Annotated in this window: 43 protein-coding genes (1 of these 43 running past the window's edge); 21 read left to right on the top strand and 22 right to left on the bottom strand. The window is 69.4% G+C overall.

Annotation, left to right across the window (positions count from 1 at the left end; all coding sequences use genetic code 11):
• Window positions 1-256: the 5' portion of a MarR family winged helix-turn-helix transcriptional regulator gene (locus tag ACFXGJ_RS02540; protein WP_378616146.1), read on the bottom strand. Its footprint begins 215 nt before the window's first position; 256 of the gene's 471 nt are visible here — the first part of the coding sequence; it begins with the start codon at window positions 254-256; the stop codon falls past the left edge of the window.
• An 81-nt stretch (window positions 257-337) separates the two neighbouring features.
• Here ACFXGJ_RS02540 and ACFXGJ_RS02535 point away from each other — a divergent pair, with 81 nt between their 5' ends.
• The 11 genes from ACFXGJ_RS02535 (at window position 338) to ACFXGJ_RS02485 (ending at window position 13,463) form a co-directional block, all read left to right on the top strand.
• The gene (locus ACFXGJ_RS02535; RefSeq protein ID WP_378616144.1) at window positions 338-889 is read left to right on the top strand and encodes a carboxymuconolactone decarboxylase family protein; all 552 of its coding nucleotides are present in this window, start codon (window positions 338-340) and stop codon (window positions 887-889) included.
• A 131-nt stretch (window positions 890-1,020) separates the two neighbouring features.
• A complete protein-coding gene (locus ACFXGJ_RS02530; protein WP_378616142.1) occupies window positions 1,021-2,250 on the top strand; it encodes a serine hydrolase in 1,230 nt (409 codons plus the stop codon).
• A 481-nt stretch (window positions 2,251-2,731) separates the two neighbouring features.
• Entirely contained in the window at window positions 2,732-4,285 is a 1,554-nt protein-coding gene (locus ACFXGJ_RS02525; protein ID WP_378616140.1) for a trypsin-like peptidase domain-containing protein, read from the top strand.
• A 54-nt stretch (window positions 4,286-4,339) separates the two neighbouring features.
• A complete protein-coding gene (locus ACFXGJ_RS02520; protein ID WP_378616138.1) occupies window positions 4,340-4,972 on the top strand; it encodes a TetR/AcrR family transcriptional regulator in 633 nt (210 codons plus the stop codon).
• Window positions 4,969-5,931, top strand: coding sequence for a TauD/TfdA dioxygenase family protein (locus ACFXGJ_RS02515; protein ID WP_378616135.1), 963 nt, complete (start codon window positions 4,969-4,971; stop codon window positions 5,929-5,931). Before ACFXGJ_RS02520 ends, ACFXGJ_RS02515 begins: the two co-directional genes overlap by 4 nt.
• Window positions 5,932-5,956: 25 nt before the next feature.
• On the top strand, window positions 5,957-7,432 hold the full coding sequence (locus ACFXGJ_RS02510; protein WP_378616133.1) for an MFS transporter: 1,476 nt from the start codon (window positions 5,957-5,959) through the stop codon (window positions 7,430-7,432).
• Window positions 7,433-7,540: 108 nt separating this feature from the next.
• On the top strand, window positions 7,541-9,154 hold the full coding sequence (locus ACFXGJ_RS02505) for an acyl-CoA synthetase (protein ID WP_378616131.1): 1,614 nt from the start codon (window positions 7,541-7,543) through the stop codon (window positions 9,152-9,154).
• Window positions 9,155-9,204: 50 nt separating this feature from the next.
• Window positions 9,205-11,391 (top strand): acyl-CoA dehydrogenase, encoded by a 2,187-nt coding sequence (locus ACFXGJ_RS02500; protein ID WP_378616129.1) that lies wholly within the window; start codon window positions 9,205-9,207, stop codon window positions 11,389-11,391.
• 202 nt (window positions 11,392-11,593) lie between these two features.
• Window positions 11,594-12,742 carry a steroid 3-ketoacyl-CoA thiolase gene (locus ACFXGJ_RS02495; RefSeq protein WP_378616127.1) on the top strand — a complete coding sequence of 383 codons (1,149 nt, stop codon included), beginning with the start codon at window positions 11,594-11,596 and terminating at the stop codon, window positions 12,740-12,742.
• A gap of 50 nt (window positions 12,743-12,792) precedes the next feature.
• On the top strand, window positions 12,793-13,146 hold the full coding sequence (locus tag ACFXGJ_RS02490; RefSeq protein WP_378616125.1) for a YidH family protein: 354 nt from the start codon (window positions 12,793-12,795) through the stop codon (window positions 13,144-13,146).
• The gene (locus ACFXGJ_RS02485) at window positions 13,143-13,463 is read left to right on the top strand and encodes a DUF202 domain-containing protein (protein WP_378616123.1); all 321 of its coding nucleotides are present in this window, start codon (window positions 13,143-13,145) and stop codon (window positions 13,461-13,463) included. Before ACFXGJ_RS02490 ends, ACFXGJ_RS02485 begins: the two co-directional genes overlap by 4 nt.
• A gap of 15 nt (window positions 13,464-13,478) precedes the next feature.
• Here ACFXGJ_RS02485 and ACFXGJ_RS02480 read toward each other — a convergent pair whose 3' ends face one another.
• On the bottom strand, window positions 13,479-14,075 hold the full coding sequence (locus ACFXGJ_RS02480) for a TIGR03086 family metal-binding protein (RefSeq protein ID WP_378616121.1): 597 nt from the start codon (window positions 14,073-14,075) through the stop codon (window positions 13,479-13,481).
• Entirely contained in the window at window positions 14,072-15,106 is a 1,035-nt protein-coding gene (locus ACFXGJ_RS02475) for a sigma-70 family RNA polymerase sigma factor (protein ID WP_378616119.1), read from the bottom strand. The genes ACFXGJ_RS02480 and ACFXGJ_RS02475 overlap by 4 nt, the downstream gene beginning before the upstream one ends.
• Window positions 15,107-15,264: 158 nt before the next feature.
• On the opposite strand from ACFXGJ_RS02475, the gene ACFXGJ_RS02470 reads away from it, so the two are divergent.
• Window positions 15,265-15,855, top strand: a complete 591-nt coding sequence (locus tag ACFXGJ_RS02470; RefSeq protein WP_378616117.1) for a hypothetical protein — start codon at window positions 15,265-15,267, stop codon at window positions 15,853-15,855.
• Window positions 15,856-15,916: 61 nt separating this feature from the next.
• On the opposite strand, the gene ACFXGJ_RS02465 is transcribed toward ACFXGJ_RS02470, so the two are convergent.
• Both ACFXGJ_RS02465 and map read right to left on the bottom strand, forming a co-directional pair.
• A complete protein-coding gene (locus ACFXGJ_RS02465; protein WP_378616115.1) occupies window positions 15,917-17,377 on the bottom strand; it encodes a hypothetical protein in 1,461 nt (486 codons plus the stop codon).
• A 276-nt stretch (window positions 17,378-17,653) separates the two neighbouring features.
• Complete coding sequence (map, locus tag ACFXGJ_RS02460) at window positions 17,654-18,421, bottom strand: type I methionyl aminopeptidase (RefSeq protein ID WP_378616113.1); 768 nt, start codon at window positions 18,419-18,421, stop codon at window positions 17,654-17,656.
• 51 nt (window positions 18,422-18,472) lie between these two features.
• Here map and ACFXGJ_RS02455 point away from each other — a divergent pair, with 51 nt between their 5' ends.
• The 7 genes from ACFXGJ_RS02455 to ACFXGJ_RS02425 all read left to right on the top strand — a co-directional run bounded on the left by ACFXGJ_RS02455 (window position 18,473) and on the right by ACFXGJ_RS02425 (window position 29,230).
• Window positions 18,473-18,742 (top strand): helix-turn-helix domain-containing protein, encoded by a 270-nt coding sequence (locus ACFXGJ_RS02455; RefSeq protein WP_378616111.1) that lies wholly within the window; start codon window positions 18,473-18,475, stop codon window positions 18,740-18,742.
• Between the two features lie 117 nt (window positions 18,743-18,859).
• A complete protein-coding gene (locus ACFXGJ_RS02450; protein ID WP_378616109.1) occupies window positions 18,860-19,480 on the top strand; it encodes a class I SAM-dependent methyltransferase in 621 nt (206 codons plus the stop codon).
• 126 nt (window positions 19,481-19,606) lie between these two features.
• Window positions 19,607-21,403, top strand: coding sequence for a glycosyl transferase (locus tag ACFXGJ_RS02445; RefSeq protein ID WP_378616107.1), 1,797 nt, complete (start codon window positions 19,607-19,609; stop codon window positions 21,401-21,403).
• Window positions 21,404-21,589: 186 nt separating this feature from the next.
• Window positions 21,590-21,733 carry a hypothetical protein gene (locus ACFXGJ_RS02440; protein ID WP_378616105.1) on the top strand — a complete coding sequence of 48 codons (144 nt, stop codon included), beginning with the start codon at window positions 21,590-21,592 and terminating at the stop codon, window positions 21,731-21,733.
• A gap of 125 nt (window positions 21,734-21,858) precedes the next feature.
• Window positions 21,859-25,122, top strand: a complete 3,264-nt coding sequence (locus tag ACFXGJ_RS02435; RefSeq protein WP_378616215.1) for an arabinosyltransferase domain-containing protein — start codon at window positions 21,859-21,861, stop codon at window positions 25,120-25,122.
• On the top strand, window positions 25,119-25,865 hold the full coding sequence (locus ACFXGJ_RS02430) for a haloacid dehalogenase type II (protein WP_378616103.1): 747 nt from the start codon (window positions 25,119-25,121) through the stop codon (window positions 25,863-25,865). The genes ACFXGJ_RS02435 and ACFXGJ_RS02430 overlap by 4 nt, the downstream gene beginning before the upstream one ends.
• A gap of 74 nt (window positions 25,866-25,939) precedes the next feature.
• Window positions 25,940-29,230 (top strand): arabinosyltransferase domain-containing protein, encoded by a 3,291-nt coding sequence (locus ACFXGJ_RS02425; RefSeq protein ID WP_378616101.1) that lies wholly within the window; start codon window positions 25,940-25,942, stop codon window positions 29,228-29,230.
• Between the two features lie 952 nt (window positions 29,231-30,182).
• On the opposite strand, the gene ACFXGJ_RS02420 is transcribed toward ACFXGJ_RS02425, so the two are convergent.
• The 14 genes from ACFXGJ_RS02420 to ACFXGJ_RS02355 form a co-directional block, all read right to left on the bottom strand.
• On the bottom strand, window positions 30,183-31,724 hold the full coding sequence (locus ACFXGJ_RS02420; RefSeq protein WP_378616098.1) for an acyl-CoA carboxylase subunit beta: 1,542 nt from the start codon (window positions 31,722-31,724) through the stop codon (window positions 30,183-30,185).
• On the bottom strand, window positions 31,725-36,722 hold the full coding sequence (gene pks13, locus ACFXGJ_RS02415; RefSeq protein ID WP_378616213.1) for a polyketide synthase Pks13: 4,998 nt from the start codon (window positions 36,720-36,722) through the stop codon (window positions 31,725-31,727).
• Between the two features lie 50 nt (window positions 36,723-36,772).
• Complete coding sequence (gene fadD32 / locus ACFXGJ_RS02410; protein WP_378616096.1) at window positions 36,773-38,659, bottom strand: long-chain-fatty-acid--AMP ligase FadD32; 1,887 nt, start codon at window positions 38,657-38,659, stop codon at window positions 36,773-36,775.
• A 171-nt stretch (window positions 38,660-38,830) separates the two neighbouring features.
• On the bottom strand, window positions 38,831-39,823 hold the full coding sequence (locus tag ACFXGJ_RS02405) for an LLM class F420-dependent oxidoreductase (RefSeq protein WP_378616094.1): 993 nt from the start codon (window positions 39,821-39,823) through the stop codon (window positions 38,831-38,833).
• 81 nt (window positions 39,824-39,904) lie between these two features.
• Complete coding sequence (locus ACFXGJ_RS02400; protein ID WP_378616092.1) at window positions 39,905-40,885, bottom strand: cutinase family protein; 981 nt, start codon at window positions 40,883-40,885, stop codon at window positions 39,905-39,907.
• Window positions 40,886-40,891: 6 nt separating this feature from the next.
• Window positions 40,892-41,440, bottom strand: coding sequence for a DUF732 domain-containing protein (locus ACFXGJ_RS02395; protein WP_378616090.1), 549 nt, complete (start codon window positions 41,438-41,440; stop codon window positions 40,892-40,894).
• A 167-nt stretch (window positions 41,441-41,607) separates the two neighbouring features.
• Entirely contained in the window at window positions 41,608-43,701 is a 2,094-nt protein-coding gene (locus ACFXGJ_RS02390; protein WP_378616088.1) for an alpha/beta hydrolase-fold protein, read from the bottom strand.
• Between the two features lie 323 nt (window positions 43,702-44,024).
• On the bottom strand, window positions 44,025-45,023 hold the full coding sequence (locus ACFXGJ_RS02385; protein ID WP_378616086.1) for an alpha/beta hydrolase: 999 nt from the start codon (window positions 45,021-45,023) through the stop codon (window positions 44,025-44,027).
• 297 nt (window positions 45,024-45,320) lie between these two features.
• Window positions 45,321-47,168 (bottom strand): flagellar motor control protein ZomB, encoded by a 1,848-nt coding sequence (gene zomB / locus ACFXGJ_RS02380; protein ID WP_378616211.1) that lies wholly within the window; start codon window positions 47,166-47,168, stop codon window positions 45,321-45,323.
• Between the two features lie 34 nt (window positions 47,169-47,202).
• A complete protein-coding gene (locus tag ACFXGJ_RS02375; protein WP_378616084.1) occupies window positions 47,203-48,108 on the bottom strand; it encodes a decaprenyl-phosphate phosphoribosyltransferase in 906 nt (301 codons plus the stop codon).
• Window positions 48,105-48,632: a phosphatase PAP2 family protein gene (locus tag ACFXGJ_RS02370; RefSeq protein ID WP_378616082.1), complete on the bottom strand. Its 528-nt coding sequence runs from the start codon at window positions 48,630-48,632 to the stop codon at window positions 48,105-48,107. The genes ACFXGJ_RS02375 and ACFXGJ_RS02370 overlap by 4 nt, the downstream gene beginning before the upstream one ends.
• Window positions 48,633-48,645: 13 nt before the next feature.
• On the bottom strand, window positions 48,646-50,565 hold the full coding sequence (locus ACFXGJ_RS02365; protein ID WP_378616080.1) for a glycosyltransferase: 1,920 nt from the start codon (window positions 50,563-50,565) through the stop codon (window positions 48,646-48,648).
• Entirely contained in the window at window positions 50,562-51,797 is a 1,236-nt protein-coding gene (glf, locus tag ACFXGJ_RS02360; RefSeq protein WP_378616078.1) for a UDP-galactopyranose mutase, read from the bottom strand. Before glf ends, ACFXGJ_RS02365 begins: the two co-directional genes overlap by 4 nt.
• A 171-nt stretch (window positions 51,798-51,968) precedes the next feature.
• Window positions 51,969-52,517, bottom strand: coding sequence for a MepB family protein (locus tag ACFXGJ_RS02355; protein ID WP_378616076.1), 549 nt, complete (start codon window positions 52,515-52,517; stop codon window positions 51,969-51,971).
• A gap of 119 nt (window positions 52,518-52,636) precedes the next feature.
• On the opposite strand from ACFXGJ_RS02355, the gene ACFXGJ_RS02350 reads away from it, so the two are divergent.
• Both ACFXGJ_RS02350 and ACFXGJ_RS02345 read left to right on the top strand, forming a co-directional pair.
• On the top strand, window positions 52,637-53,389 hold the full coding sequence (locus tag ACFXGJ_RS02350; protein ID WP_378616074.1) for a VIT family protein: 753 nt from the start codon (window positions 52,637-52,639) through the stop codon (window positions 53,387-53,389).
• 47 nt (window positions 53,390-53,436) lie between these two features.
• Window positions 53,437-54,081, top strand: coding sequence for a TetR/AcrR family transcriptional regulator (locus ACFXGJ_RS02345; RefSeq protein WP_378616072.1), 645 nt, complete (start codon window positions 53,437-53,439; stop codon window positions 54,079-54,081).
• A gap of 21 nt (window positions 54,082-54,102) precedes the next feature.
• Here ACFXGJ_RS02345 and ACFXGJ_RS02340 read toward each other — a convergent pair whose 3' ends face one another.
• The 3 genes from ACFXGJ_RS02340 to ACFXGJ_RS02330 form a co-directional block, all read right to left on the bottom strand.
• Window positions 54,103-55,530: a lipase family protein gene (locus ACFXGJ_RS02340; protein ID WP_378616070.1), complete on the bottom strand. Its 1,428-nt coding sequence runs from the start codon at window positions 55,528-55,530 to the stop codon at window positions 54,103-54,105.
• 117 nt (window positions 55,531-55,647) lie between these two features.
• Window positions 55,648-56,226 carry a TetR/AcrR family transcriptional regulator gene (locus ACFXGJ_RS02335; RefSeq protein ID WP_378616068.1) on the bottom strand — a complete coding sequence of 193 codons (579 nt, stop codon included), beginning with the start codon at window positions 56,224-56,226 and terminating at the stop codon, window positions 55,648-55,650.
• A complete protein-coding gene (locus ACFXGJ_RS02330; RefSeq protein WP_378616209.1) occupies window positions 56,223-57,461 on the bottom strand; it encodes a cytochrome P450 in 1,239 nt (412 codons plus the stop codon). The genes ACFXGJ_RS02335 and ACFXGJ_RS02330 overlap by 4 nt, the downstream gene beginning before the upstream one ends.
• Window positions 57,462-57,671: the final 210 nt, after the last annotated feature.

The following is a 57,671-nucleotide window of genomic DNA, read 5'->3' as shown; positions in this document are numbered from 1 at the left end:
GCCGCGCGAGGTATCCCAGCGACTCCAGGCGGTCGATCGTCTTGCCCGCCGCCTGCTTCGAGATGCCGAGTCGCCTGCCCACCTCGCTGGCGCTGGCGCCACCGAGCCCGACCGCCTGCATCGCGAAACCGTGGGCCGGCCGCATGTCCGGATGCCCCTGCTCGGCGAGCCTGCGATGGACCTCGTCGATCAACGACCGGAATCCGGCGAACAGCAGCAGGGGCAGTTCGAATCCCGGGCTCTCGTGCTCACTCATGCCGCACCCCTTGCGCAATATCGACAACCAGGTTTACGGTTTAGACAACCGCATTGTCTACTTTAGCCGAGGGAGCCCCCCATGTCGTTCACCGCGCACACCACCGCGACCGCCCCCACCGCCGTCCGGCCGATCATGGCCGCGATCGAGCAGCAGTTCGGCTTCCTGCCCGCCGCGACGGCCCTGATGGCGGAGTCGCCGGAACTGGTGCAGGCCTTCGCCCGGGCGAACTCGCTGTTCGAGCGCGGCACCCTCACCCACCTCCAACGCGAGGTGGTGGTGTTCGCCATCGTGACCCGCAACGAGTGCCACCTCTGCGTCGCCCTGCACTCGGCCGGCCTCACCCGCGACGGGTCCTCGCCCGACCTGATCGCCGCGCTGCGCGAGCGCCGACCGCTCGACGATCCCCGGCTCGAGGCGCTACGCCGCTTCACCCTGGCCGTACTCGACAGCGCGGGCGCGGTGGACGAAGACGGGATGCGCGCCTTCCTCGGCGCCGGCTTCACCACCAGGCAGGCGCTCGAGGTCGTGCTCGGTATCGGCACCTACACGCTGTCGACCTTCGCCAACCGGATGACAGCGGCGCCGCTGGACGAGGCGTTCGTGCCGTTCGCCTGGGAGGCCGTCGGGTAGCCACAGCACCGATTCGGCCTCCTCGGCGTGTCGCTCCCCTCATCATTGACGGCGACACTGGCGACACTCTCGGGATCCGCACGATCGACGGTTCCGTCCCCCGCCGTCGACCGCACCGAAGATCGAGGACGATGACCGAGCCGAGCACCCTCACCGACGACGCCACCGCATCCGGGCAGTCGCGGTCCGAAAAGCCTTCCCGCCGTGGGCGAATCCTGACCCGGACGGCGATCGCCGTCCCGCTCGCGGCCGCGGTGCTGGTCGCCGGCGCCTACGCCGGGACCGCCGCGCTCGACATCCCCGCACCGCCGACGCTGGCCCGGCTGCTCGTCGACGCACCGTCCACACAGGGCGCGCTCTACCCGGCCCGGGCCGTGCCCGCGACCCACCCGCGCCCGCTGCCCGTGCGCCCGGCCGCGCTGCCCGAGACCGTGCCGTGGAAGGGCGGGCAGATACCCGTCGCCGAGTTCCTCGACGCCACCAGGACGAACGCCTTCCTGGTGCTGCGCGACGGAGCCCTCACCCACGAGTGGTACCGCGACGGTGTCGGGCCCACGACCCGGCTGGCGTCCTGGTCCATGGCGAAGTCGGTGGTCTCGCTGCTGGTCGGCCAGGCGATCGACGCGGGCAAGCTGAGCGAGGACGACCGTCTCGTCGACGTGCTCCCGGAGCTGGCCACCGGCGGCGAGTACGACGCCATCACCGTGCGGAACCTGCTCGACATGACCTCGGGCGCCGACGTGTCGGAGAACTACAACCCCTACTATCCGCTGACCGGCACCGCCCGGATGTACCTCACCCGAGACCTCGACGCGTTCGTCCGAGACCACCGGAGCGTGCAGTTCCCACCCGGCAGCAGGGGCGACTACCGCAGCGTCGACACCCAACTCCTCGGCCAGGTGCTCGCCCGGGCCGAGGGCCGGCCGCTGACCGACCTGCTCGCCGCCGACCTGTGGGGCCCCGTCGGCGCGGAGGACGACGCCACCTGGAATCTCGACCGGGACGGCGGGCAGGAGAAGGCGTTCTGCTGCATCAACGCCACCGCCCGCGACTTCGCGAAGATCGGGCAGCTGGTCCTCGACGGCGGCCGCGTCGGCGACACGCGAGTCGTTCCGCCGGCGTGGATCTCGCGGATCAGCAACCCGGCGCCGCACCCGGTGGACAAGTGGGGGTATTCGGCGCAGTGGTGGCATCCCACCGGCGGCGACGGGTCCGACCTTTCCGCAATCGGCGTGTACGGCCAGTACACCTACGTCGACCCGACCACGCGCACGGTGATCGTCAAGCTCAGCGACTACGGGACCGAGCAGGACGAGCAGGAGACGTTCGGGGTGCTGCGGGCGATCGCGGTCGCCCGCTAGCGCGGGACGATCGACTGATCACAGGCCCGGGAGAATGCTTCGGAATCAACGCAATTCACGATTCTGCCGCGCCGGCTGCGGCTCGTCTCGTTCGATGCTTCGGACAGCGAAGGATCGGTGCGCTTCGCGCCTCGGCGAAGTAGACTCAGCACAACAGACCAACGGGTCACCGGTGTGGAGTGCGTATTTCCGGCTGATGACGCGATTGCACGTTGCGAATTTTCGAATGCCGTAACCCACTGCGGTACAACGCATTACGCCAGAATCATTCGATCGCACGCACCCGCTGGGACTGTCGAGATGTCGGGGTGATCGCTCTGGGTACAGAATCGTAGAGAGAGGTCGCTGGAGGCCACTCGGGCCCAGCCGATTCGATGGACCAGCCGAACGCCGATGCCTCGCAGCCTGCCGCAATCACCTCTCGGACCACACCACCCGAGTTCGGCTGATCGACCACCTCCCCCGCTGGACGGAGTCCGTCATGTCCAATCGTCGATGGCGCTCGAGATGCGCCGCGCTTGCCGTCCTACCCACGGCGTTGTTCATCGCACTACCGGGCGCCGCTCTCAGCGACACCACACCTTCTCAGCAGCCCCAGGTGAACCCGGAAGAGAAGGCCGCCGCCCTCATCCGTCCGGCGGTCGTCTACCTCGACGCGTCCGCCAAGGGCTGGATCCGCGCTCCCAACGGGAGTGTCTTCGGCCCGTACCTGACCGGCTGGCGTTGCACCGGCTTCGTCGTCAACCCCGATGGCTGGGTAGGCACGGCCGGTCACTGCGCCGGCGGCTCACGCGAGGCGATCATCCAGGAGGCCGTGAACGAGGAGGCCAAGAAGGATCCGACGGTGAACCCGGACCAGCTGTACAAGACCGTGCTCGCCAACGACCGAGTCGAGGGCGAGACCGGCGGTTCCGACCCGGAGATGACGATCACGGTGACCTACGGCACCGGCAAAGGCACCACCCTCCCCGCCGAAGTCTCCGACGTGCGGGCACCCGGCAAGGGCGACGTGGCCCTGCTGAAGGTGCAGAAGTCCAACCTGCCGTCCTCCGAACTGGGCACGGACGCCGACGTCTCCATCGGCACGCCGATTCTGGCGGTCGGCTACCCCGGCAGCACTGACAAGGTCACCGACGTGACCTTGGACCCGACCAACAAGAGCGGCAAGATCAGCAAGAAGTCGACCCAGGACACCATGCCCGTCTACGAGATCGATGCGGCACTCTCCCCGGGGATGAGCGGTGGCCCGACCATCGCACTCGACGGCAAGGTGCTCGGAGTGAACAGCTTCGGCCCGAAGGGGGAACAGCAGGCGTTCAACTTCATCGCACCCTCCAGCGGTCTCGCCGAACTCATGTCCGGCAAGAACGTCACTTCGGAACTGGGCCCGGCCGATCACGCATATCGGAGCGGACTAGACAACTTCTACGCCGGCAACTACTCCGACGCGATCGCGGACTTCGACGACGCCATGTCGCTGTCGCCCGACTATCCGGGTGCCGCCGACTACAAGACGAACGCGGTGAACAACCGGGAGAAGTACGGCGACACGTCGACGTCGTCCAGCTCGAACGTCAAGTGGTACGCCCTCGCCGGCCTCGCGGCGGTACTCGTCGCCGGCGCCGCCGCCATGGTGATCCGCAGTCGTCGCAGCGCCACGGCAACCGCTGGGGGTCCCGGCCCGCAGCCCACTCCCGGCGTACCGCCCACTCCCGGCCCGCCGCCCACTCCCGGCGTACCGCCCACTCCCAGTGCGCCGCCACCGACCGGCGCCGCGGCTGCGACCACCGCACAGTTCACCGACGGCCCGTCCGCCCACGCACCCGGCGAGGGCGGTGGACAGCCGTCCACGGAGGCCGGACCCGAAAGTCCCGAAGCTGGCGCCGCCGCCTCGACGACGGCCCCCGCGCCTCCGAACGAAGCGGGGGCAACCCCCGAAGCGGCAAAGCAGGAGCCGCACTTCTGCGCCTCGTGCGGAGCCGAACATCATCCGAACGAGAAGTTCTGCCCCAACTGCGGGAAGGCGATCACCTGAGCGTCTCGAGTTCGGCATTGACACAAGTAAGGCTGCGGCCTTAATCTGGCTCTTGTGACCAGGACCACATCGCGCGAGGCCATGATTGATGCAGCCGAACAGATCGTCGCCGAAAAGGGAATGCCCGCACTGACGCTCAAGGACGTCCAGATCGCGGCTGGACAATCGAACAAGTCGGCGGCGAAGTACCACTTCGGGTCCCGGGAGGGACTGATCGGGGCCGTGATCGAGGCGCGCGGGTCGGCCGTGAATGCACGGCGGCAGGCACTACTCGACGAGATGGAGGGCCACGGAACCCCGCTGACCGCGCGGCAGGCCGCGGAGGCGATGGTGTGGCCGCTGGCTTCCGAGACGCTGAGCCGTCCCGGAAGCCGGTATGCCCGGTTCCTGGTCCAGGCGCTGTTCGACCCCGCACTGGCAGATCTGATCAAGCAACACCTGAGTTCGGAAAGCTACCGGCGCGTACATCAATTGATGGTCGACGCCTGCCTGGCACCGCACGAGACCGCGGAGTGGCGCGCCGTGAACGTGGTCGTGTTCAGCATTTCCGTTCTCGCCGCGTACGAGAGCAGCGACCGCACGGCAGACCAGCGAAGGGCGACTGTCACCGATCTCATCGACAGCTGCGTCGCCATCCTCGAGACCTCACCCAGCACAGATACCGGAACCCAAGGAGTCAGTCCATGACCTATGCACTTCCCGTCACCGCCGTCCCCACTCCCACCGATCCGCTCGCGGCCTACGGCCCACTCGTTGCCACGAGAATGCCGGAGACCCTGGAAGAGCGTCCGTACCAACTGTTCACGCTCACGCCGCACACACCGACCATCGGTGCGGAGATCTCGGGGATCAGGCTGAGCGGCGACCTCTCCGACGAGGTGCTCGCCGAGCTGCGTCGCGCACTGCTGGAATGGAAGGTCCTGTTCTTCCGCGACCAGGACATCGATCGCAGCGAGCACCGAGACTTCGCGGCACGGTGGGGTGAGTTGGAGCAGCACCCGTTCTTCAAGTACACCCAGCCCGGCCAGAGCGACGCCGATGTGGCCACCCTGGCCAAGGACGCGATGTCGGTCGGAGTGGAGAACGTCTGGCACAACGACGTCACCTGGCACGAGTTCCCTTCGTATGCAGCTGTTCTGCGCGCCGTCGAGATTCCCTCCGTTGGCGGCGACACGCTGTGGGCGGACACCGGCGCCGCCTACGACCTGCTCCCGGAGGACATCCGGGCCCGGATCGACGGCCTCGAGGCCGAACACGACTGGATGCAATCGTTCGGGATCAGGATGCCGGAGGAGGCGGTGGCGCAGCTCCGCCCGCACTTTCCGCCAGCTATCCACCCCGTGGTGCGGGTGATCCCCGAGTCGGGCCGGCGCGTGCTGTTCGTCAATTCCGCCTTCACACAGCGGATTCTGGGCATCTCGGAGGATGAGTCGAACGAACTCCTCCGACTGCTGTACCGACACGTCCAGCGTCCCGAGTTCCAGGTTCGTCTGCGGTGGCAGAAGGACACGATCGCCTTCTGGGACAACAGATCCTGCCAGCACTACGCAGCAAGCGACTACTTCCCGGCTCGCCGGGTCATGGAGCGTATCTCGATCGTCGGCGACACCCCCGTGGGCGTGCCCGGTCCGAGCGATCGGATGTGAACGGGTGGAGTCACAAGTCGCATCCATGAGCCGGGGCCGCATCCTCACCGTGCTCGGCGTCATCATCCTGCTGTCGGAGATCGCCACATTCGAGATCCTCATGGTTCTCCCGGCATTGCCACACATGGCACCCGCCTTCCAGACCCTGAACATCGCGTGGGTCGTCTCGATCGTGACGCTCGCGGGCGGCACCGTGATGCCGCTCGTCGGTAAGGCCGCGGACAAATGGGGCAAGAAGCGGGTGATTCTGTCGCTTGCCGTGTTCTTCATCGCGGGAAGTGTGTTGTGCGCGTTGGCGACTTCGTTCGCCATGTTGATGGCCGGACGAATCCTGCAGGGCTCCTTGATGGGAATCGTCACGATCTCCTATGGCCTGATCCGTGACATCATTCCTCGTGACGTCGTGCCGATCGCCCTCGGCGCTGCGGTCACAGGGATCGGGATGTCGGCGATCGCGAGTCCGTTCATCGCCGGCTGGCTCATCGACCACACCGGATACCAGGGAATCTTCTGGTTCATGGCGGCCTACGTGGCCGTCCTGATCCCCTTCTACGCACTGATCGTTCCGGAGAGCCCGATCCGCGTGGACCGGCCGCTGGACTACCTCGGGGTCGTCCTGCTCGGTCCGGGGATCGGCATCGTGCTCGTCGGCATCACCAGGGGCGCCCGAGCCGGGTGGACCGATACCCTGACCCTCGCCGCACTCATCGGTGGCGCCGCGATGCTGGTGGGATTCGTTGTGTGGCAACGCTTTGCACCCAGCCCCCTGATCGACCTCAACGTCTTGTTCGGCAGAAGGTTCGGTCCGACCGTGCTCGCGGTGGCCTGTATCGCCTACATGATGAGCGCCCATTCTCTCCTGATCCCGACCATGTTGCAGACCCCCTCGGGTCTGCCGGGGATCAGCTATGGTTCGGGCCTGTCCGCGATGGAATTCGCGATCTGGACGTGCCCGCTCGGCATCGCGTCGATGTTCGCCGGGCCGCTCGGCGGAATCGTCTCCAAGCGGATCGGCGCACGATATGTGCTGTTGACCGCGGCCGTGTTGTTCCTGGTCGTGATGTTCCTGGGTTCACGTCTGTTCACGATCCAGTGGCAGGTCGCGGTCATGAGTTCCATCATGGGTTTCGCCGTCGGATTCCTGCACTCGTCGAATGCGAACCTGATTCAGGACGCGCTGCCTGCCTCGCAGGGTGGCATCGGCAACGCGATCAGTGGCATGGGTTCACTGCTGGCAGGCGGGATCGCGACCACCCTGACCGGGGTGGTGATGTCACGCCACGTACTCGCGGTGAACCCGAAGACCCACGCCGTGTTGTACGCCGACACCGCGATCACTCGTGGCTACCTGTACGCCGCCCTCGTCGGCGTCGTGGGCCTGGGCGTCGCGCTGATCATGCGGCACGGTCGCACGCCTGCGCAGGGCGGTCTGCAGCCGGACACCCCACCGGATTCGACCGGTGTCGTCGAACCCGTCAGCCTTGCTCCGACCACTCCGTGACGACCGGCCACGCAACGCTCTCCGGCCGAGCCTTGCCCGTCACCACGCTTCGCCGTGTCACACCACCGCACACACCCACATTGTGCGAATACTCTTGAAGGACCTGCCATGTCACTCAACCTCGCGGATCTCACCGAAGCGCTCGTCGATGGGGTTCCAGACAAGATCGCGCTCGTGTGCGGCGACGACACTCGCACGTTCGGTGAGTTCGATGCCGGCGCGAACCGGATCGCACACCACCTCGCCGCTCAGGGAATCCAGCCCGGCGAACACGTCGGACTCCACGCCCGCAACAGCATCGAGTACGTCGAGTCGCTGCTCGGGTGCCTGAAGGTGCGCGCGGTCCCGGTCAACGTCAACTACCGCTACGTCGATGCCGAGCTGACGTACCTCTACAACAACGCACAACTGGCCGCTGTGGTCGCGGACGGCGAGTTCAGCGACGTCATCGCCGAGGTGCTGCCCAAGTGCCCCACGCTGCGACACATCGTGCTCATCGGCGAGCCTGCCGGACCCGCCCTCTCGGCCGCCGCTGCGGCGGCAGGTGTTTCGGTGGCCGACTTCAGCACGGCCGTCGCTGAACAGTCACCCGGCCGGGACTTCCCCGAGCGCAGCAGCGACGACCGATACATCATCTACACCGGTGGCACCACCGGCATGCCCAAGGGCGTCATGTGGCGTCACGAGGACTTCTACTTCGCCGCTCTGAGCGGGGGCAATCTCATGGGGGCACCGATCCTGTCCGGTGCCGAACTGGCGGCCGCCGCGGCCGCCAACGCGGACCCGCTGTCCTACCTGCTCACCGCGCCGCTCATGCACGGTGCGGCGTCCTACTCGCTGTTCACCTGCATGTTCATGGGCTCCAAGCATGTGCTCATGCCCAAGTTCGAGCCCGTCGAGGCGCTCAGGCTCATCGAGAAGCACAAGCTCCGCTGCGTTCAGCTCGTCGGCGACGCGATCGCCAGGCCGCTCGCCGACGCCATCGCCGAGAACCGTGACCGCTTCGACCTCAGCTCGCTGTGGGCCATCGGCTCCGGCGGAGCGCTCTGGTCGGCCAGCGTGCGCGAGCAACTGCAGGAGCTTCTTCCGAATGTGGTATTGCGCAACGGTTTCGGGTCATCCGAGTCCGGAAACGACGGCGAGCTCAAGGCGAGCGAGGACGGACTGCTGCGGATGTCGCCGTCGCCGAAGGTACGCGTCGTCGACGCCGACTTCGCGACGATCATTCCCGGCTCGGACGAGATCGGTTACCTCGCACGCGTCGGGCACGTCCCGATCGGGTACTTCGGCGATCCGGAGAAGAGCGCTGCGACTTTCCCGGTGGTCGACGGTGTCCGCCTGTCCGTGCTCGGTGACCTCGCCCGCGTCGAGGAGGACGGCTCGATCGTGGTCCTGGGCCGCGGCTCCTCGTGCATCAACACGGGTGGCGAGAAGGTGTACGCCGAGGAAGTGGAGGAGGCGATCAAGGCTCATCCCGACGTGCTCGATGCGGTCGTCGCCGGGGTCCCCGATCCGACCTACGGCCAGCGGGTCTCGGCCGTGATCCAGGCCCGCGACGGCGTCGACGCACCCGGCCGCGACGATCTCATCGCGCACTGCCGCGCACACATCGCCGGCTACAAGGTGCCGCGCACCGTGGTGGTGGTCCCCGAAATCGTCCGCTCGCCGAGCGGAAAGGCGGACTACCGCTGGGCGAAGGCAACTCTCGAAGCCGCCGGCTGACGACTCGGAGCGCATCCGACATCGATTCCCCCTATTTCTGAGGAATGTTCATGACTATTGGAATGAGTGACGAAGACCGCGAACTCCGCGATTCCGTGCGCGGATGGGCGGCCCGGCACGCCACCCCGACCGTGATCCGTGAGGCCGTCGAGGCCAAGAGCGAGACCCGCCCCGCCTTCTGGGGTTCGCTCGCCGAGCTCGGCCTGCTGGGCCTGCACCTGCCCGAGGGGGTCGGCGGCGCCGGCTACGGGCTGCTCGAAACCGCCATCGTCGCAGAGGAACTCGGCCGGGCGATGGTGCCGGGCCCGTTCCTGCCGACCGTGATCGTCTCGGCGGTCCTGCACGAGGCCGGCCGCACCACCGAACTCGCCGGTCTGGCCGACGGTTCCGTGTTCGGTGCGGTGTCCCTTCAGCCTGGCGGGCTGAAGCTGGTGCGCGCCGGCGGCGCGGTCACCCTGTCCGGCACGTCCAGCCACGTTCTCGGCGGCCAGGTCGGCGATCGGTTCCTGCTCGCCGCCACCGACAACACCGGCGACCTCGCGTTCGTTCTCGTCGACCGCGACCGCCTCGAGGTGACCGAGCTGCCGAGCCACGATGTGGTGCGCCGCAATGCCGAGATCACCGTGGACGGCCTCGCCCTCGCCGATGGCGAGGTGCTCGCGCTGGATTCGCGGCGGGTCCTCGACATCGCCGCGACGCTGTTCGCGGCCGAAGCGTCCGGTCTCGCCGACTGGGCCACTGCCACCGCCGCGGACTACGCGCGGGTGCGGCAGCAGTTCGGCAGAGTGATCGGCCAGTTCCAGGGTGTCAAGCACAAGGCCGCCCGCATGCTCGCCCAGACCGAGCAGGCCCGGGTCACAGCCTGGGACGCCGCCCGTGCCCTCGGCGAGGACACCGAGGACCGACAGGCATCCCTGGCCGCCGCGGTCGCCGCCGCGGTCGCGCCCGAGGCCGCGTTCCAGGTCACCAAAGATTGCATCCAGATCCTCGGTGGCATCGGCTACACCTGGGAACACGACGCCCACCTCTACCTGCGGCGGGCACAGTCCCTGCGGATCCTGCTCGGCTCCACCGCATCCTGGAAGCGTCGGGTCGCGAGCCTCACGCTCGAGGGCGTGCGCCGCGTCCTGAGCGTCGACCTGCCGCCGGAAGCCGAGCAGATCCGCGCCGAGGTCCGCACCGAACTGACATCCGCCCTCGACCTGGAGGGCGCCGAGCGCAAGACGTACCTGGCCGCGCGCGGTTACACCGCACCGCACCTGCCCACCCCGTGGGGCAAGGGCGCCGACGCGGTCACCCAGCTGGTCATCGCGCAGGAACTACGGGCAGCGGAGCTCACCCCGCACGACATGATCATCGGCAACTGGGTGATCCCGACGCTGATCGCGCACGGCAACGACGAGCAGTTGCAGCGGTTCGTGCCGCCGTCGCTGCGGGGCGAGATCGTGTGGTGTCAGTTGTTCTCCGAGCCCGGCGCCGGCTCCGACCTGGCGGGCCTGTCCACCAAGGCGACCAAGGTCGACGGCGGGTGGAAGCTCAACGGTCAGAAGGTGTGGACGTCGATGGCCCGCACCGCCGACTGGGGCATCTGCCTGGCCCGCACCGACGCCGACGTCCCCAAGCACAAGGGCCTGTCCTACTTCCTCGTCGACATCAAGAACAGCGGCCTCGACATTCGGCCGTTGCGAGAGATCACCGGCGAGGCCCTGTTCAACGAGGTGTTCTTCGACGACGTGTTCGTTCCCGACGAATGCCTGGTCGGGGCGCCGGGTGATGGTTGGAAACTGGCCCGCACCACCCTCGCCAACGAACGGGTCTCACTGTCGAACGACTCCTCGCTCGGTTCCGGTGGTGAGGCGCTGCTGGACCTGGCAGCCGAGCTCCCGAGCTGCCTGGACTACGAGCAGCTGACCGTGCTGGGGAAGGTGTTGTGCGACGCGCAGTCCGGTGGCCTGCTCGGGCTGCGCACCACCCTGCGCTCCCTTGCCGGCGGACAGCCAGGCGCCGAATCCTCGATCGCGAAGCTGCTGGGCGTCGAGCACATCCAGCAGGTGTGGGAGGTCGCGATGGACTGGGCAGGCCCCCGCGCCCTGCTCGGCGACCAGGGTAGGTCCGCGACGCGGATGTTCCTGAGCTCGCAGAATCTCTCGATTGCCGGCGGCACCACCAATGTGCAGCTGAACATCATCGGCGAGCGGCTCCTGGGTCTCCCCCGAGACCCCGAGCCCGGAAAGTGACACCGACGAAGGACGCACCGTCTACGCGGCGGTGATACGTCCTCGCTCCGGAGCCGGCAGGCACGGCCAGCCGGCTCCGGACAGCGGCCGTCATGTGCACATCAACGAGGTCGATTCCAGAAGCCGTCCACCGATCACGTGATGGGCGGACAAACGACACGACGTCCACGAACTGGGCGTCGCCAATGCGCAAGGAGAAATTGTGGGTAATCCGGTCATCGTGGATGCTGCCCGATCACCCTACGGTCGGCGGGGTGGTTGGCTGTCCGGACTGCACGCGGCGGAACTGCTGGCGGCCGTCCAGTCGGGGTTGCTCGAACGCCTGCAGCTGGACCCGAGCATCATCGAGCAGGTCATCGGCGGATGTGTGACGCAAGCGGGCGAGCAGGCATCGAACGTCAGCCGTAACGCATGGCTGCACGCGGGCCTGCCCGAGCGCACCGGCGTGACGACGATCGACGCGCAATGCGGCTCCGGGCAGCAGTCGGTGAACCTGATCGCGGCCCAGATCGCGGCCGGCGTCATCGACGCGGGCCTGGCCTGCGGCGTCGAGGCGATGTCGCGAGTTCCGTTGTTGTCCAACATCTCCGGGGATGTCGGACATCCCCGACCGCAGGGATGGACAGTTGACATCCCGGCCCAGTTCCTCGGCGCCGATCGTATTGCGCGGCGCCGCGGCTTCACCCGGCAGGAGCTGGACGCATTCGGTCTCCGGTCGCAGCAGCGGGCCGCGCTCGCGTGGGAGGAGGGTCGGTTCGACCGGCAGATCATCCCGATCAAGGCACCCGAGGCCGACGGAGGCTCGGCTGGCGTCGTCGCGCACGACCAGGGGTTGCGCGAGACCTCCATGGAAGCCCTCGCGCGCCTGAAGCCCGTGCTCGACGACGGTCTGCACACCGCGGGCACCTCGTCCCAGATCTCGGACGGTGCCGCCGCCGCGGTGCTGATGGACGAGACCGTGGCGCGAGGACTCGGCCTGCGTCCGCGGGCGCGAATCGTCAAGCAGTGCTTGATCGGTGCCGAGACCCACTTCCTTCTGGACGGGCCGGTCCAGGCGGTGGAGCTTCTACTCGAGCGGTCACGGATGTCGGTGAAGGACATCGACCTGTTCGAGGTCAACGAGGCGTTCGCGGCGGTCCCGATGTCGATGGCGCGGGTCCATGGCGTCGACGAGGACCGACTCAACGTCAACGGTGGAGCGATCGCGCTGGGACACCCGGTCGGATCCTCCGGAGTGCGACTCATCGCGGCAGCGATCGACGAGCTCGAGCGTCGCGACGGCGAGCGGGCGCTCGTCGCCGTGTGTGCCGGTGGCGCGATGGCGAGCGGGGCAATCATCGAGCGGATATGACGTCCGGCGACGCTGAGCACGGGCGGGTGAACGGGAGAGGACCTCTCACCATGAATCAGGTGAAGGACGTCGTGGCCGAGAGCGAGCCGGACTATCGTTTCACGCTCGCCAACGAGCGGACGTTCCTGGCGTGGATTCGCACCGCGCTCTGCCTTCTTGCGGGGGCGGTCGCCGTTCACCAGTTGATGTCGCCGTTCCCGACGGCGGGCACCCGATCGGCCGTTGTACTTGCGTGCGTGAGCCTTTCGGTCGTCCTCGCGTTTGGCGCGTACTTCCAGTGGCGTGCCGTGCAGCGCGCGATGCGGCGGGACGAGCCGCTGCCGAGCTCCGCCCTGGTTCCGATCCTGGCGGTGGGTGCGGGCACCATCGCCCTGCTCACCATCGCCGCGCTGATCCTCTCGTGACCCCGGCACCAGCGCCGCGAGACCCCGGCCTGCAGGTCGAACGGACATCGCTCGCCTGGCGTCGAACCGCGATGTCCGCGATGGTGACTGCTGTGCTCTTGGTCAACCAGGTCGTGCAGCGAGGTTCGAGCGAGGCGGCAATCCCCGGGTTGCTGGCGGCGAGCATGATGCTGGGGTTCGCGGGGATCGGTCACCATCGGGCGCGCCGGCTGCGCGAGGGAAGAACGACCGCGAACAGTCGCCCGGTGTCGGCGGGTGCCGGTGCGGTCGTGCTGGGCGTCTTGGCGGCGGCCGTGGCCGGCTTCCTGTCTCGGTGACTCCCTGCGGAGCACTCACCCGTCGCCCGGATGCCGCCCCAGGAAGGTCAGCAACCGCTCCCCCGGACCGGCGTCTCGCGCCACCTCGAGCGGTCGGGCGAAGCGAGCGGGCCGGTCCGCCTCGGTGACGAACAGCGCTGCACAGGTTAGCAATTCGTCCGCCAACGCGGCCGGGATCGGACGGGGCTGTCCGCACGCCGCGGACACGTCCCAACCGTGCACCGCGACCTCCAGCGCGCCGGCGGCGGGAACGATGTCGGCCAGCACCGGCACCTCGCCGATCCGAATGGGAGCCGCGTCGCCGGACCCGGTCCACGAGCCGAGCAGGTGGCAGGCCCGATCCCGGAGGGCGGCAACGGGATCGGTCGATTCGTCGATCGTGTTCGGGTCGGGAACGAGCGTCACGGCGCGATCGTCGACGGCCTCCTGCAGGGTCGCGAGGGCGTCGTTCATGTGCGCCAGCAGCGCACGCAGATCCCACTCGCGGCACGGCGTCGGCGCCGTCATGTCCCGCGGCGTCACCAGTTGCAGGCTGCCGAGGGCGTAGCCGATCGACCTCTCGAGCAGCGCGACCGGATCCGCGATCGGCCATGCGACCGCACTGCCGGTCATGACTCGAGCGTCCGGACCGGAGCGACCCCGGTCCCCGGGAGCGGAGCCTGCGGAGCGACCCAGACCTCGGGCAGACCGAACTTCGCGAACAGCGAGTCGTCGAAGAACACCGTCACGTGGCCGATCCCGGACGGTCCGAGCGAGACGACCTGCAACTGGAACGCCCGGTACACGCCGGCCGGGTCGCGCATGTACATCGCGAAGGCCGGCTGACCGTTGGACACGGTCGGAACAAGCTTCATATCGCCGGGCCCCTGTGCCGGGCAGTTGTTCTCGATCAGGGTGCGGATCGCGTCGGGGCCCTGGTACCAGCCGACGAACGGCGGCATCTCCCAGACCGCGTCCTCGGTGAACAGCTCCTTCAGCGCCGCCATGTCATACGTCTCGAACGCCGACATGTACCGGTCGAGGAGCTCGCGCTGATCCGGCCGGACCGGTTCCACAACGGCCTCCTCCGTCGGGGAGGCCTGGTCGATCTGCGCACGAGCGCGCTGCAGCGCGCTGTTGACGGCCGCGGTGCTGGTGCCGAGCAGCTCGGCGACCTCCGCCGCCGGCCAGGCCAGCACCTCGCGCAGGATGAGCACCGCGCGCTGCTTCGGCGGCAGGAACTGCAACGCCGCGATCAGCGCCAGCCGAATGCTCTCTCGCGAGGTCGCGACCACCGCCGGGTCGCTGGCGCCCGTGCCGACCATGGTGTCCGGAATCGGCTCGAGCCACGGCACCTCCCGCTGCTCGACCAGGTCGTCCGCGGGGTCGGAGCTGGGCGCGCCGAGTCCGGTGGGCAGCGGACGCTTGCCCTTGCTCTCGAGCGCGGTGAGGCACGTCGTCGTCGCGATCCGGTACAGCCAGGTCCGCAGCGACGAGCGCCCCTCGAACCGGTCGTAGGCCCGCCACGCCTTGAGGTACACCTCCTGGACCAGGTCTTCGGCGTCGTGCACCGAGCCCGACATCCGGTAACAGTGGGCCAGCAACTCCCGCCGGTACGGCTCTGCCAGCGGGGCGAACTCTCCACGTACTGCGCTCTCGGTCATGCACCTCACCCTTCCGTGATCGGTCTCTCGAGTACAGACCATCGGCACGCGAGAAACTCATCGCCGGGTTTCGGCTTCGGCGACAAATGCGACAAACTGCTGAGCGTTGCCGATGACGAGCACCGGCGCACCGCGCCGACAGGGAAGTGGTCGAGGGGATGAAGACTGTGGTGAAACGTGGTTCGTGGGTCCGTGGGGCGGTCGCGGCGGCGGGAGTGGCGGCACTTGCGGTGGCGGTGACGGCCTGTTCCCCGAAGCCGACGACCGTGGCGGGGTCACCGATCGCCGTGACCACGACCATCTCGGGTCAGCAGGCCGGCGACGGCGGCGGTTCCACCGATTTCCGCGCCGAGGTCGGTGACTGCGTGACGCTGGGCGGAACGATGTCTGCGGCGGAGATCGACGGGGCCGCCTGCGGCAGCATGGACTCGAACTACAAGGTCATCGCGAAGGCATCCGCGAACACGCAGTGCCCATCGGATGCCGATCAGGTGTACTACGAAACGCTCGGCTCCCGGGAGCAGGGCGCGTTGTGCCTGGACATCGACTGGATCGTAGGCGGATGCATGAGTGTCCCGGCCGGCGACGACGAGCCGCGCCGCGTCGACTGCACCGACCCGACCGCGCCGTCGGTGGAGCGCGTCGTGCGGATCATCGAGAACTCCGCCGACATCGAGCAGTGCACCGAGGGCGGATTCGCCCATCCCGAGCGACGATTCACCGTGTGCACCGAATCCGTGACCGGCTGAGCGAGGCGCGGGGTTCGGGCGTCGGCTGCCCGGCAACCGGACGAACCGAGCCCGCGGTCGGTCAACTGGTGAACCCCACCTCGGCGAGGTCTGCGCGGTAGGAGCCCTCGGCCCCGGTCAGTCCCGAGATCCACACGAGCAATCCGGACATCGGCCGCGCGTCCCGCAGGGCGATGGTGGTGTCACGCGGACCCAGCACCCCCTCGCCGAGGACGGTCGTGTCCTCCAACTGTCCCCCCGGCGGCGGGGGCGTGCGGATCTCCACTCGCGCACCGGGGGTGGACGAGACGATCCACACCGCCCGCGTCACCGTGTCGGGCGGCAGGGTTACGACCAGGCCGACGCCGTTCTTGAATTCCGGGAACTGCCGGCGGTACGTGTCGGTAGACCACGCCGTGGCGAAGTTCGCATCGATCGCCAGGCCCGCATCGGCGGAATTGTCGGGGAACTGCTGGGGCGAGAAGACCGACGCGCCGATCGGTATCACCGGAACCTCCGGTGGCGGTGCGGGTTCGGCCGCGGTGGTCACGGCGGACAGGGGCGCCGCCAGCCCGGGTGCCTCGGGGTCCGGAGACTTCACCGAAGCGGTGCCGATCAACCACCCGATCGCGCCCAGCACCAGCACGGTCGTCACGGCGGCCGCCGACAGGATCGCCAGCCGACGAGGCGACATGGTGTCGCCTTCCGTCGATGCGACGGACGCGGCCGCGGCTTCCGCCGCTGCTCGCGCCCGCTCGGTGACGCCGGCAAGGGTCTCGGCGGTCGAGGCCGCGGTCGTCGCCGTGCCGGGGGTGAGCAGTTCGACTATCGCCGCGGACAATTCCGGTGGCGTGCCCTCCGGAAGTGGCTCGGTGTCGAGGGACCCTGACGTCAGGGCGTAGAGCACACGACCGAGTCCGTGCAGGTCCACCGCGGGACGCGCGTTCGCGCGTGTGCCGGGGAAAGCGAGGTATGCGACTCCGTCGATGCTCACCCGCACCCGACTCGCGCCGTCCAGCGACAGCACGGTGCCGAGCTCGTGAGCCTCCGCGACCGCCTCCGCCAAGGGGGCAGTCGCTCGGGCCGCGCCCGACGGGGAGGTCTCACCGGCAACGGCCTCGCGAAGCGAAACGCTCGGGATCCACTCGGTGACCACCACGGACAGCGAATCCATGTCCGTCATGTCGAGGATGCGTGCGACCGCGTCCGACCTGATCCGGCACAACCAGATCGTCCGCGCGAACATCTCCGCGAACTCACCGGGGTCGGCGCTCGGATCGGCGATGGTGAGGGCGACTTCGCGGTCGACGACCAGGTCCATCGCGTGCCAGAACTCCAGGCCGTCGACACCGCCGCACGACGCGAGCAACCGGTATCGTCCACCAGCGAGAACGACGCCCGGGCAGCGCTCGCGTGACTCCGCGGCGTCGGCGCGAAACGCCAGCTGCTTCGGCTTCGGAGCAGGCTTCGGTTTCGGCTTCGGTTTCCGGGCCGGCTTCGGGTCCGCGGCTGCCGGCCTGCGCTGTTCCTCCGTAGAGCTCATCGCACCACCACAATTCGCGGCAGGCATCCTCGCCTGCCGACCACCGCGCTGCGCACCCGACTCCTGTCGCCAAAAACCCCAGCCATGCTTCATGGTCCCACGCTGACCACGCTCCGTCGGGGAGGCCAGCAAACACGCAGCGTCGACGACGGCGAGGCTGAAAGGCCTGCTCGTGCGGGAGAACTCGCGCCGAAAGCGACAGTCGCGTCCACACATGGGCACTTTTCGTCGAAACGTGTGCACGTATCGCGCAATTCGCAGTGGTGTCCGCGGACGTCACACGACCGTCAGCACCTCCGGCCCGCGCTCCGTGATCGCGACGGTGTGCTCGCTGTGCGCGGCCCTGGAGCCGTCCAACGTGCGCAGGGTCCAGCCGTCCGGGTCGTGCCGGTAGTCGTCGGTGCCGCCCCGGATGAGCATCGGCTCGATCGCGAGCACCATGCCCGGGCGAAGCTTCAATCCCCTGTTCGGTCGTCCCTCGTTCGGAACATCCGGATCTTCGTGCATGGCACGGCCGATCCCGTGGCCACCGTGGTCGGCCAACAGACCCCAACCCCGCGATCGCACGAAAGTGCCTATGGCATCCGCGATGTCGCCGATCCTGTTCCCGACCGAGGCCGCCTCGACACCCCGGGCCAACGCGGCCTCGGTGTCGGCGATCAACCGGAGGTCCTCCGGGTCGGCCTCGCCGACGACGAAGCTGACCGCGGCGTCACCACACCAGCCGTCCAGGAAGGCGCCGCAGTCGAGGCTGACGAGGTCGCCGTTCCCGAGCCGGTAGTCGGAGGGAATTCCGTGCACCACTGCATCATTGATGCTCGCGCACACCACACCGGGAAAGGGGCTCGGCGCCCAGTTCGGGCGGTAGCCGAGGAACGCGGGGGTCGCACCCGCGGACCGGATCACCGAGGCCGCGGCCTCGTCCAGCTCGCGCAGGCTCACCCCGATCGCCGCGGCCGAGCGGGCGGCGGCGAGCGCGGCCGCGACAACTCCCCCGGCCGCCCGCATCGCCCGCACCTCGTGTTCGGTCTTGATCTCGACCATCGGTCCACCGTCCCTCGATCCAAATAACTATACCGGTATTACTATAGGCACATGGTGCGCGTGCCGCTCACGGCGGAGGAACTCGAACGAGGCCGGCGGCTGGGGGAACTGCTCCGCGCGGCGCGCGGGTCGGCGAGCATGGTCGACGTCGCGACCAGCGCCGGAATCTCCGCGGAGACACTGCGCAAGATCGAAACCGGCCGGATCGCGACACCCGCGTTCTTCACCGTCGCGGCGCTCGCGCGAGTGCTCGGCCTCTCGCTCGACCGCGTCGCACACGCCCTCGCGGACCCGCCGACCCGACACGAGGCGGCCTCGTGAGCCCGAGACCGTGCGGCCGGTCGGCCCGGATCGGTGCCGACTGAGCAACTGTTCGGCGTCGAGCAGTTCGGCCGAGCCTTCGGCCTGCCCTGCCGTCTCTTCGGGACAATGCGGGACGTGACGCAACCGGGATACGACGCCATGGCCCAGCTCTACTCCGAGACGTTTCCGTCGGCGTATCAGACCCCACTCGAAGGTCACGTCGTCGCAGGGTTCGTGGACCTCGTGCGAGAAGGCCCGGCCGAGGGCGTCGTGGTGGACGTCGGGTGCGGCCTCGGCCATGTCGCCGCCGACCTCGCCGGTAGAGGCCTCGAGGTGATCGGCGTGGAACCGAGTCTCGGAATGCTCGACATCGCCCGGGGCAACTACCCCGACCTCCGTCTGATCCAGGACGACGCGCTGCTCGGCTCCGCGGATCTCGCCGGCGAGCGCATCCGTGCGCTGATCGCGAGATTCAGCCTGATACACCTTCCACCTGCGGAAATTCCGGGGGTGCTGGCCCGCTGGGCGGACCTCCTCGATCCGGGTGCACTCGTATCGGTCGCCGGCCAGAGCACCGACACCGCCGGTGCGGTCGTCGAGTTCGATCACCTTGTCGCGCGGGCGTGGCGCTGGCATCCGGACCGCCTGGCCGGGGCACTCGCGGATGCGGGCTTCGACGAAGTGTGGCGGACCGTCAGTCGTCCCGACGCGCACAACCGGTTCCCGGCGGTGCATCTGGTCGCTCGACGGCGCTGAATCCGCCGCGCGCGACCTGTCCCGGTGGACGGCCCGTACCCAGCCGCCTTCCAGGGTGGATGAGTACCGTAGTCGACTAGCACCGCGGCCGACATCTCGTCGGACGCCGACGGACGGGAAGGGTGCATGACTGTATCTCCAGGTCGCACCGTGGACCCGACATCTCGCATCTCTCCCGGCGGCGTCGAGGACGGCACCGCCACGAGGCGTCTGCTCCCCCGCTGGACGCGATCGGACGTGGCCGCGGCCGTCGGGTTCACCGCGCTGGCAGTCTTCGTCCTCTCCCGGCAATGGCGCGCACCCGCCACCGGCTACCTCGTCGACAGCGGCCAGGACCAGCGGATGTGGGAGTGGTTCTTCGCCGTCGCCGCCCGCTCGATCACCCACCTGGACAACCCCCTGGGCACCGTCCTGCAGAACTACCCGCAGGGCGTCAACCTCATGGCCAACACGGCCATGTTCGGGGTCAGCATCCCGCTCGCCCCGATCACCCTGGTGTTCGGGCCGACCGTCACGTGGACCCTGGTCCTGACGGCCGGTCTCGCGGGCACCGCGTTCGCCTGGTACTGGCTGCTCGCCCGCTACGCCGTCCAGTCCCGCGCGGCCGCCGCGATCGGGGGCCTGTTCTGCGGGTACGCCCCGGCGATGATCTCCCACGCCAACGGTCATCCCAACTTCGTCGTCCTCGCACTGCTCCCGCTGATCCTCGGCTGCGTCATCCGGCTGAGCCGCGGCGCAGGTCCCCGTACCGCCGTCCTGCTCGGCCTGCTGGTCGCCGCCCAGATCGCGCTCGGCGAGGAACCGCTGCTCATCACCGCGCTGACCTTCGCCGTGTTCTCGGCGTGCTACTTCGCATTCCGGCCTCGGCTCGCGGCGCCCGCCGCCCGCAACGCGCTGCGTCCGCTGCTGCTGGCAGCGGCCATCGCGCTGGTGCTCACCGCGGCTCCGCTGTGGTGGCAGTTCTTCGGCCCGCAGAGCTACCACGCGATCGACCACGGCCTGATGGGCAACGACCTCAAGGCACTGCTGCAGTTCCCGACGCAGTCCCTCGGCGGGCACACCAATCCCGGCCAGGACGTCGCGATCAACCCCACCGAACAGAACGCCTACTTCGGCTGGCCGCTGCTGGCGCTGGTCGCGGCGGCTGCCGTCTGGCTGCGGCGCTCGCCGGTCGCGCGGGCCGCGTCCGTCACCACCGCCGTCATGATCGTGCTCTCGCTCGGCTCCCGGCTGATGGTCGGCCGCAGCGACACCGGCATCGAACTGCCCTGGAAGTGGATCGCGAACCTGCCGCTGCTCGAGTCGGTGCTCGAGACCCGGTTCGCGATGGGCGCGGTCCCGGCGATCGCCCTGCTGCTGGCCCTGGCCACCGACCGCGCGTTGCGCGAGCGGGCCGCGCGGATCCCCTGGTGCCTCGGGCTTCTGCTCGCCCTGCTCCCGCTCGCACCGGCCCCGCTCCAGGCCGTCGACCGGCCGGCGGCCCCCACGTTCTTCACCGACGGGACGTGGCGCGACTACGTCGACGCCGGGTCCGTCGTCACCGTCCCGCTGCCCCGCCCCGAGGACGCCCGGGCACTCACCTGGCAGATCGACACCGACTTCGGGTTCCCCCTCGCCGGCGGCTACTTCGTCGGTCCCGTCGGACCGGACAAGAAGGCCAAGTACGGCCCCGACGACCGGCCGACCGCGAGCGTGCTGGCGAAGACCCAGAAGACCGGCATCGCGCCCGAGATCACCGACGCGATGCGCGCCCAGGCGGTGGTCGACCTGAAGTTCTGGCGCGCCGACGTGCTCGTCCTGCCCCGCGGGTCGAACGAACGCGTGCTGCGGCAGACGGTGCAGAGCCTGCTCGGCGACGCGGGTCACCGCGCCGACGACGTGTGGGTGTGGGACGTCCGCGCGCTGGTCGCCGCGGGGCGCTGAAGCCCCCCGCCCACGACCCGGGGGCCGACGAACCGGGGGACGGCTAGGGGGTCGGGGGATGCCCGACTCGCCCCTAATCGGCCCCTAACCTGCGCCCGATCCGTTCCGCCCCGCGCCCGCTGCTCGGTCCAATGGCTCAGGCACCAACCGGTGCCGGTCACGATCGCATGACATGCAGGAGTGCTTATGTCCTTCTCCACGATCTTCTCGACCCTGATCTCCGCGATGTTCGGTGGCAACTTCGGCACCGGCTCCGGTGGCGCCGCCGGCGGCGGAGCGACCGGCGGCGGCGCCGGTGGGGGCACGGGCGGTTTCCACTTCAACTCCTGAGCCGAAGCGAGTCCGGGGGCCCACGCCCTCGCACGGACCCCGGACTCGCCCGGTCGCTCGACCGGGGACTCGACGCGCGACCCATAAGATCGGATCTTGTGCCCGCCGAGTCTGAGTCCCCCGCAGTGTCCGAGTCCGGAATCTCGAAACCCGGAATCGACACCGCGAACCCTTCGCCACTGCGGACCGCCCGGCTGATCGCGATCGTCGCGGGCCTGCTCGGTACCGTCCTCGCCGTTCTCGCCCCGCTGCTGCCCGTCGCGCAGCAGACCGCGAGCGTGTCCTGGCCGCAGAACGGCTCCCTCACCAGCGTGGATGCCCCGCTGATCAGTTACGAGCCGCTCGCCCTCGACATCCACATCCCCTGCGCGACCGCCGCGGCCCTGCCTCCCGGCGGCGACACCCTCGTCTCCACCGCACCGAAGCAGGCGCCCGATTCCGAGCTCGCCGGCCTCACCGTGAAGGTCGGATCCGACGCCGACCGCACGGTTTCGGTGGTGCTGCGGAACTCGCAGCTGATCGCCGCCCCGCTCGCCGCACTCACCTCGGGCGGCTGCACGGCGATCGTCGTGCACTCGGACGCGACCCACACCACCGCGACCTTCGCGGGCATGCCCGAGGGCACCGCCCCCGTCACCGCCGACGTCCCCGGCGACGTGCGTCCGCAGATGGTCGGGATCTTCAGTGACCTGCAGGGTGCGGCGCCCGCGGGACTGCAGGTGCGGGCCGAAGTCGACTCCCGGTTCTCGTCCAGCCCCACGTTGTTCAAACTGCTGGCGATGATCGTCGGCGTGCTCGCGACCCTGCTCGCGCTGGTCGCGCTGCATCGCCTCGACGACGTCGACGGCCGTCGCGCCCGCCGGTTCTTCCCGTCGCACTGGTGGAAGTTCACCGGCGTCGACGGGGTGGTCGTGGGCATCCTGGTGCTCTGGCACTTCATCGGCGCCAACACCTCCGACGACGGCTACCTGCTGAACATGGCCCGCGTGTCGGAGCATTCCGGCTACATGGCCAACTACTACCGGTGGTTCGGCGTCTCCGAGGCGCCCTTCGGCTGGTACTACGACGTGCTCGCCGCGATGGCGAAGGTGTCGACCGCCAGCACCTGGATGCGGCTGCCGGCGCTGATCGCGGGGATCCTGTGCTGGATGGTGATCAGCCGCGAGGTGATCCCGCGTCTCGGACGGGCAGTGCGGCACGACCGCATCGCACTGTGGACGGCGGGCCTGGTGTTCCTGTCGTTCTGGCTGCCCTACAACAACGGCCTGCGCCCCGAACCGATCATCGCGCTCGGCGCCCTGCTGACCTGGTGCTCGATCGAACGCGCCATCGCGACCGGACGCCTGCTGCCCGCCGCGGTCGGCGTGCTGATCGCCGCGTTCTCGCTCGCCGCCGGACCGACCGGCGTGATCGCCGTTGCCGCGCTGATCGTCGGCCTGCGGCCGCTGGTGAGGATCGTGGTGACGCGGGCACGTGTGGTCGGCTGGCTGCCGCTGGTCGCGCCGATCCTGGCCGCGGGCACCGTCGTCCTCGTCGCGATCTTCGCCGACCAGACCTTCGGCACCGTCCTGGCGGCGACTAAGCTGCGCACCGCGATCGGCCCCAACGTGTCGTGGTTCGGCGAATACCACCGCTACGACGCGCTGCTGAACGTCTCCCCCGACGGCTCGCTGGCCCGCCGGTTCGGCGTCTTCGCCATGTTCCTGTGCCTGATCGTGTGCGCGATGCTGCTGCTGCGCGGCCGGGGCAAGATCCCCGGCGCCGCGGCCGGGCCGTCGCGACGCATCCTCGGGATCGTCTTCGCCTCGCTGCTGCTGATGATGACCACACCGACGAAGTGGACCCACCACTTCGGCGTGTACGCCGGCCTCGCCGGATCCATCGCCGCGGTCACCGCAGTCGGGATTGCCGCCGCGACCCTGCGCTCGCGACGAAACCGCACGCTGTTCGCGGCCGGGGTGCTGTTCCTGCTCGCGCTGGCGTTCACCGGCCCCAACGGCTGGTGGTACGTGTCGAGCTACGGCGTCCCCTGGTGGGACAAGGCCCCCTCCATCGGCGGCAAGTCGTTCGCGACCGGATTCCTCGCGCTCAGCGTGCTCGCCCTGCTCCTCGCGGGATGGCAGCACCTGCGCGAGCCCTATCGCGCTCCCGAGCAGCCGCACCCGGCCCGCGGGTGGCGGGCCCTGCTCGCGTCCCCGCTGACCCTGGCGGCCGCGTTCATCGTGCTGGTCGAGGTCCTCTCGCTCGCGAAGGCCGCCGTGTCCCAGTACCCGGCCTACTCGGTGGCGAGGTCCAACTTCGACACCCTCACCGGTGACACCTGCGCCCTCGCCGACGACGTGCTGATCGAGCCCGATGCCAATGCGGGCGCGCTCGCACCGCTCGTCCCGGGCACGGATCCGTTCGGCGGGGCGGCAACCAACGCCGGGTTCACGCCCAACGGCGTGCCACTCGACCTCACCGCGGACGCGGAGAACAAGGCGGCGGGCGGCGCCAACACCGTCGACTCCAAGGCGACCACCACCAGCACCGGGACCGCCGCCGGGACCGGCGGCGGCACCGGGTCCACCGGCGTCAACGGCAGTTCGGTGGCCTTGCCGTTCGGGCTGAACCCGGCCACCACACCGATCCTCGGCAGCTACCAGGGCGGCACGCAGGAACCCGCGAAGGTCACCACCGGCTGGTACGCCCTGCCGGCGCGCAGCGACGCGGCGCCCATCCTGGTGGTCACCGCCGCCGGCCGCATCCGGTACGTCGACAAGGACGGCGTCGTCACCTACGGCCAGGACCTGGTCGTCGAGTACGGCAAGCGGACCGCCGACGGCGGCGTGGAGGCCGAGGGCTCCGTCGCGCCGATCGACATCGGCCCGACACCGTCCTGGCGGAACCTGCGGGTTCCGATGTCGCAGATCCCCGCCGACGCGGACGCCGTCCGGCTGGTCGCCGCCGACCACGACCTCACGCCGAAGCAGTGGCTGGCGATCACCCCGCCGCGGGTACCGCAGCTGCAGACGCTCAACGAGGTGGTCGGGTCGAGCGCACCGGTCCTGCTCGACTGGTCGGTCGGGCTGTCGTTCCCGTGCCAGCGCCCGTTCGACCACCGGTACGGCGTCGCCGAGGTGCCCGAGTACCGGATCCTGCCGGACCGCGTCGGCGCCGACTCCACCAACGGGTGGCAGGACAAGATCGGCGGCGGACCGCTCGGCTGGATCGACCTGCTGCTGACGTCGCGGACGATGCCCAGCTACCTCGACAAGGACTGGGCCCGGGACTGGGGTTCGCTCGAGAAGTACGCCCCGCTCGATCCGTCGGCGACGACCGCGACGGTCGACACCACGACCGTCACCCGGTCGGGCCTGTGGACGCCGGGTCCGCTCGCCGCGCGATGACCGACCCCGGAGGATCGGTGCGGGCCCTGCTCTTCGACGTGCAGGGCACCGCCACCGACTTCCGGTCCACGGTCGTCGAGGCGGCCGAGCACATCGTGGGCGGCCGCTGGCCGGGGATCGACTGGGGCGGGTTCGTCGACCGGTGGCGAGCGGCGTACTTCGCCGCGTTGACCGCCATGACCGGCCCCGACGGGGCCGCCGGAGCCGCCGGAGCCGCCGGGGCCGAGTGGTCATCGGTGCACGCGGTCTACCGGGACTCGCTGCGGCGACTGCTCGACGAGCACGGCGTCCGGCTGGACGACACCGAGGTCGAGGAGCTCACCCTGTCCTGGCAGCGGCTGAGGCCCTGGCCGGACACCGTCGCAGGGCTCGAGCGGCTGCGCTCTCGCTACACCCTGGCAACCCTGTCGAACGCGGACGTCTCCGCGGTGGTGAACATCGCGAAGGCGGGCGGGTTGCGGTGGGACGCGGTGTTCGCGGCGGAGATGTTCGGCGCCTTCAAGCCGTCGCCCGCGGCCTATCTCGGTGCGGCCCGGTATCTCGGCCTGCCACCCGAGCGGATCATGATGGTGGCCTGCCACAAGTACGACGTCGTGGCGGCTGCGGGCCTCGGTTTCCGGACCGCCTTCGTCGCGCGCCCCCTCGAGTTCGGTGTCGCCGGAGCGGTCGACGTGACTTACGACCGGGCGTTCGACGTCAACGCCGCCGACTTCCTCGACCTCGCAGATCAGCTGGGCTGCTGAACCCGTCACCGCGATTTTCGGACATTCTCCATGCGGTGTGAGTCGCTCAGGTTGCTCGCATACCATCGTGAACCGTGCCCGACGTCGTGACAGCTCTTCCCCAAGCCCCCGCAGCTCCCGAACAGGTAGATATGCGCGTGCAGTACCGGACCGCCCGGCTGATCGCCATCGTCACCGGACTGCTCGGTTTCGTCTTCGCCGTCGCGACCCCGTTTCTGCCGGTCAACCAGACCTCCGCCGCGCTGAACTGGCCGCAGGCCGGCGTCATCGGCAGCGTCGATGCGCCGCTCGTCGCCCAGGTCCCGATCGATCTGCAGGCCAGCGTGCCCTGCCGGCTGGTCCGCGACCTGCCGCCCAGCGGCGGACTGCTGCTCGGCACCGCCCCGCCGCAGGGCACCGGGGCACCGCTCAACGCGATGTTCGTCCGCGTCACCGAGTCCACCGTCGACGTGCTCGACCGCAACGTGGTCGTCGCGTCGGCGCCGCGGAGCGCGGTCGAGTCCGGCGGTTGCTCGGCGATCACGATCAGCTCGGACATCAACCACACGACGGCTTCCTTCGAGGGTCTCACGGTCGACGGACACCCCGTCACCGGCACCCTGACCGGCGACCTGCGCCCGCAGATGGTCGGCGTGTTCACCAACCTGCAGGGGCAGGCGCCCGCCGACCTGACGCTGACCGCCAACGTCGACTCCCGGTTCTCGTCCTCGCCGACGTTCGTCAAGCTCGCCGCGATGGTCCTCGCGTGCATCCTGACCATCGCCGCGCTGGTCGCCCTCGCCCGACTCGACGGCACCGACGGCCGGACACACCGACGCTTCTTCCCCTCGCACTGGTGGAAGTTCAAGCTCGTCGACGGGTTCGTCATCGGCATCCTGGCGGTCTGGCACTTCATCGGCGCCAACACCTCCGACGACGGCTACCTGCTCACCATGGCCCGGGTGTCCGAACACTCCGGCTACATGGCCAACTACTTCCGCTGGTTCGGCGTCCCCGAAGCCCCGTTCGGCTGGTACTACGACGTGCTCGCCGGTTTCGCCAAGATCTCCACCGCGAGCCCCTGGATGCGACTGCCCGCGCTGATCGCCGGCATCCTGTGCTGGCTGGTCATCAGCCGCGAGGTGATCCCGCGACTGGGCCGCGCGGTCCGGTTGAACGCGGCCGCGGTGTGGACCGGCGGCCTGGTCTTCCTCGCGTTCTGGCTGCCCTACAACAACGGCCTGCGCCCCGAACCCATCGTGGCGCTCGGCGCGCTGCTGACCTGGTGCTCGGTCGAACGCGCCATCGCGACCGGACGTCTGCTGCCCGCCGCGGTGGCCGTGCTGATCGCCGCGTTCTCGCTCGGTGCCGCGCCCACCGGACTCATGTGCGTGGCCGCCCTGCTCGCCGGCGCCCGCCCGATGGTCCGGCTGATCGTCAAGCGGCACCGGGAAGTCGGGACCCTGCCCCTGGTCGCGCCGCTCCTCGCCGCAGGCGCCGTGGTGCTGGTCGCGGTGTTCGCCGATCAGACGTTCGCCGGCGTCCGCGAGGCGACCCGGGTGCGCACCCTGATCGGCCCGAACATGCACTGGTACGAGGAGTTCCTCCGGTACTACTACCTGTTCGTGCAGACCGTCGACGGCTCGCTCGCCCGCCGGTTCGCCTTCCTGATCATGATCCTGTGCCTGTTCACGGCACTGTTCGTGCTGTTGCGCCGCAAGAAGATTCCGGGTGCCGCGGTCGGACCGTCCTGGCGTCTGCTCGGCGTCGTGTTCGGCACCGTCTTCTTCATGATGTTCAATCCCACCAAGTGGACGCACCACTTCGGTGCGTACGCGGGCATCGCCGGATCCCTGGCCGCACTGACCACGGTCGCCGTCTCGGCCGCCGCGCTGCGCTCGCGCCGCAACCGGACCATGTTCGCCGCGGGACTGCTACTGGTGCTGGCCTTCTCGTTCGCCGGCATCAACGGCTGGTGGTACGTGTCCAGCTACGGCATCCCGTGGTTCGACAAGACCGTGTCCCTCGGCGGCCGGGAGGTCAGCACCGCGATGCTGGCGCTGTTCGTGCTGGCGATCGTGCTGGTCGCGTGGCAGTACTTCCGTGAGGACTACGTCGGCACCGAGGTGAGGGAGACCAGCGAAAGAGGCAGGCGGATCAAGAGGTTCGCCCCGATCCCGCTGACCGCCGTCGCCGCCGCGATGGTCCTGTTCGAGATCCTCTCGATGGCCAAGGGTGCGGTCTCGCAGTACCCGGCGTATTCGCTGGCCCGCTCGAACATCGACGCCGTCACCGGGTCCGCGTGCGGGCTCGCCGACGACGTGCTGACCGAGTCCGACCCGAATGCCGGTCGCCTGCAGCCGATCCCGGATCGCGGAGTGGCCGACCCGCTGGGCGGAAGCAACCCGACCGGGTTCAGCCCGAACGGGGTGCCCTCCGACCTGTCCGCGGACTACACCGAGGTCAAGCCCGGCCAGGCCAACACCAGCAGTCAGTCGGTCGGGGCCACCTTCGTCACCGGCGGCGGCGCGGGCACCGAGGGCGGCACGGGTGCGCTCGGCGTCAACGGCAGCACGGTCAAGCTCCCGTTCGGCCTGAACCCCGCGACCACCCCGGTGCTCGGCAGCTACCAGGACGGTGTGCAGGAGCCCGCCAAGGCCACCTCGAGCTGGTACCAGCTGCCCGCCCGCAGCGACAGCTCCCCGCTGGTGGTCGTCTCGGCGGCCGGCCGCATCTGGTCGGAGGACAAGGACGGCAAGTTCACCTACGGCCAGTCCCTGCTGCTCGAGTACGGGCACCGCGAGGCCGACGGGTCGATCACCTCGCAGGGGACCTACCTGCCCAAGGACATCGGCCCCGCGCCGTCCTGGCGGAACCTGCGGATCCCGCTCGACGAGCTGCCCGCGAACACCGACGTGGTGCGGATCGTCGCGAACGACCCGAACCTGACCGGCGACCAGTGGCTGGCGTTCACCCCGCCGCGGGTGCCGCAGCTGCAGACGCTCAACGACTACATCGGGTCCACCCAGCCGGTGCTGCTGGACTGGGCGGTCGGGCTGCAGTTCCCGTGCCAGCGCCCGTTCGACCACCAGTACGGCGTCGCCGAGGTGCCGGGCTTCCGGATCCTGCCGGACCGTCCGCTCGCGGTGAGCTCCACCGACACCTGGCAGTCGGAGGAGAACGGCGGCCCGCTCGGCTGGACCGAGATGCTCGCCGAAGCCTCGACGGTGCCGACGTACCTCAACCACGACTGGGGTCGGGACTGGGGCGCGCTCGAGCGGTACAACCCGCACTTCCCGAACGCCGTCCCGGCGACGATCGACACCAGCGACGTCAAGCGGTCGGGCTTCTGGAGTCCCGGCATGATGCGGGTGTACGAGCACTAGCCCCGTCCCCGCCCCGTGATCTCCCCGATGTCACACCGGTTCGCCCGAGCCGACCGAATGTGACATTGGGGAGGTCCGGCGGCGGGATTCAGGTAACCGGTCATTCGCTCCAGCACCTTGAAGGCGCTCGGTGCGGCCCCGTCGACAATCTCCAGTTGGTGCCTGCCGGGCGGACCGTGGCAACGGATGCTCCCCGGCATCGTGCTGCCGCACAACGGTTTCCCGACTCAACTCGAACGAGCGACCGCGGCCCTTATGCACGGCGGTCCCGACAGCGTGCTCTCCGGGCACGCGGCGCTCGCCGCGCACGGATACCAACGGTCCGCCGCGATGAACGACGTGCCGCTGCTGATTCCGCAGGAGCAACACCGAGCGTCGTGCGGCTTCGTCCAGGTCGAGAGAACCTGGCGGATGCCCGACCCGTCAATCGTCCGCGGCACCCTCCGGTGCGCCCCCCGTCGTCCGCGCCACGCTCGATGCGGCCCGGCGCGTGGGTAGCCGTCCCAACTGTCAGGCACTGCTCGCCGACGTGGTGCAACGCGGCGACCCATCGGCGGAGGAGCTGGCGATCGAACTGGCCGAGGGCTCCCGTCGCGGGACCGCGTTGCCGCGGTCGGTGTTGCGGGAACTGGGCGCCGGCGCACCCTCCGTGGCGGAGGTACGCGCCCACAAGCTGTCCGCCCACAGCGGGTTGCCGGACATGGTTCTCAACCGTGAGATCGAATCGGCCGCAGGTGAATTCATCGCCGTGCCCGACGGCTGGATCGACGACGTCGCGATGGCCTGGGAGATCGACTCGCTCGAGCACCACTTCACGCCCGGCGACCACCAGGCATCCCTCGAGCGCCCCGCTGGCCCACTCACCCCCGGCCCGCACCTCCCCGATGTCACATTCGGTCGCTTCAGGCGAACCAAGGTGACATTGGGGAGGTGGGAGGGAAGCGGGGGTGGGTCAGAGCGGGAGCAGGTGGTGCTTGCGCGGGTTCTTGTAGACCGTCTTGTCCCGCAGCAGGGTCAGCGCCTTGCGGATCTCGAGCCGGGTGGTCGACGGGTAGATCACCGCGTCGACGTACCCGCGCTCCGCCGCGATGTACGGCGTCGCGACGTGCTCGTTGTAGAAGTTGATCAGCTCGCGACGCACCGCGGGGGCGTTCTCGCCCGCGGCCTCGATCTGCCTGCGCCCGATGATGTTGACGGCGCCCTCGGCACCCATCACGGCGATGCGGGCGGTCGGCCAGGCGAGGTTGACGTCCGCGCCGAGCTGCTTCGAACCCATCACCGCGTAGCCGCCGCCGTACGACTTGCGCACCACGACAGTCACCTTCGGCACCGACGCCTCGACGTACGCGAACAGGAACCGTCCGCCGCGCTTGATGACGCCGACCTTCTCCTGCTCCACGCCGACCAGGAAGCCGGGGGTGTCGACGACGAACACCAGCGGGATGTCGTACGCATTGCAGACCCGCACGAAGTGCGCGGCCTTGTCCGAGGCCGAGGCGTCGAGCGCCCCCGACAGATGCATCGGCTGGTTGGCGACCACGCCGACCGGCCGGCCGTCCACGCGCGCGAACCCGGTGATGATGTTCTGTGCGGTCTGGCTGCGGATCTCGAGGAAATCGCCGTCGTCGAAGATCCGGAGCAGGATGTCGTGCATGTCGTAGCCGGCGTTGTCGGCGTCCGGCATGAACTTGTCCAGCGCGAGGTCGTCCTCGGTGATCTCCGGTTCGAGACCGGGATTGATGACCGGGGGCTTCTCCTGGCAGCTCGACGGCATGTAGCTCAGGTAGCTGCGGGCGTACTCGAAGGCGGCCTTCTCGTCGGGCGCCACGTGGTGGACGTTGCCGTACTCGGCCTGCCTGCGCGCACCGCCCAGCTCGTCGAGGCTGACCTCCTCGCCGGTGACGGACTTGATCACGTCCGGACCGGTGACGAACAGGTACGAGTCCTCGGTGGCGATCACGAGGTCGGTGTTGATCGGCGCGTAGACCGCGCCACCCGCGCACTTGCCGAGGATGATCGAGATCTGTGGGCACATGCCCGACAGCGGCTCCTGGCGCCGGCCCATCTCGGCGTACCAGGCCAGCGAGGTCACGGCGTCCTGGATGCGCGCGCCGGCGGACTCGTTGATGCCGACGACGGGACACCCGATCTTGATGGCAAAGTCGTTGACGGCGGCGACCTTGCGGCCGAAGATCTCGCCGGCCGCGCCGCCGAACACGGTCTGGTCGTGTGCGAACACCGCGACCGGCCGGCCGTCGACCAGCCCGTGACCGGTGACGACACCGTCGCCGTACGGGTTCGCCGAGTCGCCGGGCTGTCGGGCGAGCTGCCCCAACTCGACGAAGGTGCCCGGGTCGAGCAGCATGTCGATGCGCTCGCGCGGCGTGGGCAGACCCTTCGCCCTGCGCTTCTCGATGGCCTTCGGGTTACCCGGCGCCTTCGACAGCTCGAGCTTCTCGCGCAGTTCGGCCAGCTTCTCTGCGGTGGTGCTCACTCAGTTGCTCCGCTTCTCGGCCTCGATAACGGCCAGCTTCTCGGTCAGGTCGGCCCCCACCTTGGCGATGTACGGTTCGTCGACGATCTGGATGTGGTCACCGCCGACGTAGACGATCTCCAGGTTCGGGGCGATCTTCCCCCAGCCGCCGTCGGGCGCACGCGTCCCGAACGCGGGCTCCAGCGCGATCGCGTCGTCGTGATACCGGTCGGCCAGGTACAGCACGACGTTCCCGTCGTACTCGCCGGGCTTGACCGTCTGCAGCGCCCGGTTGTCCAGCCAGGAGGTGCGCTGGTGCTTGATGATGCCGCCCGGAATCTTCGCGCCGCTCACCTTGAGCAGGTCCATGAGGATCTGGATCTGCTCCTCGTCGGACTCGGCCGCGGCCAGCTTGTCGTACGGCAGCGGGGCGTCGACGTTGTACGTCTTCTTCGCGAACGCGGCGTACCGCTGCCAGCGCTTGCGGATCTCCTCGGGGGTGTCCTCGACCTCCTCGCCCGCCATGACCGTGTCGATCAGGCCGACGATGCGCACGTCCTTGCCCTCCTCCCGCAGCATCTTGCCGACCGCGTAGGACAGGGCGCCGCCGAGCGACCAGCCGTACAACACGTACGGTCCGTCGCCCTGGATCTCCTTGATCAGCGGCAGGTACTCCCGGGCGCGGACCTCGATCGGCCCCTCGGTGCGCTCGAAGCCGTACATCGGGGTGCCCGCGGGCAGCCGACGCAGCAGCGGCTCGTAGGCGACGGTGGATCCGCCGGCCGGATGGAAGACGAAAACCGGTACGGCCGAAGACCCTTCGGGACGCTCACGCAGGGTGCGCACCAGGCCCTCGATCTTGACGCCGTCCTCGAGGTGCTCGCGCACCCGCTCGGCCAGCTGCTCGACGGTCTCCGAGTCGAGGACGTCGTCGAAGCTCACCTCACCGCCAGCCCGCTCGGTCAGTCGCGCGGCCAGCTTCTCCGCGGTGTCGTCGTCGAGCACCGGCAGGATGTTGAAGATGCCCTTCGCTGACTTGCCGGTCACAACTGCCCAGGTCGCGAACGTGAGGCGCTCGGCCGCGTCACGCGGCGGGACGTTGATCTCGCCGTCGGCGCTGTCCTCGGCCTCGGCCTCGGCCACGATCTTCTCGGCCTCGGCGACGGGGCTGACCGTCTCCTCGGTGAGCGCGGATTCGAGTGCGGCGGAGGCCTCTTCGACGTCGGCAGCCTCGGCGGCCGACCTCTCCAGCCGCTGCTGCTCGGCGAGCGCCTCGACCTCCTCGCGGTTCTCGATCGCGTAGCGCAGGTACTTCTCCACCTCGCGCAGATTGGCGTCTCGGACCGCCTGCAGCTGCAGCTGCGGGATGTCGAACTCGTACTCGACGCGGTTCTTGATCCGCACCGCCATCAGCGAGTCGAGTCCCAGCTCGATCAGCGGGATCTCGGCGGGCAGGTCCTCCGGCGCGTAGCCCATGGACTCGGCGACGATCAGCGCCAGCCGGTCCTCGAGGCTCTGGCTGCTGTTCGGATCCCACTTGTCGCCGAAGGATTCGACAACCTCGGGCAGTTCCTCCATCGGCGAGCTGGACCGCGGCGCGGGCGCAGCGACGACCAGTTCGGGCAGCGGCTCCCCCGACGCGACGACGGCGTCCAGCAGCAGCGTGAAGCCCTCGGCACCCTTGCCGTGCACCTGCAGCGAGGCGCCACCCGGATGCGGGTTGAGCGTGGTGGTCAGCGTGCCGGCGGTGGGCAGCTCGCCACGGGTGATCGCCGCGGTCAGCGTCACGTCGGAAAGCACCTGCGAGGCAGCCGAAGTCGCCAGCTCGTTCAGGTCGGTGACGGCACCGGCCGCGACCTCCCAGACGTGCCGGCCGTCGGGCAGCGAGACGTGCGCGCCGGGCGCCCGCGACGACCCGGACGTGGACACGCGGGTGTCGAGCCAGTGCTCCTTGCGCAGGAACGCGGTCCGCGGCGGGTTCGCGAAGTCACCCTCCGCGAACAGCGACGGCAGGTTCACGCGGTGCCCGTGCACGTACAGCTGCGCGAGCGCGCTGAGGACACCGACCTCCTCGTCCTCCTTGCGCTTGAGCGTCGGGATCAGCTGCGCGTCCATCAGTCCGGCGTCGAACGCCGTCGCCGCCACCGACATCAGCGTCGCCGGGTTCGGCGCGAGCTCCACGAACGTGGTGTGACCGGCGTCGACGGCCATGCGCACCGCGTTGGTGAAGTACACGCTGTGCCGCATGCCCTTGGTCCAGTACTCGACCTGGTGGATCGGGCCGTAGCCCGCGCGGTAGTAGGTCTCCTTGTCCACCGAGGAGAACAGGCCGACCGTCAGCGCGTGCGGCTCGATGCCGGCCAGCTCCGCGGCCAGCTCGCCGAGGATGGGGTCCACCTGCGAGGTGTGGCTGGCGCCCTTGGTCTGCAGGATCCGGCCGAGCTTCTCCTCCGCCTCGGCGCGGGCCACGACGGCCTCCACCTCCGGCTGGGGTCCGCCGATCACGGTGTGCGTCGGGGCCGCGTACACGCAGACCTCGAGGTGCGGGAAGTCGCCCAGCACCGACTCGATCTCGGCGGCGCTGTACTCGACGAGCGCCATCAGGCGGATGTCGTCGCCGGACAGCACCGACTCGCCCTCACCCATCAGGCGCGAGCGGGCGGTGATCACCCGGACCGCGTCCTCGAGCGAGAGTCCGCCGGTGACGTACGCGGCCGCGGCCTCGCCCATCGAGTGCCCGACGGCGGCCTCCGCGTCGGCGCCGTGGTGGCGCAGCAGTGCCGCGAGGCCGATCTGGATGGTGAAGATGCCCACCTGCGAGGTCTCGACGTCGTAGTCGACCGAGTCGTCGAGGAACTTCTCGGCCATCTTGTAGCCGGCCTCGTACTCGATCAGCTCGTCGACCTCGTCGACCGCCTTCCGGAACACGGCGTTGCCGAGGTACAGCTGCTTGGCCATCTTGCGGTGCTGCGATCCGAAGCCGGAGAACACCCAGACCGCGCCCTTCGCGGCGGGTGCGTCGGCGGACAGCACGCCCTGGCCCGGCTTGCCCGCCGCGACCGCACGCAGTCCGGTGATGGCCTCGGCGTGGGTACGGGCAATCACGACCGCGCGGGAGCGTCCGTGATTGCGACGGGCCAGCGTGCGGCCGACGTTCTCGAGCGGCGTGGCGCTGCCTTCCGCGGACTCGAGCCAGTCCGCGAGGTCCGCGGCGGCGAGCCGGCGACGCGACGGCATCGCGGCGGAGACGGCGAGCAGCACGGGCAGCGGCTCCGCGTCGGCGGGACGCTCGACGGCGGATTCCGCGGTGACCGGGGCCTCGGGTGCGATGCCCATCGACTCGGCGGCGTCCGCGAGCACGCCCGCGGCCTCGGCCTCGACGTCCAGCGACTGTGAGTGGTCTTCACCCTCAGCGGGGTTCGCATCGCGCACAGGCGCCGCGGGCGCGTACTCGCGGACCACGACGTGCGCGTTGGTGCCACCGAAACCGAAGCCGGAGACGCCGGCGACCGCCCGGCCGGTGTAGCGCGGCCAGTCCGTGGCCTCGGGGATCACCTGGAGGTGGGCGGTGTCGAACGGGATGTAGGGGTTCGGTCCCGCGTAGTTCAGCGACGGCGGGAGCTTGTCCTCCTGCAGCGCCAGCACGACCTTGATCAGGCCCGCGGCGCCCGCGGCGGCCTCGAGGTGGCCGAAGTTCGTCTTCGCGGAGCCGAGCAGCGCCGGCTTGTCGGCGTCGCGGCCGCGGCCGACGACGCGGCCGAGCGCGTCCGCCTCGATCGGGTCGCCGAGGATGGTGCCGGTGCCGTGGGCCTCGATGTAGTCCACACCCGACGGGACGATGCCCGCGTCGCGGTAGGCCTGCCGGAGCACGTCTGCCTGCGCGTCCGGGTTGGGTGCGAGCATGCCGTTGGAGCGGCCGTCCTGGTTCACCGCCGAGCCGGCGATCACCGCGAGGATCGGGTCGCCGTCACGCTCGGCGTCCTCGAGCCGCTTTAGTACGACCAGTCCGCCGCCCTCGGCGCGCACGATGCCGGTCGCGTCGGAGGAGAAGGCCTTGATCTTGCCGTCGTCGGTGAGGATCCCGGTCTCGTCGAATCCGAGGGTCGCGGCGGGCGCGACGAGCATGTTGACGCCGCCGGCCAGGGCGAGGTCGGACTCGCCGGAGCGCAGCGAACGCACCGCCTGGTGCACGGCCACGAGCGAGGACGAGCAGGCGGTGTCCAGCGCGATCGACGGTCCGCGGAAGTCGAAGTAGTACGAGACCCGGTTCGCCACGATCGACGTCGAGGTCCCGGTCAGCGCGTAGGGGTGCGCGTGCACCGGATCGCTGACGGCGAGCAGCTGGTAGTCGTTCGCGGAGCTGCCGATGAAGACACCGACCTGCTCGCCCTTGAGCTCGTTCGCCGGGATCCGGGCGTGCTCGAGCGCCTCCCAGGTCAGCTCCATCGCGAGGCGCTGCTGCGGGTCGACGTTCTTGACCTCGAGCGGCGACATCGCGAAGAACTCCGCGTCGAAGCCCTTGACGTCGTCGAGGTAGCCGCCCTTGGTGTTGGCCTTCGCGATCGCCTCGGCGATCTGCGGGTCCGCCGCGAACTCGTCCCAGCGCCCCTCCGGCAGCTCGGTGACCGCGTCGCGGCCCTCGATGAGCAGTCGCCACATCTGGTCCGGGGTCTGCCCCGTCCCGGGGAACCGGGTGGACATGCCGACGATCGCGATCTCGTGGGACTGCGAGGTGTCGCGCGCGGTGTAGAACGCCGCGTCCTCGGGCTCGTCCGGAACCTCCGGCTCGCCCTCGATGATCAGGGTCGCCAGCGAGGCGATCGTGGGGTGCTGATAGACGACCGTGGCGGTCAGCGTGATGCCGACCAGCTCCTCGATCTCACCGGACAGAGCGACGGCGTCCCGGGACGAGAGACCGAATTCCTCCATCGGTCGGTCGTCCGTGATCTGGTCCACCGGTTGCCCGGTGGCCTCCGCAACCCAGTTGCGCAGCCATTCGCGCAGTTGCGCGACCGTCATCTCTGTTTCAGCCATTAACCCATCACGCTACCCGTCGGAAAGAAGTCGTCTTAGACGCTATCGGGGAAAGCGGTCTGCGTGTAACCACCACGGAGCGTTCCCTCGATGTATGCGGCCTTGCAGGCACGCCGCGCGATCTTGCCGCTCGACGTGCGCGGGATGGACCCCGCGGGCACGAGCAGCACGTCCCGAGCGGTGACGCCGTGACGGGTCGAGATCGCCGCGCGGACGGCGTCCGCGATCGGGCCCGGATCGGCCTTGCCGGCGCCGGGGGCGCGCTCGCCGACGATCACCAGCTGCTCGGACGCGTCGTCGGCGTCGAAGGTCAGGCCTGCACCCGCCTCGAACACCTCCTTCGGGAGCTGGTTCGCGGGCACCGCGAAGGCCGCGACGAATCCGGGCCGCAACGCGGTGCTCGCCTCCTGCGCGGTCCCCTCGAGATCCTGCGGGTAGTGGTTGCGGCCGTCGACGATCACCAGGTCCTTGACGCGGCCGGTGATGTACAGCTCGCCGTCCACGTACACGCCGTAGTCGCCGGTGCGCATCCAGTTCGAGTCCTCGGGCGCGCCGTCGGCGTGGCTGCCCTCGCCGATCGTCGAGATCAGCTTGTTGTGGAAGGTCTGCTCGGTCTCCTCGGGACGACCCCAGTAGCCCTGTCCCATGTTCTTGCCGTGCAGCCAGATCTCGCCGACGTGCTCGTCGGGGACCTCGGCGCCGGACTCGGCGTCGACGATGGCCGCCCACTGGCTGCGCGCGACGTAGCCGCACGACACCTGCGCGATGGCACCCGGCGCGTCCTTGTCGACCCTGACCATCCGACCGCGGTTCAGCTCGTCGCGGTCGACGTAGATGACCTTGGCCTCGTCGCTGTGCTTGGTGGACGAGACGAACAGGGTCGCCTCGGCCATGCCGTACGACGGCTTGATGGCGGTCTTCGGCAGCCCGTAGGGCCCGAACGCATCGTTGAACTTGCGCATCGACGAGGTGGTGACCGGCTCGCTGCCATTGATCAGGCCGATGACGTTGCTCAGGTCGAGGGTCTCGCCGTCCTTGGGCAGGCCGCGCGCGGCGGCGTGCTCGAAGGCGAAGTTCGGCGCCGCGGCGAAGGTGCCCGCGCCGTCGGTGATGGCGGCCAGCTCCTTGATCCAGCGGTAGGGACGCTGCACGAAGGCGCGCGGGCTCATGATGGTGATGTACTTGCCGCCGAGGGCGGGCAGGATCACCGTGAGCAGGCCCATGTCGTGGAACAGCGGCAGCCAGGTGACGCCCCGGGAGTCCGTGGTCAGTTCGATCGCGTCGACCATCTGCAGCGCGTTGGTGCCGACCGCTCGGTGCGTGATCTCCACGCCGGCCGGGACCCGGGTCGAGCCGGAGGTGTACTGCAGGTACGCGATGTCGTCGAGACCGATCTCGGGGTACACCCAGCTCTCGCCGACGGTGTCCGGGATGGCGTCGACGGCGATGATGCGCGGTCGTTCCGCCGCGGGCAGGTGACGGAACAGCTGGCGGACACCGGCGGCCGACTGCGTCGCGGTGAGGATCGCCGACGGCTTGCAGTCCCCGAGGACGGCGTACAGGCGGTCGCCGTGGCCGGGCTCGTCCGGGTCGAACAGCGGCACCGCGATGGTGCCCGCGTGCATGGCCGCGAAGAAGGAGATGACGTAGTCGAGACCCTGGGGGGCGAGGATGGCCACCCGCTCGCCGGGCTCGGTGACCTGCTGCAGGCGGGCCGCGACCGCGCGCAGGCGGTGGCCGAACTGATCCCAGGTGAGCTCCTGGACCTCGCCGTCGCGCTCCCGCGAGTAATCGATATATCGGTATGCCAGCTCGTCCGAGTTCTCCCGGGTGTGCCGTTCGACGTGGTCGACGAGGGTGCTACCCGGCATCAGCCGGATGTGTCCCGCTTCGTCGATGTAGTCATCGAAAGTCTGGTTCATACCTTCTCCTCCAAGGCAAGCCTGCGGTGTGACGTCGCGGCACCCGCGGGCTTCGTCCCCTGCTGCAGCGAGGGGTCGTGCAAATAGTGACTAGTGGCAATACGCAAGTCTCGTCTTGGTAACGATCTGCTTCGCACCCCAAACCAACAGAATGCTACAGATGCCCGCCTGTCATTCACCCTTGAGTTGGGTGATCACGGGGGCAAATGCTTCCATCTGCGTCGGGAAGATGCCGACGTACGACATCGACGTGCGATCTCGAACGGCCCTGATCTGATCGGCGATCTCCTCGTAGGTACCGAATGCCAGGTAGGGGGAGTTGAGGATGTCTTCCACGGTCAGTGTGACATCCACCTCTATGTTCGGCGGGTAGCCGTTGGCGAGCGCTGCCAGTGCCATCTCGGCCATGGCTTCGCGGTCGTCGGTGGGCATGATGGTGGTGATCGTCCAGTTCAGTTCGATGTCGTCGAACCTGTCACCGGCGGCCTCGCGGATCCGCTCGACCCGCGCGGCGGTCGCCTCCATGGTGATGCCGGACAGCAGCATCTTCCCGTCCTTGTTGCTGGGCGGTGCCAGGGAGATGATGTCCGCGTACTTCGCCGCCAACGCCAGCATCTTCGGTCCGCCGCCGCCGACGGCGATCGGCGGGCGCGGGCCCTGACGCGGTCGCGGACTGCCCTTGAGCCCGTTGATCTGGTAGTACTCGCCCTGGAAGTTGCACTCCTGGCCGCGCAGGAGCACGTCCAGGATCTCGAGGGACTCCGCGAGCTTCGCGATGCGCACCCCGGGACTGTCGTAGGCGATGCCGCCCTTGTCGAACTCTTCCTTCATCCAGCCGGCACCGATGCCCAGCTCCAGTCGCCCGCCCGACAGCACGTCGATCGTGGCGGCGTCCTTCGCGAGGACCGCGGGGTGCCGAAAACCGTTGGCCAGCACCGCGGTTCCGAGCCGGATCTTGTCGGTGGCGACGGCCAGCGCACCGAGGGCCGCGATCGGGCCGACCTGATTGCCCAGGTGGTCCGGAATCATGAAGCTGTCGTACCCGAGTTCCTCGGCCTTCTGAGCGAGCTTGACGAAGCGCCGGGCCCCGCCTTCCTCGGCATTACCCTCTCCGCCGGCGGCGAACCGGAACTTGCGCGGCGCTTTGGCGTCGGCGGAACTCATCGATCACTTCTCCTGAAATGGGGGCGCAGCGGTAGGGCAGGTGGCCAGTTGGCCACTCTATCGGGTCCGCACGGGTCGCCACTATTCGTGAGCGGGAACCGGCGCGGACCTGACCTTGTCGGCCGCCCAGTTTGTCATCCACTGAGTCGCCGTGGTGCCGTTTTGATCGACCACGAAGGTGTTGTACAGGGCATGCACAGGATTGTTGATGTACTCCCCCACCCGGGTGAGGCTGGCCAGCAGATTCGACGGCTTGAACGCATTCGGCGGGGCGTCGCAGATCCCGTCCGACGGCGCGCAGATCTGCACGGCGCGGTCTGCGAGCGCACCGAAACCGCCCGGCCGCGGACCGGTCATCGTGATGCCCGGAACCTGCAGCCCGTTCAGCGACAGTTCCGCGCCGACACCCGCCACCGACGGTCCGATGGTCGGAGCGGCGCTCGGATCACGCCGGCCGTCGGCGATGACCCCGACCCCGAGCACCAGATCCTGCGGGACTGGACCCTGGCCGGCACCGATTCTGGCGGCCACGTCTCCCGCGATCACCGCGCCCTGCGAGAAGCCGGTCAGCACGAAGCTGGTCAGCGGGCAGTTCGCGTGCATCTCGGCCATCACCGCGGTCGCCTTGGCCGTGCCCTCGCCGCGGCTCTTGTTGTAGGAGGTCTGACCGTCCGGCGGAAACGCGATCGGATTCGAGAACTGAGCCACGTACGGCACCGTGTACACCTGCGCCCGCTGCGGACCGAACTCGGCCTCCAGCGGACGAGTGATGTTGAGCATCAACGAGTTCGGGTTCGCGCTCGGGTTGAACGGATCGTCCTGCGCGCCGGATTCCCAGGTGCCCGGGATCGCGATCACCTGCACGTCCGGGCAGCTGGCGGGCTGCGCCGAGGGCCGCCCCGGCGTCGGCGGCGGGACGGGCGGCGGCTTGGGCACGCGCCCCGCAAGCAGGTACCACGCGACGAGCGCGGCCAACGCGACCAACAGCATCACGATGAGCACGATCAGCACGCGCAGGAACCTGCGACCGGTGGACGTCCGTCCCTTTCCCGCAGCAGCCATCGACGACTACTTGTTGCAGTACGTGGACTGCGCGGCGTCGATGTAGACCTTCGCCGCCTGGGCCGCCTGGTCCGCGCTCTGCGTGACGCCCGCGAGGGTGGCCTCGGCCCCCGCCATGCCGGTCACGTATGCCGTGATCTCGCCGTCGTCGACGTTGTTCGCCTTCGCCGAGCAGATGTAGTTGGCGGTCGAGATCGCGACGTCGCCGCTGCCCGCGGGCGCCACGCCACCCTTGCGGAGCGCGTCGAGGAACGCCTTGCCGCGGGCGTCGAGAGCGGGCGCCTCGGTCGGACCGGGGAAACCGCTCGGGACCGCCTGCGGGGTCTCCGGCGGCGCCGTCGCCGCCACGACGGGACTGGTGTACGGCGGCACCTCGATGCCGGTCGCCAGCGGCTGGGCCGTGGGCGATCCGGTGCCCTGAGCGGTGGTCAGGGTGGGGTTGCCGCTCGCCGTCGAGTCGTCACTGCCGCAACCGGCGAGCACGCCGACCGCGGCCGCGCTCAGCGCGCCGACGGCGATGGCCCTGGCCAGAGGGGTACGGGTGGAAATGCGCATGTGTGTCTCAGTCCTCTGGGTGTCAAAACGTGCTCGGCCGAGGGACTGTGATGACGTCCCGGCCGCGGTTCGGCTGGTCGGTGTCCAAGGGTACCGACGCTGACGGGCCGGGGACCTCGGCCGAGATTCCGGCCCGTCAGCTGCGGTGGACCCAGTGGGTGGTCGGCCTAGTGGATCTCCGCCCGTCCACCCACGAGCGTGATGTTCCCGAACTGGAAGTCCTGCTGGACGCCACCGGGGATCGGACGCTCGTCGCCGACCGGGAAGCCGAGGCGGCCGTTCTCGTAGTTCTGGCTACCCCACGCGTCGAAGATCGGGCCGTTCTTGATCGCCCAGGCCCCGCTGAGCGGGCTCCAGTAGATGTTGCCGCCCTCGAACCGGTTGAACCGGCCGCCGTCCTTGACGCCGATCTCACTGGTCTTCGGGAAGCCCAGCCAGCTGTTCTCGAAGCCCAGCTGTCCGTACTTGCCCATGATCAGGCCCTGCACCGCGTTGGTGCCGGTGGTCGGGCTGTAGTACATGGCACCGATCTCGAAGCCCTGCACCGCGCCGGGCTTGCCCGGGGTGTTCATCTCGTCCGCCACCGGGTAGCCGAGCGGACCGCGCTCCCAGCCCTGGCGCGACCATTCGTCGCGGATCGCGCCCCACACGGGGTGCGCACCGGTCTGCGGGGTCCAGTAGATCGACCCGTTCTGGAAGTGGTTGAAACGACCGCGACCGTCGGGGGCCTGCGATTCGCTGGTGGTCGGGAAGCCGAGCGGTCCGGCGGGACCGCCGGCGCCCTGGTACGCGCCGCCGATCATGCCCGCGACAACCTGTGCCCCGGTCCCGGGCGAGAAGAACACCCGACCGTTGCGGTAGTCCTGCGCGACGCCGCCCGCGATGCCGTACTCGCCGGTGACACAGCCACCGAGCCAGGGGTTGGCGTTCGCGACGCTCGCGATCGCCCCGCCGACCGAGCAGGCCGGCGCGCTGGCCTCGACGCCGAGGGCGTTGGCCACCTGCGGCCAGGCCTGGTGCATCTCGAACTGCCAGTACGGCCACGAGTGGGTGCCGGACGGGCGGTAGTTGACCTGCGCGGGGATGCCGAGCTTGTTCAGCTTGGTGGCAAAGGACTGCGAGGTCAGGCGGGACAGGATCTCGAGGCCCATGCCCGCGTAGTTGGTGGAGACGCCGGGGATGCCGGACGGCTGGTCGTAGGGACCGGTCATGCCGCTACCGCTGGAGATGTAGATGCTGACGCCCTTGAGCTTGTCCGCGTTGACGTACGGATCGTGGCCGGACCAGAGCGGGTTGCTCGGCGGACCCCACATCTTGTCGACGTTGTAGCCGCCCGCGTCGTTCATGGCGTATCGCAGCGCCTGCGGCATGCCAAGGGACGTCGTGCTCAGGTAGCCGGAGAACGAGCCCACGAACTTGAAGAAGCCGGGGTTGCGCTCGGCGAGGAACATCGCCGAGGTGCCGCCCATCGAGAGGCCGATGATGCCGCGCGTGCTGGTGGTGCGCAGGCTGTTCTCGAGGATCGGCGGAAGTTCCTTCGTCAGGAACGTCTCGAGCTGGTAGTTCTTGCCGTTGTCGGGCGCGAGCCAGTCGGAGTAGAAGCTGGACTGACCGCCGACCGGCAGGATCACGTTGACGTTCTTGTCCGCGTAGAAGCTCGCGGCGTCGGTCTCGATGGTCCAGCCGCTCTCGTCGTCGCGGGCGCGGAGGCCGTCGAGCATGTACAGCGCCGGGAAGGTCGCGTCCGGCTTGGCGTTCCAGTCCCGCGCCAGCAGCACCTGCACCTGGAAGGGCGCACCCATCGCCGGGGAGTCCACCCACAGCGCGACCCGGCGGTCGGTGATCCACTGGATCTTCGAGACACCGGGGATGGATTTCAGTGCCGTCGGCGCCGCGCGCATCGCCCGCGACTGCGGGGCCGCCACCGTGGTGGTCGGCTCGGCGGTCGTGGTGGTGGTGGTCGTCGTGGTGGTGGGGGCGGTGGTGGTGGTCGTCGTCTGCGCGGCGGTGGTCGTCGCCACCGCCGGGGCCGTGGTGGACTTCGCGGCGGGCGTGGTCGTCTTGACCGGCGCGAGGGTCTCTTCCGCGGGGGTGACCGCAGGCCGGGTGGTCGTCGTGGTCGCGGTCGCCGACGTGGTGGTGGTCGTCGCGTCGGGCGCGGCGAACGCCACCGCGGTCGCGGTGGTCAGGCCCGCCGCGGTCGGCAGGACCAGCGCGGCGGCCAGCAGGCGGGCCACCTGGCTACGGCGCCCGCTCGTCATTGCGCTCCCCCCGGGCCGTGTGCCCGGCTTCCTCAGTAGTGGTCGCATCTGACGAAGACTCTCTTTCTGCTTTCGGCCAGCTGACGGATCAACTCGGCACTTGGCTCTCGGCTTGCCCCCGACCCACGCGGGCGCCGTGCCGTGGCGCCTGACGCTCGTCGTTCTTTCTAACACGCTGGTCAGGTGGGACGCAGGTGACGCGCTGCGACCAATGGTGCATTTGTTACTGGGACCCGAATGGGCCCGAACCGCAGATGCCGCCCCGCGCGGCCGAGATCGGCGCGTGGGGCGGCATCGACGAATTCACATTCTTCGGTCCCTGATCAGTGCGCGTTCAGCGCGTCCAGGATCTGGTTCCGGGCCTTGAAGAGCTCCGCCGACCAGTACGGCCACGAGTGCGTGCCGTTGGACGGGAAGCTGTAGGTCGCGGGGATGCCGAGCGTGGCCATCCGGACCTGGAACGCGCGGGTGTTCACCAGCGCGAGGGCCTCGAGGCCCATGCCGTTGGCCGTGTTGTAGTAGTCGATCGGTGCGCGCGGGTGGTCGTACTCGCCCGGCAGACCGCTGGCCGAGGACACGTACAGCGACAGGCCCTTGAGCTGCGGCGCGAACACGAACGGATCGTTGCGCAGCCACGACTTGCTCCACGGCGGACCCCACATGGAGTCGACGTTGAAGCGACCGGCGTCCAGCATCGCGACGCGGATGGCCTCACGCATGCCCGGCGCCGAGATGTTCAGGTAGCCCGAGAGCGAGCCGGCGAACTTGAACTGGTCGCGGTGGTAGGCGGCCAGGGTCAGAGCGGCAGAGCCACCCATCGACAGGCCGAGCACACCGTTGTTGTGACGCGAGACGCCGCGGGTCTCCAGGTAGTCCGGGAGCTCCTTGGTCAGGAAGGTCTCCCACTTGTACGTGGACTTCTGGCCGTTGAAGTTCGACGGCGCCATCCAGTCGCTGTAGAAGCTGGACTGACCGCCGACCGGCATCACCAGGGTGACGTTGTCGTTGCGGTACTGGTCGAGCGCGTTCGTCTCGAAGGACCACGCGTTGCGGTCGTCGCGGGCACGCAGGCCGTCGAGCAGGTACAGCGCGGCGTTGCCACCGCGGGCTGCCCACTGAATCTGGACCTTGATCGGGCCCATCGACGAAGGCACCATGACCTCTTCGAAACCGCCCGACGGGGCGCGGTGCGCGACCGGTGCGGCGCCGGCGACGGCAGTGCCCGCAATACCAGCGGTCACGGGCAGGACGAGCGCTGCGGCCGAGAGGCCGAGGAGGCGTCGTTTGAGGTTCATCGCAAACCTCGGTCTGCCTATACGCATGAATACTGCTCTCTTTCTTCTCCTGCGGTGCCCGCGACTCCAACATTGGAAAGCGGCCCGGCGATCGTCGGTAAGCCACGAACCTGCCGACCCCCACGCAAGCGAGATCGGCAGTGGAACAAATCAAGGTCACACTGCGCTCGCTGGACTGTATGTCACGGCGAAGGCTCTGACAACCGGTGCCTCGGCCCCCGATCTTCATGATTCGAGGCTCGGTACCGAGGCGAGCACACCTGTCTATCGACTAGCCGACATCGTGCGTTACACAAATGAGATGTTCGTCCCACGCGGACTGTCCTACTTGGGCCTTTCCGGCGGAGGCGTGAGCCCGCAGCGCTCGATTTCGTACGCAGGAACTCGATCGATGCGGTACTCGGCGTAGTGGAACGCGCGCTTGAGATTGCGGATGAATAGCGGTCGGTTCAGTTCGCCTCGCGAGGACGCCAGCAACTCCTGGGTGTCCGGACAGGTCAACGCGACCTGAGCCTGCGCGACCCAGTTCTCGTCCAGGTACCAGGGCAGCCACGGATGCTGGTCGACCATGCCGGTGTCTGCGACCACCCAGTCCGGGTAGAGGGCCTTGTCGTGGCCGATCCGGCCGTCGCCGAGACGCGCCGTGTGCGCGGCCAGCGGGTAGGCCAACCCCATCTGGTCGATCACCTTCACGTCGAGCCCGACGTTCATGCTCGTCATGCCGAGGTTGAGGAAGTACACGGTGTGGCCGGCCCCGCCCTCGGGGATCGGCGCCGGCGGGGGCACGAGGTCCCAGTAGGTGTAGTAGGCCGCGGGCAGCAGCAGGCCACCGTCGGGAGTGTTGGCGATGGTCTCGACCATCGCCCGCATCCGCGGGTAGTCGAGGTAGTCCTCGGCCCGGATCGGGTGGGCGTGGCCGGTGTTGAGTACATAGAAGGCGCGTTCGTCGACGATGCCCGACTTGCCGACCACCGTGCCGTTCGGCATGCCCTGGGCGGTGGACGCGACGATCGCCCAGACCACCGTGACCAGCCACGCGACCGCGCCGGCGGCGAACAGGCCGGTCGCGGGGGTGCGGCCCCACTGGCCCCGCTGCGGCAGCCGGACCGGCAGCACCGCGATCGGCAGGATGAAACAGAACAGCACCGGCAGCAGCACCCGGCCGTGCATGAAGTCGCCGCCGACCCGCACCGAGTAGACGCCGAGCAACAGCGCGGTCACCAGGACCACCGCGACCACGGCGGCCGGACTGTGCAGCCGGGACTGCCAGTTGCTGTCCGTACGCTGCGCACCGCTCACCCGGAGGTGGCGCAGCAGCAGCCACCCGGCGTACCCGCCGAGCAGGAGCAGCGGCAGCAACAGCCAGTACGGCCCGACGAGATTCCACAGATAGGTGAAGCCCTGGCCCCACTTGGCGCCGCCGGCGTCCTTGGACACCGCGGTGTTGGGGTAGGGCAGTCCGTAGTAGCCCATTCGCCAGATCTGGTAGAGCACCGGGACCGCGCCCGCGACCGCGACGATCGCGACGCGCAGCTTCCAGCTGCCGGGGGCCAGGAAGATCAACAGGAGCGCCAGGCCGGACAGGATGACCATCTCGGGTCGTACCAGCGGCCCGAGGCCCGCGACGAACGCGAGGATCAGCACCGCGGTGGTGGTCGGCTCGCGTTGCGCCCAGCGCACCAACAGCACCCACACCAGGGCGATCCAGAAGATGACCAGACAGCTCTCGAGTCCGGAGGTGGCGAAGTCACGGGCCGGGGGCACCGCGATGTAGGCGAGCGCACCCGCGGGCAGCAGCAGCGTCCCTGCCGTTCCGCCGGTGCGGCGCCACAGCGAACCGGTCCCGACCATCGCCAGCGCGATCGCACCGCCGGAGAGCACCAGCGCGAGGGTGAGCACGACGTACTCGAGCCGAATGTGGGTGAGCCAGCCGAACGCGTAGACCAAGTAGGTCCACAGGGTGCTGGTGTTCGCCTCGACCCGCTCGCCCGCGTTGAACACCGGACCGTTGCCCGCGAGCAGGTTGCGGACGGTCCGGAGCACGATCAGGCCGTCGTCGGCGATCCACCGGCGCTGCCAACCGCCCCAGACGAACAGCGCAGCGGTCAGCACCACACCGCCGACGTACACCCAGCGCGCGGCCGAGGCGGAGACCGTCTCACGGTCGTCCACCCCGGCCGGGTCGGGGTTCGTCGAGCGGATCGCGTCAGGCGATGTAGACAGCGACACCCACCACTCCGATCCAGGCGATCGCGAGGAGTTGGAGTACACGGTCCCCCAGTGCGATCTCTTCCGGCTCCCCCGCCTCGCCGCCGTCGACGTCCACCGCGTACCGCAGGATCGCGATCGTGAACGGAATCATCGAGATCGCGAACCAGTTGCTGGCGTGCGCCCGGTCCTGTTCGAACGCCCACAGTCCGTAGCAGATCACCACGGCCGTCGCGGACAGCGTCCACACGAACCGCAGGTAGGTGGCGGTGTAGTACTCGAGCGACTTACGGATCTTGGCGCCGGTCCGTTCGGCCAGCTGCAGCTCCGCGTAGCGCTTGCCCGCCGCCATGAACAGCGAACCGAACGCCATGATCAGCAGGAACCACTGCGACAGCGGGATCTCGGCGGCCACACCACCGGCGATCGCGCGCAGCAGGAAGCCCGAGGACACGATGCAGATGTCCAGCACGGCCTGGTGCTTGAGCCCGAAGCAGTAGGCGAGCTGGATGGCGATGTAGACCGCCATCACGACCGCGAGCTGCCAGTTGGCGACGAAGGAGAGCCCGATCGAGCCGGCGAGCAGCACGACGGCCATCGCGTAGGCGAGCCCCACCGGCAGGACGCCAGCCGCGATCGGCCGGAATCGCTTGGTGGGGTGCGCGCGGTCCGCCTCGACGTCCATCGCGTCGTTGACGAGGTAGATGCCGGACGCGGCCATGCAGAACACCACGAAGGCCAGCGCGACCGGCAGGAGCACGTCGGCCTCGGTCACCGAGCCGGCGGCCAGCGGAGCGGCCAGCACCAGGACGTTCTTCACCCACTGCCGGGGGCGGAGGGCCTTGACGATCCCGCTGGCCAGCGACTTCGGCGGACCGGTGACCTCGGACGGGTGCTCGCTCATTTCTCTCCACATTTCTGTTCGGCCCGCAGCACTACTGCGGCCGAGACTGCGCCCAGGGCGGATCCGGCAAGCACATCGGTCGGGTAGTGCACCCCGAGCACGAGCCGCGAGAGCAGCATGGGGGGCACCAGCACCGCGGGCAAGGGTAGCCCGGTGAGCCGACCGAGCAGTACGGCGGCGGCGGTGGTGGACGTCGCGTGCGAGGACGGGAAGCTCAGCTTGCTCGGCGTCGAGACGTTCACCTGCACCGAGGGGTCGTTGGGGCGCGGGCGCCGCACGACACGCTTGATCACGATCGACGCCGCGTGCGCGCCGACCGCGCCGACCGCGACGCCTGCCCACTGCCGCCGGCGGGGACGGTCCAGCGCGGCGCCGAGGCCCGCGATCGCGACCCAGCCGAGCGCGTGCTCGCCGAAATGCGACATCCCGCGGGCAGCCGCGATCACGCCCGGCTGCGCACCGACGGTCGCCTGGACCAGGTTGAGGATCTTCACCTCGGCCGCGGACTCGGCGGGACCGGTCACCAATGCGGTTCCGTCAGGCCTTGTACTCGAAGACACTCTCCCACCTCTCCTTGCTGGTCAGCGACGGCACCGCGGCCGCGTACTCGCCCTTGAGCTCCGGGAACCGGGCGGCCAGCTCGCGGCGCAGCCGGAGGGCCTCCTTCAGCAGGGCCAGGGCCTGCCGCGGATCGCGCTTGCGGTAGACCACGCCGCGGCCGTCGGCGGTGGTGACGGTGACGCCGTCGACCTGCGACAGCAGGAACCAGCGGGCGTCGAGCGTCGGGACGTTCAGCTGCGGACGCTCGTGATGCTCCTCGTGCGCGGGCTTGACGTTGTGCACCAGACCCTTGGCGAGGCGGACGATCTTCGCGAGCGGACCGTGCGGCTCGCCGACCGCACCGACCTCCGCGCCGGAGGGCAGCGGCAGGCTGGTCGAGGACGGCAGCACGACGGCGTCCGGGTACTCCTTACGCATCGCGTGCACCTGGCCGAGCGCGGTCGGCAGCTGCGCGGCGATGTGCTCGGGACCCGCGAGGAAGTCGGCGATGGCCCGGTTCTGGATGGCCACGGTCGAGTACTCGAGGCACAGCAGGTGCTTGACCGTGGCCTTGACGGTGTCGAGCACGAGGCCGCGACCGTTGCCCGGCATGTGCAGGGCTGCGACCACCAGGCGGTTGCGCAGGTGGAAGTAGGCCTGCCAGTCGATGGCGTCGTCCTTGTCGGACCACGCCATGTGCCAGATCGCGGCGCCCGGCATGGTCACCGTCGGGTAGCCGGCGGCCTTGGCGCGCAGGCCGTACTCGACGTCGTCCCACTTGATGAACAGCGGCAGCGGCTGCCCGATCTCCTCGGCGACCTGGCGCGGGATCATGCACATCCACCAGCCGTTGAAGTCGACGTCGATGCGCCGGTGCAGCAGCTTCGAGTTCTCCCGGTCGCTGAGCGGGTGCTCCGAGAAGTCATGGTCGTACTCGACGTTCGGCGCCGCGGACCACATGAAGATGCCGCGGTTGATCGCCTCGCCCATGGTGTGCAGGTGGCTGCGCTCCTGCAGGTTCAGCATCTGCCCGCCGACCAGCATCGGGGACTTCGCGAACCGGGACATGGCCAGCGCACGCAGGATCGAGTCCGGCTCGATCTCGATGTCGTCGTCCATGAACAGGATGTGCTCGCACGAGGTGGTCTTCAGCGCCTCGTACATGACGCGGCTGTAGCCGCCGGAACCGCCGAGGTTCGCCTGGTCGTGGATCGCGAGCCGGTCGCCGAGCCCCGCGGCGGCCTCGGCGAAGCCGGGCTCGTCGCGCACCTTGCGGGTGCCCTGGTCGGGAATGATGACGGCGTCGATCGCGCCGAGCACCAACGGGTCCGAGCCGAGCGCGGTCAGCGCCTTGACGCAGTCGGTGGGGCGGTTGAAGGTCGGGATACCGACCGCGACCCGGCCCGCGCCCGGCGCCGCGACCGGCGCGTACCAGCCGGCAGCCTCGAGCACCACGTCGGTGTCGGAGGTGACGTCGAACCAGATCCAGCCGCCGTCCTCGAACGGGGCCAGCTCCACCTCGAACTCGATGGCGGCGTCGCCGTCCTCGAACTCCTTGCCCTCCACGTGAATTCGCGAGGCGTCGGCCTTCGAGCGGTACACGTCGACGCGGCCGTGCCCGGACAGTTCCAGGCGCAGCACCACCGACGTCAGCACGCTCCAGCGGCGCCAGTAGCTGGCCGGGAACGCGTTGAAGTAGGTGCAGAACGACACCTCGGACTCGCTGCCGATGGCGAGCGAGGTGCGCGAGGTCGAGTGCGCACGCCTGGCGTTGGTCGCGGACTCCTCCAGGTAGAGGGTCCGCACGTCCAGCGGCTCGCCGGGCCGGGGCAGGATCACCCGCTGCAGCAGCGCCTTGCCCCGCAACTCGACCTCGTCGAACAGGGTGTCCTGCTCGATCAGGTGCCGGGGGGTCACGCGCCGGCCCCGTTGCCTTCGTTCCCGTTACCCAGCGGCGTGCCGGACTCGAGGTGCGGGCGGAGCGTGTTGTCGAACATGCTCAGCGCGCTCGCGATGGCCATGTGCATGTCGAGGTACTGGTACGTGCCCAGGCGGCCGCCGAAGAGCACCTTCCGCTCCGCGGTCTCCTGCTTGGCACGAGCCCGGTAGGCGTCGAGCTTGGTGCGGTCCTCCGGGGTGTTGATCGGGTAGTACGGCTCGTCCTCGGACTCGGCGAACCGCGAGAACTCGCGCATGATCACCGTCTTGTCGGCCGGGTACTCGCGCTCGGGGTGGAAGTGCCGGAACTCGTGGATGCGGGTGTACGGGACGTCCGCGTCGTTGTAGTTCATCACCGGGGTGCCCTGGAAGTCACCGGTCGGCAGCACCTCGGTCTCGAAGTCGAGGGTGCGCCAACCCAATTCGCCGTCGGCGTAGTCGAAGTAGCGGTCCAGCGGACCGGTGTAGACGACCGGCGCGTCGGGGCTGGCGGCGCGCAGCTCGTCACGCACGTCGAACCAGTCGGTGTTCAGCCGGACCTCGACGAGGTCGTCCTTCGCCATGTTCTCGAGCCACGCCGTGTAGCCGTCGACCGGCAGTCCCTCGTAGGTGTCGTTGAAGTAGCGGTTGTCGAAGGTGTACCGCACCGGCAGCCGGGTGATGTTGCCGGCCGGCAGGTTCTTCGGGTCGGTCTGCCACTGCTTGGCCGTGTAGTCGCGCACGAACGCCTCGTACAGGGGGCGGCCGATCAGCGAGATCGCCTTCTCCTCGAGGTTGGTCGCGTCCTTGCTGTCGATCTCGGCGGACTGCTCGGCGATCAACGCGCGCGCCTCGTCCGGGGTGTAGTACTTCCCGAAGAACTGCGAGACCAGGCCCAGACCCATCGGGAACTGGTACGACTGGCCCTTGTGCATCGCGAAGACGCGGTGCTGGTAGCCGGTGAACTCGGTGAACTGGGTGACGTAGTCCCAGACCCGCTTGTTCGAGGTGTGGAAGAGGTGCGCGCCGTACTGGTGCACCTCGATGCCGGTCTCGGGCTCGGCCTCGGAGTAGGCGTTGCCGCCGATGTGGTGGCGCCGGTCCAGCACCAACACCCTCTTGCCCAGCTGGGTCGCGGCCCGCTCGGCGATGGTCAGTCCGAAGAAACCGGAACCGACGATGATCAGGTCGTACTGGCCGGAGGTCGCGGAGCCTGGGGTATCAGAGGTCACGGGCAACCAGGGTATCCGACACGACAGTCGGCGCTGATCGGACGCCCGGCGCCGTACCGGAAGCCGCGTTCGGCGTTTTCCCGCCGCACGTCGCGGGCGAAGGTGAGGCCGGTGAGACCGCCGCGGTTCGCGAGAAACCCACTGGTCGGTGACGTACGTCTCGATCGAGAGTTACGGGTGGTGCAGCGCCCGCGCCCGGGCGGCGTCCACCCGGCGGCCCACGGGAATCGGCAGGAAGTGCTCCAGCTGCCAGGTCTGCGTGGCGCCGGCTTGACGACTGCTCGTCGTCACCCACGGCGGGTAGACGCGGATCGCCCGCTTGCCACCCGCGCCCGCCCGCGAGAGCACGCCGCGCTCGCGCAGCACCTCACGGGAGAACACGAACTGACCGAAGTGGTCGCCGTCGCGGCAACTGACGACGAACAGGTCGACGGGGTCAGCGGCGTCGAAAGGCGCGATGGGGCCAGGCCCGGGCCGCTTCCACAGCGTCACGAACTGCCCGACCTTCGTCGGCGTCGTCTTGGCGACGCGGTACCGGACCGACCGCCCGTCGAGGGCGAACTCGTACGCCCCGTACGCCGCGCCCTCCGGCTCGGGCACCAGCTGCGAACAGACGAACCCGCAGGGGTCGTACAGCCGCGTCTTCGCCGCCAGCAGGTCGGCGTGGACCCCGGGCCAAGACGGCGGATCCGGGTCGTCGCGCGTGACGGGGTAGGTCATGGTCGTCCTCGTTTCGTCGGTGGGCGGCGCCCTGTCTCCGTGGCGGAGCGCCGCGCCCGACCACTTCGGACAGCCTTGCATTGCTGGTCGGCATCGCGCACGAGCGTTAGCGTTCGGCCATGGAATCCCAGAAGCGGCCGATCCACGAACGAGTCCAGGCCGAACCCGCGGGACACCCCGACGAACCGCACGGTCAGGGCCTGTCCGCGAAGCTGAACTGGCTGCGCGCGGGGGTGCTCGGCGCCAACGACGGCATCGTGTCCACCGCCGGACTGGTGGTCGGCGTCGCGGCCGCGACCACCGAACGCGGCCCCATCTTCACCGCGGGGGTGGCGGGCCTCGCGGCGGGCGCGGTGTCGATGGCCCTGGGCGAGTACGTGTCGGTGAGCACCCAGCGCGACACCGAACGGTCCCTGCTGGCGAAGGAACGCACCGAGCTGGCCGAGACGCCCGCGGCGGAACTGGCCGAGCTGGCCGGACTGTACGAGGCCAAGGGCCTCTCGCCCGCGACCGCGATGACGGTCGCCAAGGAGCTGACCGAGCACGACGCGTTCGCCGCGCACGCCGACGCGGAGCTGGGCATCGACCCGAACGAGCTCACCAACCCGTGGCAGGCGGCCGGGTCGTCGGCGGTCTCGTTCACCATCGGCGCGCTGTTGCCGCTGATCGCGATCCTGGTCACACCCGCGACCGTCCGGATCCCGGTCACCTTCGTCGCCGTGCTGGTCGCGCTGGCGCTGACCGGCAGCATCAGCGCCCGCCTCGGCGGGTCGGATCGGGGCCGGGCGGTGCTGCGGGTGGTGCTCGGCGGCGCGCTGGCGATGGTCGTGACGTACGCCATCGGTCAGCTGTTCGGCGGCGTCGCCGGCTGATTCGAGCCCGATCGAGACCGGTGCGGCCCGGCGGTAGGCTCGGGCCCGTGTCAACGCCGGAATCGACCCGGAACTACGGCGGCCGGTCGGTTGCGGACCGGCGGGCCGATCGACGCGTGCGGTTTCTCGACGCGGCCCTGACCGTGTTCGCGACCAAGTCCTACGCCAACAGCACGATCAGCGACATCTGCGCCGGGGCCGGGCTGTCGCGGCGGCAGTTCTACGAGGAGTTCGGCGGCCGCCAGGAAGTCCTCGTCGCGCTCTACGACGAGATCCAGCGGGACGCGGGCGCCGCGATCGCGGCCGGTTTCGAATCCGCGTCCCCGGCCGACCTGTGGCAGGCCGCGTCCACGGTGATGACCGCCTACGTCACCTCCATCGGCACCGACGCCCGGCGCGCGAAGATCGCGTTCGTCGAGATCGTCGGCGTCAGCGAAGAGGTGGAGCGGCACCGCTTGGCCCAGCGCGCACAGTGGGGCGTGGTGTTCGAGAGTCTGCTGGGACAGCTCGTCGGCGCCGACGTGCACCCACCCGGCGGTTACGAGATGTCGGCGACGGCCTTCATCGGTGCCGTGAACGGGCTGGTCCACCAGTGGAGTATCACCGAGCCGCGGCCACCGGTCACCGATCTCGTGGAGGTCCTGAGCACCATCCTGGTGGCGCTGGTCAGCGAGCGCCCCACCGCCCGCTGACCAGTTGGTGTGCTCGACCGCTCAGCCCTGAGCGCCGATCGCCTTGCCGAACAGGCCGGCCAGCACCTCCCCGACCGCGGCGGTGAACGTCGGCCAGGTCGACTGGTCGAGGGCCATGGACCCGACGTCGCGGGTCGAACAACCCGGCTCGGCGGGCACCCCGTCCATCCGGTCCTTCAGCCACAGCAGCGCGCTCGGCGCCCCGATCGCCCCGAGCGAGAGGTGCTCGCTGGCGTGGTCGCGGGTGTACCGCACCCGCGCCGACGGGTCCTTGCAGTAGGTGTCGACGAGGGTGTTCACCTGCCCGACCGGGACGATCCAGTCGGGATTGGACTGGTAGACGAACATGGGCGCCGTCGGCACGGTCTTGCCCATGCGGGTCCGGTCGATCACGGATCGCACCGCCGGCTCGTCGAGGGGATCACCGGGCACGTCGAGCAGGCCCTTGTTGTTCACGAACGGCACCAGCGCGGCCTGGTAGGCGACACACAGCGGGTTCTTGGCCGCGATCAGCGCGCGTCCGAGCGGGTTCATCTTCTGGTCGAGGAACTGCTGGAACTCCGGGTACTCCCGGCCGAGACCGATCACGGCCCCGAGCACCAGCCCGGACGGTGCCGCATTGTTCGCGTTGTTCAGGAGCACGCTCAGGTCCGCCGGCACGCCGCCCTCCGCAACCCCGACGAGGTCGATCTCGGGGGCATAGGTGGGCTGCAACTCGGCGGCGTGCCCGGTCGCGATCGCCCCGCCCGAGTAGCCCCACATTCCGACTCGGGTCTGCGCGCCCGGGAGCCCGAGCGGTTCGAACCGTTCCGCGGCCCGGACACCGTCGAGGGCGAGCCGGCCGCCGAGCGGGCCGGCAGCGTACGCGGAGTTCGGACCCTGGTAGTCGGGCACCGAGACCGCCCACCCCTGCGCCAGCGCGGTCTGCACTTCCAGGAACTCGGCGGAGACGATCTGCGATCCGGTGACCAGAGTCGGCACAGAGCCGAGTTGCATGGCGTACGAGGGCGCGCAGTACTGGGCGGTCGCGTCCTCCGCGATCTGGAACGAGACGAGCTTGCCGACGCCGTCGCGGGCCGGGCCGCGCGGCTCGAGCACCGTCGTGACCGCGGCGACGGGCTCGCCGCGGGTGTTGGTGGATCGGTAGGACAGCTGCCAGGCGTCGACGTTGACCGGGATCGCACTGAGGTTGGCGACGTTCACCGCCCGCGCCGCGATGATCTCGCCCGGCTGCAGGGACTGGTACGCCGACACCGGCGGCGAGTAGAACGCGGGATCCATCTCCGGCGGGCTCGGGGGTACCGGGAACGGCAGCGGGGGCTGCACCGCGACGTCGGACCGGTCCACCGGTGCGGCGACCGCCGCACCCACCCCTGTCGTGACCGACAGGACGACCGCCGCCACCGCGCCACCCACCTGTGTCAGCCGTCGTCGTCGCACTGTCCGCATCGATGTCCCCCGCCGGATCAAAGTGAGACCTTGTCGTCTCACTTTCTGCGAGGAGAGGTTACAGATGTGACCCGGGTCGCACAATCCCTTCGAGGCGGGGTCCGCGCGGGGCCGATCTCAGCCGGGCGCCAGGAGCACCGGGACGACGAACTGCTCGATCATGGACCGCTCGTCCGCCTCGTCCGCGCCGGGAACGGTGAGCAGCGACACGATCACCCGCACCAACCACCTTGCGCGACGAGATACTTCGCCGTCGTCGCCGCCGGGCGCATCGGCCAGGAAGGTGGTTCCGAGCACCTCGATCACCTCCGAGGTGCTCGCCAGTTCGGAAGCAATGCCCGCGTCACCCAGCCCGAACCACGCCGCCAACGTCGGCGTCCGCCGTACCCCTCGAACCGCGGCCAGGGTGGCCTCGGTGATTCGTTCCGCCGGGTCGGCGATCCCCTCGACCTCTGCGGCGACACGCTCACCGAGCCGCAACGCCTCGCGGTGCACGAAGGCCAGGTGCAGGGCGCGGCGGCTGTCGAAGTAGCGGTACAGCGTGGCGCGCGAACACCCCGCGGCCTTCGCGACCTCGGCCATACCGGTGGTCGCGACGCCGCGCTCGACGAAGAGCTCCGCGGCCGCGTCGAGTATCTTCTCGGCCGCGATCTCGGTCCGCTCGTCCCGTAGCCAGGACGCGGCCGGTGCGCTCACAGCCCGGTCACCGAGAACGGCACGTGAGTGGGCCTGCGGACGTAGTTGCCCCCGGCGTACTCGATGCCGTCGACGTCCACCGTGAAGTCGGGGCAGCGGGCCAGCAGCTCCTCGAGTGCGACGCGCGCCTGCATCCGAGCCGCCGCGGCACCGAGGCAGTGGTGGCTCCCGTGACTGAAGGTCATGATCTGGCGCGGCGCCCGCAGGACGTCGAGTTCCTCCGAGTTCGGCCCGTAGGCGCGGGGGTCGCGGTTCGCGGAACCATAGGCCAACAACACCTTTCGACCCGCCGGCACCGTGACACCCTCGATCGCGACGTCCCGTGTCGTGGTGCGCGCGAGGCCCTGCACCGGGGACGTCAGCCGCAGCAGTTCGTCGACGGCGTCGGGGATGCGAGCCGGATCCTCGAGCAGCAGCGCGCGCTGGTCCGGACGCTCGGTGAGCAGCGCCGACGAACCGCCGAGCATGCCGGTGGTGGTGTCGTTGCCGCCGGTGACCATGGTGAAGGCGAAGCCGAGGATGGACAGGATCCCGGAGATGTCGCCGTCCGCGCCGATCCCCGCCGCCACCAGGTGCGAGATGGTGTCGTCACCCGCGTCGCCCGACGCCGCCTCGGCGCGACGCCGCTCGATCAGCCCGCCGAAGTACCCCATCAGCTCGCCCACCGCATTGGCCGCCTCGAGCGGATCGCCGTTGGCATTGGCCGCGACGATGGCCTCGGTCCAGCCGTCGAACTGACCGCGGTCCTCCTCCGGCACGCCCAGGTAGTGCGCGACCACCATGCTCGGCAGCGGCTTGAACAGCTCGGTCACGATGTCGCCGCCGCCCGCCGAGCGCAACCCCTCGATCCGCTCGACGACGAACTCGCGGACCGCCGGCTCCACGGCCTCGACCTGTCGCGGGGTGAAGCCCCGGGCGACGAGCTTGCGGAAGTCGGTGTGCTTCGGGGGGTCGAGCATCACGAGCGGCGGGTTGTCCGCGAGCCCGATCTTCTCGAGTTCGCCGTACGTGGTGGTCAGACCGTCGGCGGAGGAGAAGGTCTCGTGGTCGCGGGCGGCGGCGAACACGTCGGCGTGCCGGGTGAGCACCCAGTAGTCGGCGGCCGGATCGCCCGCGGGGACCACATGATGCACGGGGTCGTGGTCGCGCAGGTCCGCGTACATGCCCCAGGGGTCGCGCCAGGTCTCACCGGAACGCGGCACGTACGCCGCCGGTCCAGACATCGTCGTCGTCATGTGTCGAGCGTGAGACAGATCGGCGAAGTTGTCAACGGTGCGCCACCCCGGCCCGGGGAGGCCGGGCGCCCGCGACGACCCGGACGTGGACACGCGGGTGTCGAGCCAGTGCTCCTCCACCGCCACCTCGGTCGGCGCGACCGCGATCGAGTCGTCGGGCCTGCGCTGGAGTTCACCGGCCTGGACCTCGAACCGGCCCTCCGCCAGGAC

It is taken from the genome of Rhodococcus sp. NPDC059234 (assembly GCF_042754225.1).
In the GTDB taxonomy this organism is placed as follows: Bacteria; Actinomycetota; Actinomycetes; order Mycobacteriales; family Mycobacteriaceae; genus Rhodococcus_G.
Note: the sequence above shows the minus strand (reverse complement) of the source record. Positions and strands in the feature narration are given on the sequence as shown.

Bases quoted from the DNA above. Each gene is read 5' to 3' on its own strand.
- ACFXGJ_RS02535 (WP_378616144.1), top strand. From the start codon at position 338: ATGTCGTTCACCGCGCACACCACCGCGACCGCCCCCACCGCCGTCCGG.
- ACFXGJ_RS02490 (WP_378616125.1), top strand. From the start codon at position 12,793: ATGAATCAGGTGAAGGACGTCGTGGCCGAGAGCGAGCCGGACTATCGT.
- ACFXGJ_RS02390 (WP_378616088.1), bottom strand. From the start codon at position 43,701: ATGACGAGCGGGCGCCGTAGCCAGGTGGCCCGCCTGCTGGCCGCCGCG.
- ACFXGJ_RS02500 (WP_378616129.1), top strand. From the start codon at position 9,205: ATGACTATTGGAATGAGTGACGAAGACCGCGAACTCCGCGATTCCGTG.
- ACFXGJ_RS02440 (WP_378616105.1), top strand. From the start codon at position 21,590: ATGTCCTTCTCCACGATCTTCTCGACCCTGATCTCCGCGATGTTCGGT.
- ACFXGJ_RS02330 (WP_378616209.1), bottom strand. From the start codon at position 57,461: ATGACGACGACGATGTCTGGACCGGCGGCGTACGTGCCGCGTTCCGGT.
- ACFXGJ_RS02400 (WP_378616092.1), bottom strand. From the start codon at position 40,885: ATGGCTGCTGCGGGAAAGGGACGGACGTCCACCGGTCGCAGGTTCCTG.
- ACFXGJ_RS02350 (WP_378616074.1), top strand. From the start codon at position 52,637: ATGGAATCCCAGAAGCGGCCGATCCACGAACGAGTCCAGGCCGAACCC.
- ACFXGJ_RS02475 (WP_378616119.1), bottom strand. From the start codon at position 15,106: ATGACCGAGAGCGCAGTACGTGGAGAGTTCGCCCCGCTGGCAGAGCCG.
- ACFXGJ_RS02375 (WP_378616084.1), bottom strand. From the start codon at position 48,108: ATGAGCGAGCACCCGTCCGAGGTCACCGGTCCGCCGAAGTCGCTGGCC.
- ACFXGJ_RS02445 (WP_378616107.1), top strand. From the start codon at position 19,607: ATGACTGTATCTCCAGGTCGCACCGTGGACCCGACATCTCGCATCTCT.
- ACFXGJ_RS02470 (WP_378616117.1), top strand. From the start codon at position 15,265: ATGAAGACTGTGGTGAAACGTGGTTCGTGGGTCCGTGGGGCGGTCGCG.
- ACFXGJ_RS02355 (WP_378616076.1), bottom strand. From the start codon at position 52,517: ATGACCTACCCCGTCACGCGCGACGACCCGGATCCGCCGTCTTGGCCC.
- map (WP_378616113.1), bottom strand. From the start codon at position 18,421: ATGGTCGAGATCAAGACCGAACACGAGGTGCGGGCGATGCGGGCGGCC.
- ACFXGJ_RS02465 (WP_378616115.1), bottom strand. From the start codon at position 17,377: ATGAGCTCTACGGAGGAACAGCGCAGGCCGGCAGCCGCGGACCCGAAG.
- ACFXGJ_RS02395 (WP_378616090.1), bottom strand. From the start codon at position 41,440: ATGCGCATTTCCACCCGTACCCCTCTGGCCAGGGCCATCGCCGTCGGC.
- fadD32 (WP_378616096.1), bottom strand. From the start codon at position 38,659: ATGAACCAGACTTTCGATGACTACATCGACGAAGCGGGACACATCCGG.
- ACFXGJ_RS02510 (WP_378616133.1), top strand. From the start codon at position 5,957: ATGAGCCGGGGCCGCATCCTCACCGTGCTCGGCGTCATCATCCTGCTG.
- ACFXGJ_RS02525 (WP_378616140.1), top strand. From the start codon at position 2,732: ATGTCCAATCGTCGATGGCGCTCGAGATGCGCCGCGCTTGCCGTCCTA.
- ACFXGJ_RS02515 (WP_378616135.1), top strand. From the start codon at position 4,969: ATGACCTATGCACTTCCCGTCACCGCCGTCCCCACTCCCACCGATCCG.
- ACFXGJ_RS02405 (WP_378616094.1), bottom strand. From the start codon at position 39,823: ATGAGTTCCGCCGACGCCAAAGCGCCGCGCAAGTTCCGGTTCGCCGCC.
- ACFXGJ_RS02340 (WP_378616070.1), bottom strand. From the start codon at position 55,530: ATGCGGACAGTGCGACGACGACGGCTGACACAGGTGGGTGGCGCGGTG.
- ACFXGJ_RS02530 (WP_378616142.1), top strand. From the start codon at position 1,021: ATGACCGAGCCGAGCACCCTCACCGACGACGCCACCGCATCCGGGCAG.
- pks13 (WP_378616213.1), bottom strand. From the start codon at position 36,722: ATGACGGTCGCGCAACTGCGCGAATGGCTGCGCAACTGGGTTGCGGAG.
- ACFXGJ_RS02430 (WP_378616103.1), top strand. From the start codon at position 25,119: ATGACCGACCCCGGAGGATCGGTGCGGGCCCTGCTCTTCGACGTGCAG.
- ACFXGJ_RS02455 (WP_378616111.1), top strand. From the start codon at position 18,473: ATGGTGCGCGTGCCGCTCACGGCGGAGGAACTCGAACGAGGCCGGCGG.
- ACFXGJ_RS02505 (WP_378616131.1), top strand. From the start codon at position 7,541: ATGTCACTCAACCTCGCGGATCTCACCGAAGCGCTCGTCGATGGGGTT.
- ACFXGJ_RS02385 (WP_378616086.1), bottom strand. From the start codon at position 45,023: ATGCGTATAGGCAGACCGAGGTTTGCGATGAACCTCAAACGACGCCTC.
- ACFXGJ_RS02480 (WP_378616121.1), bottom strand. From the start codon at position 14,075: ATGACCGGCAGTGCGGTCGCATGGCCGATCGCGGATCCGGTCGCGCTG.